Here is a 57,671-nt window from a genome sequence, read left to right as displayed (position 1 = left end):
ACGACGCTACCAGCACCTACAACAGTATTATCGCCGATCGAAACACCGGGTAAAACGATCACCCCAGCGCCGAGCCAGCAATTTTTACCGATATGGATCGCTTGATTGTATTGATAGTTTTGTTTTCTTAATTCAGGCAAGATCGGGTGCCCAGCAGTTGCTAGTGTCACATTAGGACCAAACATGGTGTGATCACCCACATAGATATGAGTATCATCAACAACGGTCAGATTGAAATTGGCATAGATGTGGTCACCAAAATAACAATGCTTACCGCCAAAATTAGCATGAAAAGGTGGTTCAAGGTAGCAATTAGATCCGATCTTACCAAACATTTTTTGCAGCAAAGCTTGTCGTTTAGCCTGTTCACTAGGGCGGGTCTGGTTGAATTCATATAGCAGTTCTAAACATGCTGTCTGTTTAGCTACGAGTTCTTCATCAGTCGGTAAGTAAAGTTCGCCGGTGTGTAATTTTTCTTGCATTTTTTCACATCCTCAAAAAAATATTTTTTCAAATTATACGCTTTCATGTTAGGAAAAACAAGGAATTACAACATTGTTTTTAAAATTTTAATTAATTTTCTGATTGTGTTTTAATTTAGAGTGTGCTAAACTCTGACTATCAAATTTAAGTGAGGCGAAAAAAGATGAGTACTGTTACCAAACAAATGCAAAACAATAGCATTATTATTATTCGGATCATTTTGTAGGTGGTGCGGATAGTTTGGCCTGTCTGCATCACCGAGATGCAGACAGGAGCAGGCTCGACTTTTGGGCGTAGCGACTGTTTGACAACAATAGTCGCTACGCCTTTTTTGTGACTTAAATCAAAAAAGGGGGACAGAGCAGATATTAGAAGTACAGATCACATACTAAAGGGGAGGAATTGATCATGATGGAATCAGAATCGAAATTGTCAGAAACAGAAGTTGTTAGAAGTTCAGTCAAGACAGTGATCTTGGCTTCGATGATCGGAACAGCCGTTGAATTTTTTGATTTTTATGCGTATGGAACAGCTGCGGCAGCGTATTTCCCTAAAGTCTTTTTTCCACAGATGACGCCATTGCTGGCGACGGTCTTGAGTTTATTGACATTTGGGGTCGCCTTTGTAGCCCGGCCGGTAGGATCATTTTTATTTGGACACTTTGGGGATAGTTTGGGACGCAAGAAGACCTTGGTGCTATCCATGCTAGTGATGGGCGTCTCAACGATCGCGATCGGCTTTTTGCCAGGTTATAGCAGTGTCGGTGTCTTTGGAGCTTTGTTATTATGTGCTTGTCGTTTTGTGCAAGGTATCGGGCTTGGCGGAGAATGGTCAGGGGCGGTATTAGTTGCAACTGAAAATGCACCAGCTGATAAACGAGCTTTATATGGAGCCTTTCCTGAAGTTGGCGCTCCGATCGGCTTTTTCCTTTGTAACGGGCTGTTCTTTGTGCTTGAAAAAACGTTGAGCGCCCAACAGATGTTAGTCTTTGGCTGGCGGATCCCGTTTTTGGTCTCAGCTGTTTTAGTGGTGATCGGACTTTATGTGCGTCATCATCTGCAAGAGACACCATTATTCCAGCTGGCACAAGAAAATGATACGACAACTAAGACCCCATTGAAGGAATTATTTTCTGATTACTGGAAAGATATCGTCAAAGGAACATTTATCATGGGGGGAACATATGCGATGTTTTATACTTTGACGACATGGTCTTTAGCGTATGCGACGACAGCACTGGGCTTTAGTCATTCGGAGATGTTGTTATTTTTGATGGGAGCGATCGTTGAATTTGCGGTCTTGATCATGACGACTTCGATGTTGGCTGATAAGATCGGACGTAAGAAGGTATTGTTGACTGCAACTGTTGGATTAGTTGTTTTTTCGTTAGTCTTTCCGTATTTTTTAAGCGGTCAGCATAACGTTTTGGGGATGTTTTTATTCTTAGGTGTTGGTTTTGTCATCATGGGAACGCTATATGGACCGGTGGGAGCCGTGTTACCTGAACTTTTCCCGACCAAAGTTCGTTATTCAGGTGCGGGGATCACTTACAATCTAGCTGCAGTTGTGGGCGCTGCAGTAGCACCTTCAGTAACGACGTGGTTGATCGCCAGTTTTGGAGCACATGCAGCGGGACTTTATATGTTTGTCTTAGCGGTCGCCTCTGTTGTAGCTTGGTTGACGACTAAAGAGACAAAAGACGTCGACTATACTAAATAAAGTGTGAAAAAACGATCAGCTCTGTAAAAATAACGGTATCCTACTCATGATGCCTAAATACATGTAAAAAAGTCGGAGGACTTCTCTCCGGCTTTTTTGCGTGAAAAGAAAGTGGATTTCATGATATTGTTACTAAAAAAGCGAAAGGAATGCGATGGAGATGATGACTTTAGAGCAACAATTGTCAAATTTAGCTAAAGAAGGTTGGGATAAGCGCAGTTTACGTTATTATCGGCAAAATTGTCGCCAACAAGCTAACGATACGCTAGCTTGTTGGCAAGAGATCCATCAAGTTGGGACGCCACTATATACCAAGATGTTAAAGCGCTCTTTGTTGCCAGTGCGCTTGAAGATTCAGTTAGTCTTGGATCATTTAGGAACATATGTAGATGAACATAACTTTTTACAACTTGCCCCGATGGCTAAATATCATATTTGGACTGATCTTGCACCATTAGCTGAATTTAATGTGTTTTTTAGAGCATTAGTCTTGCGCTTATATGGAAGAGCGCCTAAAAATAGTCAACCGTTAGCTCAAGAAAACTCTGATCTTGCTCGCCGGTTAAATCTTTTCCGGGGTTATCTCGATCGGCAAGCCATCAGTTATTTACGACAAACATATCCTTTTTTGCCTAATGATTTTTGGCGTTTAGCAGTTTATGCTAAGCGATGTGGCGTGGAGCTGGATTTTGAGACTGGGGCAAATTATCATAATCGGCACTTAGCTAAACAAATTGACTTTGTGCCAGAAAATATGAAGGTGCAACTGGCTAAAAACTCGAGCTACGGGTATTTTTCGCGGCTCAACGATGCCCGAATGGTGGAATTTATCATCAATATCGATACACTGGAGTTTGTCAGTCAGTGGAACGTGATCAAGCAGGAAAAAACAGGGAGATTTTGTTCAGATCCTGAAAAATACCAAGTCTCAGAATTGCGAGCTTTAGCGGATACTGAATCTTTTAATTATGGGATCCCGCATGGAAAAGGGCGCGTGCCATGGCGCTATCGTTATTCGCATGGCAATCTTGATGGGGTCAATCCACTTGAATCTGATCTACGAAAGAAAGCAAAGAAGTTTTGGCGTGCAGATGGTGATGCGAGAAAAAAAGTGAACGGTTACGGCGATCTTGTCAATAGTAATGGTATCGCTGACATTTTATGTTGGCAAAATGTTTCACGTGAAAATCGCTTAGCACTATATCGTGACTACACCAGTTGGTTATATCAGACAAAACGATCATCTACGGGGATATTCCACTATTATGCTTTACATAGTAGCGGAGAAAATATATAATTGGGGCGTAGGGGGATGAGCTGATGAATAATTCACAACTGTTGAAAGGAACGTTGGAGGGCTGTGTCTTATTAGTGATCAGCCAACAAGAGTTTTATGGCTATGAATTAGTCACTAAGTTACAGCAATTAGGATTTTTGGATCTCAGTGCAGGGACAGTCTATCCTCTTTTGCAAAAATTAGAAAGGCAAGGCTATTTAAAAAGTCAGTTACGTGCTTCAAGTGAGGGACCAAGGCGAAAATACTATGACTTAACCACTAGTGGTCAAAGGCAGATCCAAAAATTTATTACCGATTGGCAACAGCTTACGGCGACCGTAACAGCGGTCATCGAACAGACAGGGGGAAGTAAAGATGGAGCCATTGAGCGAAAAAAATAACCAGCTGCGTGAAAAATTAACGCGTGAGAATCGAAAGTATTATGAAAATCTTTTGTTATATTTACGGATAAAAGGTAAAGATGAGCTAGTAACAGAAGCGGTATTGTTAGAGATCTTACAGGATATGCTCGAAGCGCAAGCAAACGGACGATCAGCGCAACAATATTTTGGCGCTGACCCTAAAGCAGCAGCAGATGAACTAGTAACTGAAATAAATAGTGATAAGCAAGCAAACTTAAGAGAAAAATTGAGTCTGAACGTATTTATCTTTTGCTTAATAACATTATTAGCGTTTACGCATACTGAGATCAATGTTATCGCATATATGATCGAGATAGTCGGGATGGTCATCTTACTCAATGTCACGCTTACTTTGCTAGCTATTGATGCTTTCAAGCGTGTTTCGTGGCGGAGCTATTTAGGCGTTGGGGTAGCATTTATGGCCTACGTAGGGGTATTGTTATTGAGTGACTACTTTACGCCAAAAACTTTGATCTATCCTCTTGGGCCCGCAACATTGTGGGGGATCGGGGCGTTATTTGTGATCTATCTGGTGCTATATTTTAAGTGGAACGATCACTTTAGTAGTGGGCTTTTCTACATTGGAGCCTTAGCTTTTGCGGCGACCTTGGTCCATCTACCACTCACAGGTAATATCTTTCAGACACTTTGGGGCCAAGTAAGTTTACTGGTGATGCTTGCACTGATCTTAACAGTCAAAGCATTCAAATTCAAAAAATAAATTTAAACTCTGCCACCTACAAACTTTACTTAAAACTGGTGGCCTAGGGGCTTTGAACAATTGGTAAAGAAAAAAGCGATCTGATAAATAGTCACCAACAACCAAAAAGGAGCTGAGACTCATGAAGTTTCAGTTCCTTTTTTAGTCTAGTTATTTAATAAATAGTGGTAAAGGTTATGATCAATATCTTTGTAAGGGCAAAAAATGATCTTTATTTCGGGACGTTTGGCGTGAAAACTTTCAGTGATATCAAGTGCGATCTGAGCAGCTAAAGGGCTGGGGAAATTTTTATGTCCAGTCCCTAGACTACAAAAAGCGATCGAGTGGAGGTCATTTTCTAACGCTAAAGTCAAAGTAGCTTCATAACAAGTAGCTAGTTGTTGTTGCAGTTCTAAGGTCGGTTCGCCCGTAACTTTAGGTGCTAGTGCATGAATGACGTGTTTTGCTGGTAGATGATGTCCAGCGGTGATCCGAGCTTGGCCAGGCTTTAGCCGAGAGTGTTGCATCAGTAAAGCACATTCTTCACGTAAGCGACTTCCAGCTAGCACGTGGATCTCATTGTCCAAACAGATATGTTCTGGTTCAAAGCAACCAAGCATTTGGTCTGAAGCAGAATTGACGATTGCATCGACTTTTAAACGTGTTAGATCACCCTTTGCCAAATATATTCCAGGTCGATACTCAGTCAGTTCGCTTAATTCAACGTGGCCTCGCTTTTGCCAGATGAGGTCTAACAATTGATCTTCTTGTTGCAAGTAATGTTTGGGTAAGTCTCCTGGCTGGCGTTTAGTTACAAGTTGGCGCCAGTAAGCAAATTGAGCTGAGACATCCGTTGGAAAAGGCCCAGTCGGTGCAAGCTTAGTGATCAATTCGGGTAAGAGTTCGGTGATTTGCATAAAATATATTCACTTCCGTTACAGATTGGCGGTCCTTTTGGATTCAAGCCGTCACTCTATTATAGAAAAAATTTTAAGGCTTTTACAATTGATAGGTCTGAGGTGTTTGAGAATAAAGCTTCTGTGGCAGTTGAGATAATATTTTTTTCTTGATGTTCAAAGTTTTGCTCTCGTCTTCTAATTCTTTGAGCTAAGCTAGTGCTGGCTGTGAAATTTCTAGCGTATTAAATTAAAGCTCTCAAAGCAATTGAGATATTTTTATGAGTAAAAATGGACGTTGTCAGAACTTATGGTATAAAGATAAACAAATCGATCATAAAAAAGCAAGATTTAACCAAATAAGCCTCCTCTTATGCTGAGGTAGGCCTATTTGGTTTATTTAGTTTTTTCACTGATGATCGCACCATCATCAGCATTTAAAACGAGCTTGATCTTTTTGTTATTATCTTGCAATTTTACTTTATAGACTGTTTTGCCATTTTCGATATCAAGTTTGATCTCACGCAATTTAGCTGAGCTATATTTTTCTTTGGCTTTCTTTTCAGCATCGTTAAGTGAAAGTTTAGGTGTTGCTTGGCTCAATTTGACATCTTCTTTATCAGCACTGATATCTTCTGTGCTATGTTTGATAACTTTGCCACTGTTGCCGTTGATCTTGTATTCTTTTTCAGTCTTATCGTCTAAGATCGTAACTTCATAGACGGGCTTATTTTTCTTGTTTTCAAGTTCGATCTGAGTGATCTTACCGGTTTTGGCTTCTTTTAGGGCTGTTTTTGTTGCTTGCTCAAAGCTGATCTTAGTACTGATATTTTTGTCAGTGCTATCAGCTAAAGCAGTAGTGGCTGGTAAAACGCTGGCTCCCGTCAAGGTCAGGCCTGCTAAAGCGAGCAAGACTTTTGTTTTTAAATTGTTCATTTTTGATACCTACTTTCTTTATTTGATGTCTTTAGTATAGAAGCAAAAGATGAACACAAGATGAATAGCGGATATATTTACAAATTAATTTTGTTAAGTTAGGCTAAAGGTAAATTATGGAGGAAAAAAAGATGAGAATTTTACTAGTTGAAGATGACCGTGCGCTGAATCGCAGTTTAGTAAAGTTATTAAAAACACAAAATTATAGTGTCGATCCCGCCTTTGACGGTCAGGAAGCTTTAGATCATTTATTAGGTGTAGAATACGATCTGATAATTTTAGATGTGATGATGCCCCAGATGGATGGCTTTACTTTTATCAAAAAATTACGCACACAAGGTGATGAAGTTCCCGTTCTCATGTTGACAGCCAAGGATTCTTTAGCTGATCGGATAACAGGGCTTGACCTAGGAGCAGATGATTATTTGGTAAAGCCGTTTGAGTTTGAAGAGTTATTGGCACGGATCAGAGCGATGTTGCGCCGCAAAAAGCGTGACGTTTTGAGCGATACGGTCCAAATAGGTGATATAACGATAAATATTGCTAAAAAGCAGGTGAAAAAGGAAGCGACTTTGATCGAGCTGACAGCTAAAGAATACGAAGTGTTGGAATATTTATGTCGCAATCGAGGACAAGTCTTAACAAGAGACCAGATCCGCGAGCATGTGTGGGGCTTTGAATATGAAGGTGAGTCAAATATCATTGATGTGATCGTCAAAAATATCCGTAAAAAGACAAAAGATCCAGCTTTGATCAAGACAAAACGAGGTTTAGGTTATGTTATCAAAGAAGCATAAGGGGAGTATCGTTTATAGAGTCACCCTTTGGTACAGTGTGTTTATCGTGATATTTTTTGCTTTGATGTTAGGTGTGGCTTATGTGATCGGCGTTAATCTAGGCGATAGCAAAGGGCAACAAAAATTGCAACATTCCGCATTGGAACTTGGCCAAGAGATCGAGGATTATGAAAATTTTGATGACGGGATCTATTATGTGATCTATAACAAAAATGATCAGCGTATTCGTGGAAGTCTGCCACGTGGTTTTGACACTAAACGTGGTTTTACTGATGAACAATTAAAAGAGGCGACAAATGGCAACATAACTTATCAGTATTTTGATGTTAAGATCAAAGATAGCACTGAGTGGCTCCGAGCGATCAGAGTCAAAGCTGGTTTGAGTCATGAGCTAAAGATGTTTTTGCTCGCCCTTTTCTTAGTTGCCCCCTTTTTAGTTGTGGGGATCGTTTTTGGAGGATATCGCATTTTAAAAAAAGCGATCGCACCAGTAGATAACCTCACTCAAACAGCACGAGCGATCACTTTGAGCCAAGATTACTCTAAACGGATCATAGTTTCAGAGCAAAATAATGAATTGAGCCGTTTAGCACTGACTTTTAATACGATGTTGGCTTCGATCGAGCGTTCATTTGAACGAGAACGTCAATTTAATAATGATGTATCACATGAGTTGCGCACGCCATTAGCTGTTATTTTAGCTGAAAGTGAATATGCCGATAAATATGCTAAAGATGAGGCTGAACTCAAAGAATCCGCGCAGATCATTAGACAGCAAGCGACCATGATGAAAAACTTAGTCGATCAGATCTTGGAATTGACTAGATTAGAAAACGGACAAACATTCAAGAAAAATCAGCTCGATCTAGCCCAATTGATCCAAGAGCGGGTAACTGCTCAGCAAAAGATCTTTGAGCAACGTGGACTCAAGTTGATATGTGAGATCACAGAGCACCAGCCTTATCTAGGCGATGAACTTTTATTGCAGCGTGTGGTGGATAATTTATTGAGCAATGCCTTAAAGTTTGCTAAAACAAGGGTCAAGGTCAGCTTGACTAATAATGGTCACGAACATCTTTTGACGATCAAAGATGACGGACCAGGGATCGCTTTAGACCAGCAAGAAAAGATCTGGCACAAATTCTATCAAGTGCAGACCGCCCGGAACAAAACAAATACTCAAGGTGTCGGGCTAGGGCTGGCATTGGTCAAAAATATAGTTGAACTTCACGGCGGTCAGATCACCGTAAAGTCTCAGCTTAAAAAAGGAACAGAGTTTAGAATTTATCTACCAAATAACATAAGCGAGGGGGAAATGAGATGATATTTGTAACTTCAGATACGCATTTTTTTGACGAACATTTGCTGGGGATTACGGATTTTGCCGTTCGCCCCTTTTTGTTAGCGTCAATGATGAACGAAACGATCATCGAAAATTGGAATAAAGTGGTCGCTCCAAATGATACCGTCTATCATCTAGGGGATATAGCTGTGCATTTTATCCGACCTGAAAGAAAGTCACATCAAGACGTTTATGACGTTTTAAAACGCTTGAATGGCAATTTAGTGTTGATCAAGGGAAATCATGATAATCGCGCTTTATTTAAATATTTAGCCAAACATAATTATGAGGTCAACGGCAAGCCGAAGTTTATTTTTCATGATGTAGGTGCTTTGATCAAATACGATCATCGGCAATATTATCTGACCCACTATCCGCTGATGCTTGGGATCGCACCAAAGATCATCAATTTACACGGTCATATCCATCACTATGCCGTTAATGCTAAGGAAAATATCAATGTTGGTGTGGATTCACCAGAGTTTGATTATTTAACAACTAAGCCCAAATTTGGTCAGCCACTTTCGCTGGTACAAGTTGAAGCGCTCGTTGAAGCTAAAAAGGATGATTATTTAAAGAGACGATGAAAAAAATACTAAAAATATTATTGGGCCTCGTGGCGTGTTTGATGTTTAGCACGCAGACCGTCCAAGCTAAAGAAAATATCCCGACGCTTTTTGTTCACGGTTGGGGAAGTAGTTACCGGGCAGAGGAGCACATGGTCAAGGCAGCTCTCAAAGCTAAAGTGACTAAAACCGTTGTGCGCATTGATGTCGATGTTTATGGGCAAGCACATTTAGTGGGGAATTTGCCTAAAAATGCTAAGGATCCGCTCGTTGAGATCAATTTTGAAAATAACAAGAACGTCAATGCGATGATGGAAGCGCAATACTTAAAAACAGCGGTTGAACTTTTACAAACTAAGTATAAATTTAAAAAGCTAAACTTTGTCGGGCATTCGCTGGGTAATTCAGCGATCTTATTTTATTTGCGCGATAACGCTTCTGATCTTGAGCTACCTAAATTAAATGAACAAGTAGCCTTGGCCGCCTTTCCTAATGGGTTAGTCGATCAAATGCCAGCTGAGGTGACACTTGATCAGGCGGGCAAGCCTAGTGTCACAGCGGGTGATTTTGAGAATTTTTTAGTTTTACGTGAGACCTATCCAGCCGGGGCCAAGGTATTGAACATTTATGGTGATGTTTTGGATGGAAGTAAGTCTGATGGCCCCGTTCCAGTCAGATCAGCCCAAACATTGCGCTATTTGGTCAGTCCCCGCGCTAAAAGTTATCAAGAAAAAGAGATCCGTGGTAAAATGGGGCAACACAGTAAGCTACACAATAATTCACAAGTTGATCGTGCTTTGATCAAGTTTTTATGGGGGAAATAATAAATGGAAAATTATATGTTTGATTTTGATGGCACTCTGGCTGATTCAGGAGAGACCGCTGTTTTAGCGACCCAAGCAACATTTAAGGACTTTGGGCTTTCTTTACCAAGTAGTGATCAGATCCGAGGTTACATGGGAATCCCAATCGAAAAATCATTTCCATTGATGGGGGCTAAGGCTGATCTGCCCGCAATGTTTACCAGCTTTCGGGAGCATTATCAGGCGCTGGAAGCTAGCCAAGTCAAATTATATCCTGGGATCAAGGAAGTTTTAGCCAAGTTAAAAGAGAAAGATAAAAAGATCTATGCGGTCTCTAGTAAGCATAGTGAGGCGCTACGACGTAATTTAGAACTTTTGAAGATCGCCTCTTACTTTGATGATCTAGTCGGATCAGATCAAGTAAAAAATTATAAACCAGCGCCAGACGGGATCAATGTCTTACTAGAGCGTTATGGACTTGATCCAAAGCAAACGGTCATGATCGGGGATGCGATCTATGACATCCAGATGGGACATGCTGCTGGAGTCAAAACAGCTGGTGTTTATTGGGGCGCTTTTGATTGGGAAGCTGTCTTGAAACAAAAACCAACTTTTGCGCTCACAAAAGTGCAACAACTGGATGAAATTTAATAATATAAAAAGCCTTCCGCTTCATTCAAAGAAGTCGGAATGCTTTTAAGCGATCACTTGAGTTATTAGGTGGCTTATTAAATACCAAATTTCAGCCGATAGCGTTTGTTTTAGAAAAGATCAATTAAAAAATGGCGTAGGAGCAGTGCATTATAGCACGTGATTTTACGCCATTTTTGACTATATATTTTTAACTTTCAATTCCACGACTAAAGGTATCAAAAATCAGCTGATCCTTGATTATCATTCTATCTGGAGTCATGTTCCATGGGGAGCCAGGATGGTGTGTTAGTTTACTTAAGGATAATTTTTTGAATCATTGATCATGTACTATCTCAAGACCTGATCATTATTGATCAATGATTTTAACAATTTGTTATTCGCAGTTGTTGGGAAAGTACCTGATTCATATAGTGCAATAGTATTGGGACTCAAACCAGTTGATTCAGCTAATTTTTTTGTGAGATACCTAATTTTGCACGATACTCTTTTAAGTCTTTAGGTGTAACCAGTCCCATATCATTACGATACTGCTGTTTTGCAATTTCGGTAGCTTTATCATCCAACTTTTTATCTGGAATCAGTTCATTAGTATTGCTGTCAAAAAGAGCTGGTGCTGTTACTGTATACTCATGACCATTGATGGTATAAATTGTCGTAAAATCTTTTTTATAAATCATATATAAACCTGCTATATCAAGGATAGTTAAACTAAAAATTCGCTTATACTCAAATTACTTAAAATCGATGTTTCTTAGATGATGGTATCTCTAAGCTGACAATAAAACAATATAAATATAATTTAAATATTATTCTTGATCATTTAATAATGCGATTGTTTGACAACGCTTACAAAAAGAGTTATATTTTATTTGGATATAAGTCTATTGTGAATAGACAAAAGTTTAAAATGGAGGTGTAGATGATGGAAGAGTACGCAGTTGTTGTCGGTGGAATGAACATGGATATCTGTGGAATGCCTGCAGAGCGGCCTTTGATGCGTGACTCTAATATTGGTCAGATCAAGCAAAGTATCGGTGGCGTGGGGCAAAACATTGCTCAAAATGTCGCCCGTTTAGGCTTTCCAGTCTCATTGATCACAGTCTATGGTGATGATCTATATGGTTATCAGATGCAAAAAGAGTGTCAACGGAATGGTGTGTCATTAGAAAAAGCGCAACAGATCAAGGAGCGTAATTCGGCAGTTTATTTATTTGTAACAGATGAGACAGGTGACATGTTAGTCGGCGTAAATGAGATGAATATTTGTGAATTGATCACACCTGAATTTTTGGAGCAACGCTTGGACCATATCAACCATGCTAAGTTATGTATCGTTGATGCTAATCTATCTGAGCAAGCAATTGCTTATTTAGCTAAAAATGTGACAGTCCCACTTTTGGCAGATCCGGTCTCGATCACTAAAGCTAAGCGAATAAAACCGTATCTATCAGCATTTGATACCTTAAAACCTAATCGTTTAGAAGCCGAGCTATTCACTGGAGTTAAGATCGATACGATCGCAGATGCCAAAAAAGCAGCTCAGATCATGCTTGATCAAGGTGTTAAAAATGTTTTTATCTCATTAGGTAAAGATGGGATCTTGGGTGCTAATCAAAGCCAGATGTTACATGTCAGTCCCTTTAAGACTAAGATAGTCAACGCTAATGGGGCGGGAGATTGTACGATGGCAGCGATCTGTTGGTGTCGGTGCCATGATATCGATAGTTTACAGCGGATAGGCTGGATCACCCAAGCAGCAGCTAGTCTAGCGTTAGAGAGCCCGCGATCTGTTCCAGAGATCACACCCGAAAAACTTGATCAAAAATTAACTCAAGTACTTTTAGCAAATTAATAATAGAAAGAAGGAGCAAAAAATGATCGTTAAACAATTATATTCAATTATTCATGTTGATGAAGCTATTCAAACTATGGAGGCTGGCGCTAATAATATTGGGTTAGTACCTACTCAAAATGGAGGTGTTCCAGCTCATCGTGTCCCACTGTATCGTGTTGATCAGATCCATAAAGAGTGTCAAAAGCGTGGAGTTAATTTGGTCTTGATCATGTTGACTAATGATCCAGAAGAAATGCTTGATCTAGCTAAAAGGTTGCAACCAGAGATCTTACATGTTGCCGGCGATGGTTACGCTGCTGATGAAGAATTTGCTCGGCGCTTGAAAGAATATGCTCCCAAAACGGCCTTGATGCAAGCGGTTTTAGTTGATGATCATAGTGCAGTAAAACGGGCGAAAAAATATGCTGAGTATGTCGATTATTTGTTGTTGGATTCAGGCTTAGCTCCCGATACTGGGATCGGAGCAAGTGGTTTGACGCACGATTGGAAGATCGACCGTGAAATCGTTGAAAGTGTTGATATTCCTGTGATCGAGGCCGGTGGTTTAGGACCAGATAATGTGGCTGAAGCGATCAAATTTATCAAACCATATGGCGTAGATTCGTTAACTAAGACCAGCATCAAATATGAAGGTGGACATATGGAAAAAGATATTCCTAAGGTCAAAGCATTTTGTGAAGCAGCTGACAAGGCTGCCCAAGAGAGCGGTCTGTAAGGGGGCGAGCTAATGGATATTAAAATGTTACAACCTGTCAAAGTATTATCAAGTCATGATCTGGTCCAAAGTGTACGGGATATCTTAAGAACTGAACATAAGAAGCGTCCTTTTATCGTGATGGATGAATTTTTGACTAAAAATCCTCAAGTCAAAGAGCTATTGGCAGTATTACCGGAATATGAGCTCTTCACTAAGATCGTACCTGATCCACCCGCAAGTTTGATCATTGAAGGTGCTGAAGCTTTAACGACATATGCAGCTGATGTGATCATTGCGATCGGTGGTGGAAGTTGTTTAGATGCGGCTAAAGGGATGGGGCTCTATGCTAAAAATCAAGGTCAGTTAGCAGATTATTTTGATCCAGAAGCTGAACTTAAAAAAGGTGTTTTGCTGGTAAGTATCCCCACTACTGCAGGCACGGGAAGTGAGTTATCCAATGCTTTAGTGGTGACAGATGAGTCGACTGCACAAAAAAAGGCGATCTTGACCCCAGCAGCCATGAGTGATTATGCTGTTTTAGTTCCAGAATTAACAGTTTCTTTGCCAAAACGGCAAACGATCGCTAGTGGACTTGATGCTTTTAGTCATGCTGCAGAGGGCTATCTGTCACGTTTGGCTACTCCGATGACTGATGCGATCTGTGAAAAGATCATGTTTTTATTAGTGAATTATTTGCCATGTGCAGTAGCTGATGGAACTGATATCAAAGCACGTGAACGTGTCTTGAGTGCAGCTAGTTTAGCGGGGTGGATGTTAAATAATGCTGGCACGAATCTAGGCCATTCAACTGCTCATATTTTAGGGGCAAAATATCATTTGGTCCATGGTGAAGCTGTAGCCTATGCCTTACCGGGTGTTTTGGAATTGGTAAATGAAACGATGCCAACTAAAGTCAAAGAGATCGGGAAAATTTTGGGTGTCGAGTTTGCACTAGATGATACACCAGCAATAGTGCTTCAAAAAACACGGGCTGCATATTGCCATTTTAGAGATGAATTAGTGGATCTACATCCCTTTAGTGACTACCAGTTAGCTAAAGCGGAATTGTTGACCAATGTAGATGCGATCTTGCATGAGCGCTTTGCCCAAAATACACCAGTGGAGTTGACACCCGAAAAAGTTACGCACTTTTTACGTGAATTTGGTTGAAATGTTAGGGGGTAGTGAGCAATGAATTTTGTCTTTTTATTGACCGGTCTAGCGTTTGTTTTTAGTGTTAGTTGGATATTTAGTAACGGCCGTGACCAAGTGAGATATAAGAAGATGGCAGTGTTGTTTGGGTTACAATTAGTGATCTCATATCTTTGCTTGCATACTTCCGGTGGGATCAGTGCCTTGACTAAAGTCTCGCATTTCTTTAGTTGGTTGATGGATCAAGCAGCCGGTGGTGTTGATTTTGTTTTTGGTGGTCTCATGATCAAACCTAACAGTGGTGTCTTTTTCTTCACAGTCTTGATGCCGATCGTTTTTATTTCGGCCTTAGTGGGGATCTTGAACTATTTAAAGATCTTACCGTTTATCATTAAATGGACTGGTTATGCGCTAAATAAAGTAGCTCGGATGGGTGAGTTAGAGAGTTATTTTGCTATTTCAACAGCGATCTTAGGTCAACCCGAAGTCTTTTTGACCGTTAAAGAACAAATACCAAAGCTAAATGAAAAACGGCTCTATACGATCTGTGCATCAGCCATGAGTGCAGTCTCGGCGGCAATGTTGGCTTCGTATATGAAGATGGTCCCCGGGAAATTTGTTGTTGTCGCAGTATTTTTAAACATTTTATCGGCTTTGATCATTTCATGTATCATTAATCCTTATGATGTTTCTAAAGAAGATGAACAACTCGTCTTACACAGTGAGCCAAAAAAAGAACCATTCTTCCAAGTACTAGGAACTTATATTTTGGATGGTTTCAAATTAGCGGTCACCGTTGGCGCGATGTTGATCGGTTTTGTAGCTTTGGTAACATTTTTAAATAATTCATTCATTGCGCTCTTCAATGTCTCATTTACAACTTTGATCGGCTATGTCTTTGCCCCGATCGCTTGGTTGATGGGTGTTCCAGCCCAAGATATCGTTCAAGCAGGGAGTTTGATGGCAACCAAATTGATCACAAACGAATTTGTGGCAATGGGCGAATTACAAGGTATGGCTACGGGACTGACCGCTAAAACGAATGCGATCGTGTCAGCCTACTTGGTCTCATTTGCTAACTTTGGCACGGTCGGGATCATCACTGGTTCATTAAAAGCGATCAGTGAAAAGCAAGGTGCTTATGTAGCCAAGTTTTCAATGAAACTTTTACTTGGGGCGACCTTAGCTTCTGTCTTGACGGGAACGATCGTTGGACTGTATTTTTAAAGTATGAAAGGACGTGGTGATTTTGACGAAAAAAATTATCTTGGATTGTGATTCAGGGCATGATGATGCTTTAGCACTATTGTTAGCAGTAGCTTCTCCAGAAATTGAATTGAAAGCGGTGACAACATCAGCTGGGAATCAGACACCCGAAAAGACTTTGAATAATGCAATGCGGACTCTACAATTGTTAGGGCAAACCCAGATCCCCGTGGCGGGTGGCAACCAGACGCCACTAGTCAAAGAATTGGAAACAGCAGGCAATGTTCATGGTGAATCGGGGCTGGATGGGGCTGAGCTACCGACACCGACATTTGAAGTTCAGCCAATGACTGCGATCGAATTGATGGCAAAAGTTTTGCGGGAAAGTGATGAAGATGAAAAGGTGACTTTAGTGGTAACGGGTCCGATGACCAATGCTGCTTTGTTCTTGCGCGTCTATCCTGATCTGGCTAAGGAAAAATTAGCACAGATCGTCTTTATGGGTGGTGCCATGGGGCTTGGCAATTGGACACCATCGGTCGAGTTTAATATTTTTGTTGATCCTGAAGCCGCCAAGATCGTATTAAATGCGGGGATCCCACTGGTGATGGCACCGTTAAATGTGACCCATCAAGCTCAGATCTTAGAAGATGAGATCAAACAAGTAGGACAGATCGATAATGAAGTAGCAAAGGCCTTCCATGGCTTGTTGGAGTTCTTTGGTATTTACCATAAAGATCCTAAATGGGGCTTTGATGGTGCTCCATTACATGATCCATGTACGATCGCTTGGCTGATCGATGAGACGCTATTTGAAACTAAGCGGATGAATGTTGATGTTGAAACAACAGGTGAATTGACTCGCGGTGAGACGATTTGTGATTACTATGAGTTGACGGGGAAAGAAAAGAATACAGAAGTCATGTTAGGGATCGATCGGCCAAGATTTATCCAACTTATCATGGATTCGTTGCGCTCGTTTGGTTGAGTAAATTAGGTGGTGAAGTCAAAGACACCACCTTTTTTGTGTACTGTAATGAAGTCGTGCTCCGAATTGCAACTCCTAGGAAATAACAATATCTCATCCATGAGGCAAAAAGCGCCTCCTGACTGAGATACCGTTATTTCTACAGAGTTTACCGCAATTCTTTGCACTGTAATGGTATAATCGAGCTAATGATATTAACGGAGGGAAATTATTTTGGCAACGAAGCGGGAACAAGAAATTTTAGCATTGATCAAGCAAGACCCTTTGATCACGCAGGCACAATTGGCTGAAAAAACAGGAACGACACGTTCAAATATCGGATCGCACATCTCTAACTTGATCAAAGAAGGCTTGATCGTTGGTCGGGGCTATGTCTTTCCTGCCGAAAATGAAGTAACTGTGATCGGGGCTGTCAATTTAGACGTATTGGGAGCCGCAAAAGCGCAAGTAAGTACTAAAGGTTCTACTCCAGGACGAGTATATTCATTTATTGGAGGGATGGGACGTAATATTGCTACGAACTTAGCTGATCTAGGGGTCAAGACAAAGCTGATCACGGTGTATGGAAATGATAATAACGGGGATCTGTTCCAAGCTGAAGCCCAAAATAATGAGTTAGACCTAAGTGATGCTTTGCGGGTCGAACGTCCGACGGCTACGTATGTTTATTTAAATGATGTCGATGGTCGCCGGATCGCGGGGGTCGATGACATGCAGATCAATGAACTGTTAACACCACAAGTGATGGAAAAGCGTTTGCCCAAGATAAATGCAGCTAAAGTAGTGGTGGTCGATTCTAATTTGCCAGCTGAAACTTTGAATTATATCTATGAAAACGTGACAGTTCCGATTTTTGCTAAAGCAGTAGGGATAAATAAAGCGCAGAATCTATTTAGTGATAAAACTAAGATCGATACCTTAGTCATCAATAGTGTAGAAGCTAAATTGCTTACCCAAATCGAGATCACGGGTGAAAAACAGGCACAAATGGTCGCAGACAAGTTACAGGCATGGGGCTGTGAACGTGTTTGTATATATGCCGATGGTCTAGGGATCTATTATCAAACACCGACTGTAGCTAAGTTTATCGCCTACCATAAAGCAAATTTAGTTAACACAAATGGCGTCGGTGCGGCGATCATAGCAGCTAGTGTCTACGCTAAATTACAGGCAAAAGATTTTGGCGAAACACTGAAATTGATGCAAAGAGCTGATGTACTTACGGCTCAAGTTAATGAGGCAGTGACTCCTAAATTAAGTGAGATCATTGAAGAGTAAGAAACATATTGCTATAGATGTAAGTTGGATCAAGGCTACTAGTGAGTGGCTTTGATCCAATTTTTTTGTTGAGCATAAGTTTGGGAGCAGTCAAAGTGTTTTTAGTATACTTAGGCTAGAAAGGACGGCGATAAATATGGATAAGGCTTTACGACAAAAAGCTTACAGCTTAGTTAAGTTACTGGCAGATAGCTGTCAGCATACATTTGTCCCGACTAAGGATGAACGTGAATTACTAGAACTTTTGACAGATACTTTAAAAACTTTGAATAATACTGCTGCTAGCTATAAGGCATCCGACTATGCATTGCTTCGGTTGTATAATTTGTTTACTAGATTGATCGGCTTTAAGACAGTGACCTTAGCCCCGGAAGCAAAAGCATGCTTTTTGAATTTGGAGACTTTTATCCAAGGTGAAGCCTTAGCTGATCTTCGTGGTGTCGGTGGACCAAAATTTTGATTGTTAACTATGTAAACGAGTGCTATACTACGCTTAAATCAAAGAAGGTGAGTGGATGGATAAGTATCAAAGCTTGCGGATCTGGAGCTATCAGCATCCTAACGAAACCCTTGAAAATGAGTATTTAGCACGCTTTAAAGGTGTAACGACTTTAAAAACTGGCTTGTATTTGAATCCGATCAGTCATGGACAGCGGATCTTACAAACATATGAGTTATTTTTAGTCCCAATTCCTAAAATATTGCGGATCCAAGACGAGATCTGGCGCAATTCACACAAGATAACAAATTTGATCAAGAAATTGCCCCCAGTGGCATTTACGCAATTGTTCAACCAAACTTTAGTGGCAGAGATCATAGGGACCAATAACATTGAAGGTGTCAAAACAACAAAGCAAGAAGTTCAAACGGCGATCGCTAGTGTAGGTAAGAGTGAAGAAAAGGTGAGATTGCAATCTTTTGTTCGAATGTATTTTAAGATCAAGCAACAAGAAGAGCTTAAGATCAATGAATTAGCTGATTTGCGTAAATTGTATGATCATTTATTAGTAGGAGAGATCGCCACAACAGATCTACCTGATGGAGTGTTATTTCGCAATTCATTTGTGCGGATCGGAAATGATCTCAAAACTGTGCACATCCCCAAAAGTAGTGAAAAACAATTTGAACCTGACTTACTAAATTGGATAAAATTTATCAATGCTAAAATTCTCCCTTCTCTGATGAAAGCCTTTGTAGCTCATTACTACTTTGAATATATTCATCCATTCAAAGACGGGAATGGACGGTTTGGACGCTATTTGACTTGTGTTTATTTGGGACACGAATTAGACCCATTAACGGCGATCATATTTTCAAATGAAGTTGATCATGAGCGCTCTAAGTATTATAAGGCTTTTATCGAGGTCGAAGAGCCCAAAAATCATGGCGAGATCACATTTTTTGTGCACGATATGATGCAGATCTTACTACAAGGTCAACAAAAAATACTGACCGAGCTTGAAGAAAAGTGGCAACTCTTAAAGCACGGACGATCTCAAGTCACAAAAGATATCGACGATCCACTTATGCGAAAGCTCGTATTCTTATATCTGCAGGCTGCGATATTTAAAGTGGCCAATGGAGCGCTTAAAGACGATGAAGTAAAACATTATCTAAAAGATGAAGTTTGGTCAAAAATATGGTTATTACTAGATATTTTGACTAAACGTGGAATTTTGATAAAAACAAAAAATGCTCCGTTGACGCGACGTCTAGCGGATAGTTATTTGGATAAACTGTTAAGTTAAAGCTGGTAAAAATACTGCCAGCTTTTTTGCTAAGAACTTTGAGCGAAGACGTCCTATCCTAAAAATGCGCAGGGATCAAATATCTACGGCAATATTTTAGAGTATTTACCCCGTTTTTGGACTTAAGTTATAATGAAACATATAGCACAAAACCAAAAAAGGGGGAAAAAGATGTTAACCTCTACCTTTGTCTTGTTGTTAGTTTCGATTTTTAGTTTAGTGATCTCACGTGTCTTTCCACGGATCCCTGAGATCCAAAATGACTTTTACCATAATTTCCGTTATCGGATCTTTACACGCTGTTTTGCAGTGGAACGTGAGTACTTGCAAAAAGCAGTCGAAGAAGGGCGGATCGAAACAGCTTATGCAGCTAAACTTTACCAAGAAGTTTTATTAGCCGAAGCGATGTTAGTCGATAATCGCGAAGAAGAATGACTGAAAAAAGAAGCATCCAAGGCGAATGCTTCTTTTTTGTGATGTGATCAATTAATGATAGTGCTCTTTGATCTAGCAGTCATAAAATTCGACTTTTTTAAAATGCTAGACCATTTTCAGCCAGCCAGTTGCAATAAAGTTTAGTCCAAGTTGCGACCTGAGCTGAACTTTTAGCGTACTTAGCTGAACCATCTGTTCTTTGGTCGGCTAAAGAAAGTCCGTGGGGGCCATTTTGATAGATATGCATCTCATAGGGAACACCATTTTCTTCTAAGTTGAGCCCTAATTTAAGTGCAGTCTTGACAGGGACGATCGCATCTTTTGTCGTGTGCCAAATAAAAGTCGGGGGTGTTTTTTCGTTGATCTTATCTAACACATTAGCTAGATCAGCTCGCTTTTGGCTCTTATCGACTCCAAGGGTCGCATGATCGAGTTGTTCAAAGCCCTTTAACAGTGGTTGCTTAGCCATCAAGGTTGCACCGTAAGCGATACAAAGTGAGTTGGGGGCATAGAGCGTTTTACTTTTACCGACTAGCTCTTCTAGCCAATCAGTGTCCCAGTAGACGCCTAGTTGACCGATCAGATTGCCCCCGGCAGAAAAGCCGACTAGATTGACTTTAGCTGCATCTAGCGCCCATGTAGCTGCATTTTGGCGTAAGAGAGCGATTGTTTTGGCAAGGTCGATCAAAGGGTTGGGAAAAGCCGAGACGACCTCTTTAGTAGGGTCAAAATTTTTAGTGTAAAAATCACGACCTTCAGTAGCATATTCCATTACTACGCAAGAAAAACCTTTACCTAAAAAGTCTAATGCTACAGGTTCCATTTCACGCCAAGATGTCCAGAAATAAGCCCCGCCAGGAACGATGACCACGACAGGATATTTGCGTGTGCTATCGATCTCAGCATTGGGCGTTTGGAGATAAAAAGTAGCTTTAGCACCTTTATCACCGATCATTTTGGTAAAATATTCCATTACTACACCTTCTTTTAAATATGTTCAAGTGTAGCGTACGTGTTAGGCAAAAAAGATGCAAGTAAAGTGACTTAAAGTCTCAGCCCAAAAAATCATTTAAGGTGACGGCAAATTCATCAGCATATTGGAAAAATGAACCATGACCTGCCTTAGGATAGATCCCAAGCTGGCTATCTTTGATCTTTTGGTGCATCACATAGGAGTTTTTAGTTGGGACCATTAGATCGTTATCACCGTTAACGATCAATGTTGGACATGTGATAAAGTTGAGGTCAGTTGGTTTGACGGTGCCGTAGTGTTTGATCGCTTTTAGCTGACGTAAAAAACCAAAAACTTGCATCTTTTTATCAGTATATTGTGCTGGGCGATTAGCTAGACGAGCTAAGACTTTATCAGCTTCAGCTTTACCCGCCGCGTCATGTTCATAGAAGATGTAACGTTTGGGATCAGATCTAGTCAAACCAGCTTTGAGCATGTATTTGAAAGTCGTTTGTGTGACTTGGTCGACCCCGATCCCACCTTTTGGCCCCGTTCCGACTAAGAGCAAATGTTTGACAAGTGTTTGGTCTAGCTTAACGAGCTCTTGGGCGATCATGCCTCCCATCGAAAGACCTAAAAGATCGATCTCTTTAAGTTCTAAAGCTTTGATGATCGCAAGTGCTTGCTTAGCCATCTTTGAGATAGTCACAGCAACTTTGCCTTTACTTGCACCAACTCCAGGAAGATCGAGCAATTTTGGATCCCAATTATCTAGAGTTGCCCCTAGATGAACTAACATGACAAGTGGGGGCGCTTTTGGTTTTCCGAGTTTACGGTAAGCGATCCGCTCAGATGAGACATTGAGGTAGTTATTTTTCTCCTTGTTGAAGATCAAGTACTGCTTTTCCACGTGAACGTCCATTAGCGACTTTATCTAGCGCAGCATTGACATCGCTAAAGGCATAAACTGTATCTAACGACGGTTTGAGTTCAAGTTTAGTAAAGAGTTTTGCAACTTCTGTTAGTTGAGCACCGTTTGCTTGAACAAAGATGAAGTTATAAGTCACACCGTATTTTTGAGCCATTTTGTCAAACTTACGGCCAGCAAAGCTAAAGAGCAATCGTTTTAGACCAGTAAAGCCCATTTGTTTAGCAAAGGCACCGTTTGGCATTCCTTTTAAAGAGACCAGTTGCCCACCTTTTTTCATGATCGTCATTTGTTTTTCAGTTTTCTGCCCCCCTAAAGTATCTAAGACATAATCGACATTAGCCACCGTTTGAGTGTAATCTTCAGTCTTATAATCAATGAAGCGGTCGACACCTAAGGCTAAAACGCGTTCTTTATTTTCGACACTTCCGTTGGTGATGACTTTTAAGCCTTTAGCCTTAGCCAGCGGGATCGCCATCGCACCAACACCACCAGTTCCACCAGAAATAAAGATCGTGTTGCCTTTTTTGACTTGCATCAACTCAAAGGCTTGCATGACAGTCAAAGCGGTCAAGGGGATAGCTGCTGCTTGAACATCACTTAAATACGGCGAACTTTAGCGATCGCATTGGCATCAACAGCAACATATTGTGCAAAGGCACCGATACTATCGAGTGGTAGGCGGGAAAAGACGCGCTCACCTACGCTAAATTGAGTGACATTTGCCCCGACAGCTTCAATTTTACCCACGACTTCATTTCCGCCGATCACAGGTAATTTGTAAGGGACGATCAATTTCACTTCACCCCGTGTGATCATATTATCTAATGGATTTACCCCCGCAGCACTGACTTTTAGCAAAACTTGATCTGCGGTGATCTGGGGTTTATCCACTGTTGTCATTTTAAGGGTAAGGTCATTTTTGTTGTATTGGGTCACGATAGCAGCTTTCATTATAGTTAAATTTCTTTCCTTTTATACTTGTATCTGATACAAGTATATGTTTGGGATAAAAAAACTGGCTTGAATTACAAGTCAGAATTAAGCATTACGACATTGGTGATGGAGATTAGCGATCACATCGGCTAAGGTCTTTTGTGAAAGTTCAGCCGCTAATTGTTTTTCAACGGCATCAAAGATCGGTGAAACAGCTTGTTCGATATTTTTTCCGACCAAACAGTGCTCGTTTGAATTTTGATGGACTTGAAACAGTTTGATCTGATCGACCTCTTGGGTAGCATAATAGATCGCTAGCAGACTTATCTTATCTGGTGTTTTATTTAGCTGATATCCCAAGCGTCCTTGATGAGAACCTATCAGGTCAGCTTTTTTGAGCAAGCTGATAACTTTGCGGATATAGCTGGCATTTGTCCCGACACTTAGCGCTAATTCTTGGGAAGAGAGCTCTTTATCACTCTCACTGATCATCGCTAAGATATGCAGGGCAACTGAAAATTTAGTATCCATTAACATCTTTCTCTCTTTTTTTAGTTGTATCTGATACAAGAACAAGTATGCTGGGATGAGTGAAAAATAAAAAAGTTTCAAAACCTGAAGTTAAATAAGGAAGTCGAGCTTTATATTTGACACTTTGATAAAATGTTTTGTACAATGAAATCGATTTTATAAGGAGGGAATTTTGATGGAAAAAAGTAAAGTAGTTATTGTTGGTGCCTCACATGGAGGACATCAATCGATCTTAGAATTATTGTCACGTTATGGGCAAAATGTAGATATCACACTATTTGAAGCTGGTGATTTTATCTCGTTTATGTCATGTGGAATGGAGCTATATTTGGAAGATCAAGTTACAGATGTCAACGATGTACGTAATTTTAGACCTGAAAATTTTCCCCAACCAAATGTCCACATTTTGAATAACCACGAAGTAAAAACGATCAATGCGGATACTAAAACAGTAACGGTAACTGATAAGCAAAAAAATGAAACTAAAGAGTATCCCTACGATAAATTGATCTTGAGTTCAGGCGTCAAGGCTAAAGCTTTACCAGTCCCAGGAAATGACTTGGAAAATGTCTTTTTGATGCGCGGTTATAACTGGGCTAAAAAGATCAAGGCTAAGTTAGCAGATACAAGCGTAAAAAAAGTCGCTGTTATCGGTGCTGGTTATATCGGGATCGAAGCGGTTGAAGCTTTCGCTAAAGCTGGCAAAGAAGTTGTTTTATTAGATGCGCTTGAGCGTCCCTTAGGCCCATATTTGGATAAAGAAATGACTGATATTTTAACTACACAGTTAGAAGAAAAAGGCGTCAAAGTCGTGACTGGTGCTAAGATCGAAGCTTTTGTCGGTGATACGAAGGTCGAAGCGGTAAAGACCGACCAAGCCGAATATCCCGTTGAGCTGGTGATCCAGGCTGCGGGTGTCGTGGCTAATACAGCTTGGCTCAAAGGGATAGTTGACCTAGATGAACACGGTTGGATCGTCACCGATGAGTATTTGCGCACTAACTTACCGGATGTTTATGCTGTGGGTGATGCGACATTAGCTTATTCGATCCCAGCTAAAACTAAATTACCGATCGCTTTAGCAACTGTTGCCAGACGCGAAGCCCGCTATGTGGTGGCACATTTATTTGAAGATATCCCAAGTGAACCATTTAGCGGTGTGGTCGGCTCTTCGGCTCTGAGTGTCTTTGACTATCATTTTGCAACAAGTGGTCTAAACAGTTTCACAGCGAAAAAAGCTGGTGTTACGCTTAGCTCGGCTTACTATGAAGACACTTTACGTCCAAAATATGTGCCAGCTAAAAATGGCAACCCTAAAGTTTTTGTGCAACTCTTCTTTGATAAGCTGACCCATCAGATCCTAGGCGGAGCGGTGTTATCAACTTATGATGTGACTGCGCAAGGTAATGTTTTAGCCTTAGCGATCCAACAAAAAATGACGCTAGAAGATCTAGCTAAAGCAGATTTCTTCTTCCAACCAGGTTTTGACCGTCAATGGAGCTTGCTCAATCTAGCAGCTCAACAAGCTTTAGGTGAAGAAGCGTTTGTCGAATAGATGAAAAAATGCCTCCAAGCTTGACTTGGGGGCATTTTACATAATACTTAGCTAAATAGACGGATTTTCTCAAGAAAGCTAAGCAATACTAAAAAAATACCATATATGATAAGGCAAAGGTAGGCTAGGTCAAAGCTAAAAAGCACAGGGAAGAGCAGACTAGTCAATGGAGGCATGATGACTAAAAACGAGTTGACGATGGTCACGATCCCACCTAATTGAGTGACTGGAAATGTATTGATGATCTGAGTCGAGAAACGTGGTGCTATGATCCCGAGTAAAAAGGCAGCTATCCCACTACTACACAAGATCAGATAGATATTTTGCGTATTAAAAGCGATCCCTGTAACTAAAGCTAATAGATCAGCTAGGAGTGTCAAAAAAGTTAAAGTAGCTTTAGGGAATAATTTTTGGCAACTAAAATTACCTAGGATCATTCCGCTAGTGATCAGGCCAGAAAGCAGTGCTAATTTTAGGGGGAGCGGTATCCAGAGTAGTTGGGGATCTTCCTTGATAAAAAGTGCAAATATAGGGGTCAGCCCTCCAAAAAAACCATTCAACAAAGTGAGTTGGAGCAGGATGATAAAAAGTGTATGCTGATGATAAAGGGCACCAAAATTTTGCTTGAGCGCTTGTGATAAACTGATCTTAGCAGGAACTAACAGTGTACTTTGAGCTTGGACAAGACTGGGGCTTAGTTTACGAAATGCCAATGCAACTATAAAAAAGAGCAATGCATTTATCAAAGCTAGGTGGCTTTGACTGATGAAGATCAGTAAAAAGGAACCTAAAAAAGTAGCTAGGACATTGAATAGTTGTGTACCCATACTTAGAAAACTTTGCGCTTGTTGCATTTGCTCTGCGGAAACGAGGATCTTGGTGAATGGGGTAGCTAAAGCACTTGCATAATTGCCCAAAAGATCAGAACAAAAATTTAACCAAGCGATCATGAGAATAAAGGTAAAAGTCGTGGAGTATCCCGCTAATAGACTGATCACAAGATAGAAGAAACAGCGCAAAAGACTCGTTTGGCTGAGAGCTTTTAACTTATTTAGACATTGATCTGCTAAACTGCCGAGAATAAAGCCAAGTAGCAGTGGTAAAGTTTCTGAGAGCGAAATGATGATGACTGCTAGATCGCTATGGGTGGTCAAAAGCGTGGCGCTGCTCAATAAGGCAGTATAAAATAAGCGATCACCGATCTTAGAAAAAAGAGTGATGCTGGCGAGTTTGAAAAATAAGGGTTCGGTTTGGTAGAGTTTTTGCATATTTGCCATTCCTTTCAGGAGGTGATAGTAATGGATGGAACTGTGATCAAACAGATCCGTGAAGACAAAAATTTGACACTTGAAGCAACTTATTTTGGAGTGTGCTCAAAAACGAATGCGATTGCTTTTGAACAGGGAAAAAGAATGCTAGCAGCAGATAAGTTCATTCAAGTGCTCGATAATTTGCTGATAAGTTTAGATGAGTTCATGTGGATCGCTAATGATCATCAACTAAGCACACAACTCGTTTTTGAGGGACTACTCAAACATTACTGGAATACAGGTCAGTTGCCAAAATTTGAGCAACAGCTTCAATTAAGCAAGAAGCAAGGATTAAATGAATTGAGTCTAGCAAGTTTTCGTTTATTGCACGCTTATGCAACTGGAGCTGATATTCCTTTAGCTGAACTCGAATTGGTCGAGCGTTATTTTGCAGAGCTTTCGTTATGGACACTAGCTGATCTTAAATTGTTTGCTAATATCAGTTGTGTTTTACCATTTGAGTTGATGGAAAATTTATTAGCTGAAGCCTTAAAAGCTAAGCGTCGTTATCAAAATTATCCCCAGAGCAATGCTTTATTCGCAACGCTTTTGATCAATTGCTTGGAACAAACCTTTGCTAAAGATCGTCCTGAACTTAGCCAAAGTTTATTGGAACAATTAAGTGAATTTACTGCTGAGGCTGAGGAGAGCGGCTATCGTTTATTTGAACGTTATTACCAAGCTTTATACGAGTATCGCTATGGTGAGCTGAAAAAGGGGAAAGAAGAACTTCTCGCAGTCCAAAAGGTAGCTCGTTTTTTAGATGCAAAAGTAGTCTTAGAAAAAAGCGAGGAAGCCTTAAAATAGAGCCTCCTCGCCTATAAACTACATAGTTTACTTAATAAATTATTACTAATATTCATAAATAGCGTAAGAGTTTCACTATCTGAAAGATATCCAATTGAATTTTCTAAGCAGTAGATAAAATCATATTTGTATGTTTGCTTAAATGTAGTAGCGTCGGCTGTATAAAGTTTTCCGTGTGCATTTTGAGGCATATTTGCTTTTGCTTTTGAAATGTTATAACTATTTATATCAATACCATCGACTAAATACTTATTATTGAGTAGACATAAGTGTCGACCGTTACCACAACATAAGTCTAATATTTTCGAATCACTATTCAAATTACACAGATAATTTAGCTTAAGAAAATTTAATTGATCATTAAGTTCGACATTTAATAACTCAGAGTAAATAGTCAAATAAGTATCATCAAAAAAATTAACAATATTCGACATTTGAGAACTAATAGCAACTGGATCTGATTGCAAATCACTCACCTCTTCCGTAATTTATAGCTATAGTATAGTTTACGCAGTAGAGCCAAAGTGTTTTGGTAAACAAAAGTTGACAAATATATGGAAAACTTTTTGTGTGGGTAAAATGAATGCTAAAGTGGTAGATAAGTGGTAGATTTATGGTAGATAAATGGTAGATAAAGGAGATGTTGTTGATGAGACCACCATTTTCGATAACGGATAAGATGCTAAAGTTGACAGTTGAGATCACACAAGCTGTTACTTTACTAGAATTACAACATCAGCGTGATCTCCATCTCAGAAAAGAAAATCGGATCCGTTCGATCCATTCCTCACTTGCGATCGAACAAAATACCTTATCGCTTGAGCAAGTTACGGCGATCATTGCTGGTAAGCGAGTGCTTGGGGAACCTAAAGAGATCCGTGAAGTTCAAAATGCCTATGAAGCTTATGAAGAAGTTTTTAAATTTGATCCGTATAGTATTGAAAACTTACTTGCCGCATATCGTTTGATGACAAAAGGTTTAGTGAAAGAAAGTGGCGCTTTTCGTGAGCGCGATGTGGGTGTTTATGATGGCAATGGAACTGTTGTCCATATAGGTGCAAGGCCACAATTTGTTTATGGTTTAGTCGATGACTTATTTAAATGGGCCAAAAAAACCGATATACCGGCTTTGATCAAGAGTTGTGTCGTTCATTTTGAATTAGAGATGATCCATCCTTTTCTTGATGGTAATGGACGGATGGGAAGACTATGGCAAAATTTACTTTTGGCAAAATGGCAACCAGTCTTTGAATGGATCCCAATAGAGACTTTGGTTTATAAACATCAAAAGCAATACTGTGAATTATTAGCAGTGGGAGACCATGAAAATGATTCGACTAAATTTATCGAATTTATGTTAGAGATAATATTAGAAGCAAGCTTGACCTATAGCAAGCATACAAAACAGGCTGGTTTGGACGATCGGATAGAGCGATTGCGAGAGGTAGAACAAAAATTCTTTGCGAAGATCTATCCGACACTAAGATATAGTCAAGGTATCACGACTAGTAAAGCTGCTGAGCTTACTGGAAAAACACAAAGTACGACACGGCGCTATCTCCTAAAGTTAGTTTCGTTGGAGGTATTGGAAGCAGTAGGTAAAAATAAGGACCGCCATTATGTGCTAAAGGATACTGGGAAGCACTAGTGGTATGTTTAGGAGGAGCAAAATGACAAAAAAAGTTAATGTAAATTACGTAAAAGAAGTGATCCATGAATTGTATAATAGTTTAGCAGAACGTCCAGAAAAAAGTTCAGCATTATTAGATATTTTAGATGTATTGGCACAAGTCTACAAAAAGATCGATCAAGAAGAATATCCCGAATATCTCGTCGATCGGCTTGTCAAATATATATATATGGTCGGTTTTAATAATCGGATCCGCTTTTTAGGCGAAGATGGAAAGCTTTTGGTAAAGCTAAGTGATGTTGCTAAAAAAGCAGGTCTAAATAGTAGGTATAGAGCAGACTATTCGGATAAATCACAATTTTACGGTTTTCTTGAAGATTTTCCAAGACGCTAAAAAATAGGCTGAAAATCATGTTCAAAGCATTGACTTTCAGCCTATTTTTCGTTGTGTGGTTATTACCCGATCTTCACTGAGCCACAGATCGTACCATGTAATGAGCTATCCACATCAGTTACAGTAACGTCTTCACCCGAAGTTACCAGGACTAAGACAACAGCTGATTTTTTTGCCACGGTGATCTGGCTTCGATCCATTTTACAAAGGAGCGTGTCAGGGGTGACTTTCTGGTTGGCTGATACAAACATTTCAAAGGGCTTTCCAGCTAGCTCAACGGTATCAAGTCCTAGGTGCAACAAAAGCTCTAGCCCTTCTTTTGTCTTGAGTGAGATCGCATGTTTTGTCGGAAAGATATTGGTGATCGTTCCAGCAACTGGAGCATAGATCTCATCTGAACTTGGCTCGATCGCAAAACCTTGTCCCATCATTCCAGTAGAAAATACCTCATCTGGAACTGCTGCTAAAGAAATGATCTTACCGTCAACGGGCAGGGCTAATTCTAATTTTTTCTTCTTAAAACCAAACATCTTTAATCACCTTTTCCTAAAATTTGATTGATCTCTTGGCTAAAGAGATCAGCTTTACCACCAAAGACAGCTTGGATCCCACCACCTACTTCTAAAACGGCAACCGCACCTAAGCTTTTGAGAGTTTTCTTGTCGACTTTGCTCTTATCGATGACCGCAACACGCAACCGAGTCGCACAAGCTTCAACGGTCTCGATATTTTCAGCTCCACCTAGTGCTTGGATCACGAGCTTGGATTCAGCGTTTAAAGAATTATCGGTCGGCACTGCTTGAACGGATGGGGTATCCTCGGCTTCTAGCCCAGGAATAGCCACTTTGAATTTCTTGATGCAGAAGGTAAAGACCACATAGTAGACGATAGCCCAGACGATCCCAAAGAAGATGACACGTAACCAATTCGTCTTATCTTCACCTTGTAAGATCCCAAATAACAAGAAATCAATAAAGCCACCTGAGAACGAATTGCCGATCCGAATATTCAAAAGGTCAGCAAAGAGGAAGGATAACCCGTCTAAAAAAGCGTGGATCACATATAGCCATGGTGCTACGAATAAGAAGGTATATTCGATCGGTTCTGTGATCCCGGTTAAAAATGAAGTCAGGCCACCACTGAGGTATAAACCACCATCTTTTTTACGATTTTTCTTTGGTAAACAACGATACATCGCATAAGCAGCTGCTGGCAAGCCAAACATCATGGTCGCAAACCGTCCAGCAAAGAAACGTGTTCCATAAGTGAAAAGACCAGTATGGTTAGGGTCGGCTAACTGGGCAAAGAAGATATTTTGCGCACCCGAGATCGTATGTCCAGCAACGACTTCAGTTCCACCAAGCGAAGTGTACCAAAAGAGAGGATAGATCGTATGGTGTAGCCCGACCGCACCAGTCAAACGAAGCAAGAAACCGTAAAGAAATGTTCCCAAGGCGCCCATGTGCGCGATGTTTTCTCCTGCGACCCGCAATCCACTTTGGATCGGAGGCCAGATCAGGTAAAAGAAAGCACCGATGACGATAGCTGCTAAAGCTGAGATGATCGGAATAAAGCGTGAACCCCCAAAGAAACCTAAAAATTGGGGAAGTTGGATCTTGCGGTAATGATTATGCAGATAGGCAACGGTACAACCGATAACGATCGCTCCAACGACCCCAGTATCGATAGTTGCACCTTTAGGCGAGAATAATTCAAGTAAACCACTGATCGTTGCTGTATAAACTAAAAATGACACCCCACCAGCGAGACCGGCTGTCCCTTTGTCACTGGTGGCTAACCCAACTGCGATCCCGATCGTAAAGATCAACGCTAAATTGGAAAAGACAGCGTTACCGGCAAAGCTCATGACCTTTAAGATCGTTTGTAACCAGGCTTGGTCTAAAAATGGATAAGTTTTAACAGCGCTTTCATTACTGAGCGCACCACCTAGACCAAGCAAAAGGCCTGCGACTGGTAAGATCGAGATCGGTAACATAAAGGCTTTGCCTAAACGAGAAAATTGTTTAAACATGGTATTTTACCCCCTTAATTCATCAATGAAACGTGTAGCGATCTCTTTAGGGCGTGTGATCGCACCTCCAACAACGATCCCGGCTACACCTAATTTTTGGACTTTTTTAGCTTGTTTTGGGTCATGGATCTTACCTTCGGCGATCACATCTAACCCAGCATCGACTAACGCTTTGATCAATTGATAATTGGGACCATCTAAGACAACACTTTCTTGGGTATAACCAGCTAAGGTAGTCCCGATAAAATCAACTCCAGCTTTAGCAGCGTTTAGACCTTCTTCTAAAGTCGAAATATCGGCCATCAACAATTGGTCGGGATATTTTTGTTTGATCTGTTTAATGAATTCATTGATAGTTGAGCCATCGTAACGTTTGCGTAAAGTACAGTCAAGGGCGATAACTTCAACGCCGGTTTGGGCCAATTCATCAACTTCTTTCATCGTTGGTGTGATATAAGGTTTGGTTGGTGGATAGTCACGTTTGATGATCCCGATGATAGGAAGATCAACTTTTTCTTTTATCTCTAAAATATCACGTACTGAATTGGCTCTGATCCCAACAGCACCAGCTTGTTTGGCAGCGAGTGCTAATAAGGGCATTACTCCACCTTCAGGTGTATAGAGCGGTTCACCTGGTAAAGCTTGACACGACACGATCAAACCGTGATCTATCTTACGTAAAAATTCTGATTTTAGCATACATCTCACTCCAATTTTATATTTTTTGGATAATATCTCCAAAAGTAATATAACACGCTTGGGGATTTTTGTAAACGTTTTTATCCATTTTTGATAGACTATGGAGAAAAACTCCAAAAAAGTGTATAGTTATGGTATAAGGAGAGGTCATAACGATGAAATTAAAAGAAAAGATCCATCAAAGTTATTTTGAATTAACGCCAGCCGAAAAGAAGGTCGCTGATCATTTTTTATGGGCAGGGGCAGATATCATCTATGAAACGATGAATGATATCAAGGAAAAGACCAAGGTCGGTGATGCAACGATCGTACGGCTATGCCACAAATTAGGGTATAGTGGTTTTTCTGATTTAAAAGTTGAGGTCGCAAAAGAGGATTATTCCAGCAATGTTGAGCAAACAGGAAAGTCGCCGTATGCCAGCATCGAAAATGCGTTGACTAAGACGATCAAGACGACTTTAAGTGAATTAAATCAAGGAGCGCTTGCCAAAGCTGTTGCAGCACTAGGAAAAGCCAAGCGTATATATATATTAGGTGTAGGGGGAAGTGCACTTTCGAGTAAGGCATTGGAAAGTATGCTCTTACGGATCGGAGTAAGGGCGCAGGCGGTGACTGATCCGCATTATCAAGCCCAATTAGCAGCGATCACCGATAGCTCAGATCTATTTATCGTTTTTTCGTTAACGGGAAGAACAAAGGACACGTTAGAACCGCTAAAGATTGCTAAGAAAAACCAAGCTCAGGTCATTGCGATCACAACTTATCCGGCTTCACCGATCGCACTTGAAGCTGATATCGTGTTACAAACGGCAGTCGATGATTTTCTAAATGGAGGTTCACTTATCGGACGGATGTCACAGTTATTGGTCGCAGATGTTTTGGTCTATGAATACGAAAAACTAAATTCAGCTGATACGATAAATGCCCGGGAAAAGGTCGTTAGGGCGATTTTGAATAAGAGGAAGATGGAGTGAAGGTAGAGAGAACTATAAAATTTATGATAGTTTAGAATAATATTAGTGATAAAGATTATTTAGAACTAGTGATTTACGCAGTATTGATAGGGAGGTATATCATATGTTAAATTGGATTTCAGATAATGGTGATTTAGTGTCTACAATAATTTTTGGTGTAGCTTCTATAGTTTTTGGTGTTGTTTCAATTCGTTTTTCTTCAAAAAGTGCTGAAATGCAGCGTGTGGCTAATGAACTTGCTATTCAATCTAAGAAATTATCGGCTATTTCAAATAGCATTAGTGAGATAAGTGCTCCATTGATTGCTCAATTTAGTGATTTTTCGATATATAATATTAGGTATTGTGGTGCTCCAATACAAAGGAAAAATATGGAAAAAGATAGGTATTATCAAATTAATTTAGAGTTATCTGGTTGTTTACAAGTTAATCATGGTGAAATTGATACGATTTATATAGCTAATGTTTTTAGTGATGATATAGAACTAACAAATATAATTAAAGATAAAAATATTTATAATAATGATGGCATGTCAGTCACACTAAACCATCTTGATATTAATCTTAAAGACTTATCAAGTGATAAGGAAATAACGCAAATTGATTTTTATATTGCTATAGTAGATAAAACCATGAAAATCAGTATTTTTGCTGTGATTTTAAAAGTGGAAAGCTATATTCAAAAAGGTAAGCCAGAAAAAATCAATGAGAATACATTGCGGTATACTACATCCTTTAAGATGCCAGAATCTTTGAATGACACCAATGTAAGTAAGAAAATAGATGAATTTATTTTAATAGAGGATAAATATTTAGTAGCTACAAACTATATTGAGTTTTGTTCAATTAAGGGAAGCAAATACAAGGAGCTGGATAGTATAGATAATATTGAGTATTTAAAAAAGATTTCTGCAATCAGAAAATTTATCAGCACTAATTTTAAATAAAAGAACAAATGCTAATTACAATGATCGGGCGTGACATGCCTAATGTGACCGAGGTGACGAGTCACGATCTAGACTTAGGCGAAATCAAATGTCTGCCAAATTGCCTAGCTTGTTCCCAAAAACTGGCAGACATGGTCTGTGAATACCTGCTATTATTAGGGGGTAAAGCTGCCAATAACATCTTCTTGCTGGATGGCCATGGGGAGCTGATCCCCACTGATAACTTGCATTTGTAACCTTCATCTTGGAAACAGTTGAATGGGATGCTGAGATTGCATATAAGGAAGCAGTATTTCAGGGGCTGGGATTGTTGTAGAGGTACCGTTCTAAAGGAGTGGTTGTAGAAGGATAAGGAGAACTGCGCTGACTTTGGATGAAGTGGCGCAGTTTTTTTTGATAGGTAATGGTGTTATAAAAAATATTTGGTGAGATATAGGGACAATAAATTATTTATGAGTCAAAATAAGATAATATGCAGAAAAATACAGAATGTATATTCCATATGATAGTGAGAAAAAACTTTTTTTGGAAGTTAAAAAATAAAAGGGGCAAACTACCATATATAGCTAATATATGTCCAACAATTCGTCGGCTATGCTACATACTTTCTTTTTTGGTTCAAAAATAAGAGGTTATATATAGTATTGTCTATGTGTAGATATATTTGAAGTTTGTGCTAGTTATTAGATAATATGGGGAGTTATAATAGTTATTGAAGAATACCGAATAAGTGTATTACGCGGGAGGATAATGTGGATTGAAAAGTGAATTTTGGAATGTAGCAGTAGCAATTTTTACTATTATTTCGCCTATAGTAGCGTGTTGGCAAGTTCATAATACGAAAAAGATTTCAAAATTAGATATGAGATTAAAAAATTATAAAATTATTCAAGATGAAAAGGAAAAAGAGGTAAAAAAAGATTTGATAAGGTAGATAGGTCAGGGAAATTTATCCCTTACTTTGTGTTAAAGTTAAATTCTAAAAAGATAAGGTTAGAAAATGGAAGATATATTTTACCAATACAGATTGTAAATGTTGGGAAGGGCACAGCAGTAAATGTGGGGTTGAGAAAATATGATACGGATGACTTCATTATAACTAAAGAAGGTAAGGCGTATTATGTATATGATTATTTGAATTATTCATATGCATGTGAAAAAGACGCCATTACTTTCGAGATTACAACTGAAGAGGAAAAAAATATAAATAATATTGTTCAGTTTAAAATAGTTTTTAGTGATTTGATAGGAAATTGGTATGAACAAGAATTTTCATTTATTTATGATACCATTTTTGTGCATGGATTTAGCCGAGATATGGAATCAAAAAGGCCTAAAAAAATTGATGAAGATTTTAATGATATTTTGGGGGGAATTTATAGTCAAGTATAAAATTTTATTTTCCATCAATCTGCACTACTCAAGAAGAACTAAAAATGAATACTATGAGGAATGATAGGGAAATGGTGTATAAAACGGAATGCGGTTGCTAATTGTAGTAGCTATAATTAGCAAGTAAAAGTTAGTATTTTTATTTTGTAAGTTAGCGTCGTTACTTTTTGAGGGAAAAAATTTTAAGGAAATATAGAAATAGTTATTATAAATAAGGAGACTATGGGCTGAATGAAAATTGCTAGGGTTATTATTAAAAATTATAGAAACTTAACAAATGTAGAGGTGCCACTATCAGATGTAAATGTAATTATTGGAAGAAATAATAGTGGAAAAAGTAATTTTTTGAGAGCAATTACATTACCATTGATCTCAGAAGATTTAGGATCTGTTGGAAAAAATTTATATTGGACAGATTTTGGAAATGAATGCAAAAAAACATACTATGCTTATTTAGCAAAAAATCTAGACAAGATAAAAAATATAAATGTGTCAGATGATGTAATGCGTAAAGAATTTTCTGAGATAGTACCTGAAGTGTCTGTAAGACTTGAATTTGAGGTAGATAAACAATTGGAAATGGGGATGGATGAATTCTTAGTTGATATAACTGATAAGATGGAAAGAATATATGCAATTGAGTATAGATATAGTTGTAAAGATTATAAAAAATTACTACATAGAGTAATTGAAGTGTTAAAAAATATTGATAATCCTAATAATATTAGTAATTATAGACAAACCTTATTACCAGTCGAATTATTTTCATATTCTATTATGATACCTGGAAAAGAAGTTAGTGTTAGCTATGATAGTTTAAAAGAATTTAAATATAACTCTATAGCAGCTGAAAGAGATGATTTTTCAAAAACAGATTCAAAGATTGGTTCTAAGGCTTTGATTCAAATTCTAGATAGTAAATTGGAAGTCGATAGTAAAATACAACTGGAAGATAACTATAATAATTTTTTTGAATCTATAAAGAGTCTGGTAAATATGGAGAAAATAATTAATTGGCAAGAATCTTCTGAAATTGTGAATGCCACAGAATTTTTTAAGCATATAGATATTTTGCCTAATATGCCAGCCATGTATACTCTGTTAAATAACGTTAGATTAGGATATGATAACGACTCGTTGTCAATGCAAGGTCTTGGGCATAGAAACTTAATTTTACAATTAGTATTAATTACGTCCTTGATAGAAGCTAGAAGTTCACTATTATCACTACTCACAATAGAAGAACCGGAGGCACATTTATGTTATCAAAATGAAGAAATAATGGTGAGCTATATTAATAGCTTAAGAAACAAGAATTTACAGCTAGTATATGCTACACATAGTAATAAATTTATTGATAAATTTAATCTTGATAAAGTTATAATATTTGAAAATGGTAAAGCATACGCTTTGGGTGAAGCTGTAGATGGTAATGAAAGAGCATATTTAGCAAAAAATCCTAATTTAGATTTATTTAAATTGTTTTACTCTAAAAATTGTATTTTAGTTGAAGGAATATCAGAAGAACTTTTAATAAAGGCATACATACAAAAGAAGGATAACAGTCTAAATAATATAGAAGTTTTAAGTTTCCATAAAGGTTTCAAAAGTATAATAGAAATATGGTTGAAAATAAATAAAGGTACAGGTAATAAATTAGGTATTATACGTGATTTTGATAACGAAGAGAAATCAAAGAGTGATCATGAAAGATATAATCAATATAAAAATATTCAAGTAGCTACGACAAAAAAATATACACTAGAAGATGATTTTGTAAATGAAGAAAATAACTTTGAAATATTGAAAGATTATTTTGAAAAAGAACATAATTGGGTGGATATAGATACACCTGATAAATTATCGGATAAATGGAAAAAAGCAAAAGCACAAACCATGTATGATTTTTGTATGGATTTATCTAGTGATGCGTTAAAAGAAATAAAATTACCTAAACATATCCAAGATGTAATGGATTTTATGCAGAATGGAAAGGTGTAGGAATGGAAATAATAATAGCAGGAGCAGGTGCGGGGAAAACAACTGGTTTAGTAAAAAAAATAATTAATAAGTATAACAGTGAAACTAAAAAAGAAATTCATTGTGTATCATTTACTAATGCTTCAGTTAATACTATTAGTGATAAGGTGAAAGAATATTTTGGGGATATACCACAAAATATAAAAATTAGCACTATACATTCTTTTTTAAATAAAAACATTATATATCCGTACAATTATATATTGTATGGCATACAATTTAAATCTATTTCAAGTGAAAAATTGGATACTAGAGTAAAATTTAAAAACAATCAATTATCTAGATTGAAAGAATCAGGAATACTACATGTTGAAGATTTTACAATGCGTGCAAAATGTATAATATGTGGTTATAGTGGGGATAGAATTAGTCAAAAAACAAAGAGACCAGTCATATTATCTAATTTAGTTGATAGAATAGACACAATTTTTGTTGATGAAATGCAAGATTCAGACGCAAAATTTTTAAAAATTATTGAACGTTTGGATCAAATTGGGATAGAAGTTGTTTTAATAGGTGATCCTAAACAGAATTTGAGAGGTACTAAGGAAGTTGATGAATTCATAAAAAAATATGAAGATACAGTGATTTATAAGGATGAGTGTTATCGTTGTCCTGTTAAACATGTTAGATTGGCAAATTCTTTTATTAATGAGAATGAAAAACAAGTAGCTATGAATGAATGCGACGGTACGATACGTTTATATTTTGAATCAGATATAGAAGATATTGGCAAATTTCTTAAAGAAGAGAAATATGGCTTGAAATATATTTACAAAAAAAATGAGATTTTCGATACTCAAAAGAAAAATGTTAGCCAAGAATCTCAAGTATTTGATAAAGTTAAATATCTTATGAAGAAATACAGAAAGTTAGATGGACTTCGACAAAAATTATGGGCAAGTTGTTTTTATTATGATTATCAGAAAAATATAAATAATATGTCTCATAAGGATCTTTTAAATAAATTGTTAGAAAGATATATAATAACAAGGATAGAAAAGGGTGAGTACGCTAGTTTGATAACGGCAATTCAAGATGAAAGTTCAAAAAATAATGAACTAAGTAATTTCAGTGTGGATTCTATTGCTAGAATAAAAGGATTAGAGGCTGACAAGTGCTTATTTATTATAACAACTGACATAGCTAAGTATTTAACAAAAGAAAGAGATGGTAGTCGTAAAATGATTTCACATTTGTATGTTGGATTAACTAGATCTAGAGGAGTATTAGATTTATTTATAACTAAAAAAGTAGAGGAAATGTATGGGAAAGAATATATATTTGAATGTCTAAAAGAGTATATGTAATGTATCAAATTAACTAGAGCTGTTTATTAATTGTTACTCGATGATTGCGACTTTTAGTAACATTATAGCCTGAATTGTTTTTTATGACAGATAATAGTTTTACTGAGGTACCTCCTGGAGAGATTGCTATTGGAGCTGAGGGATTATTGTTTACGCCGTACCTAGTTGGAGAGCGGATACCCTACTTTGATAGTCAGATTAGAGAGAATTTTTTTGGAATCGATGCACGGCATACGTTAGATCATTTTGCTAGAGTCGTGTTAGAAGGATTCACAATGTTTGCTGGATCCTAAGTATGAATTGAAATGTTTTGTATCAGTTAGTGGTGGAGTGAAAAATGCTGACTGGATGCAGATGTAAGCTAAATGTGTGGATAACTTTGTCGCATATGATGACACAATCATGCCGATTCCTGAAAATGTGGATAAGTATCAACATATATGTGAGGTTTATCGGAAAATTTACCCTTAAGCTACTAGGGAATCGTGCGGGAGAATATAAGGATCGAAGCGAGTCGTAGGGGCTCGCTTCTTAATTATAAATATTATGACCTTAAGTAAGTTAGTGCAAGATGTGAGTTTAGGATAAGCATTCATATGAATAATAGCAAATAAAACGCTTTTGTGATAGAGTGATAGATAAGGTAATAATCTATGGTGTGAATTTTAGTATTTGAGGTAACAATCATGAAATATATATTTATGGATGAAAAAGGGCCACAAAATAGTTTTAAAATCAGCAAACCCTTTGATAAGGTAAAGAAACTGTCATACGGAAGCGATAATATGCATGTGTATGTAGCTGATGCTATTATGTTCGACGATAGAAATAAGGAACAATTGTACAAGGAGTATAACCTTTTAGAAAAAAATATTCAGAAAATCGTCAAGACATTGGGGAACTTAAGGCAAGTAAGATACTTAAGGGAAAAAGGTTTAGATATGGTATAGGGCTATAATGCCCTCTAAGTATACAGATGAAATAGAAAATTCATCTTATACTTGGAGGGTATTTTATATGTCTAGAAAATCAAAATACAGTGCAGAACAAAAATTAGCTATACTAAATGAACTAACCCGTTCTAATATTAGTGAGGTGGCTAAAAAGTATGCAGTGGGCAAGAAAACTATTAGAACTTGGGGGTATCTATATGAATATCAGGGCATTGATGGCTTACGATCTACTCACAATAATCATAGATATTCAAAGGAATTTAAATTATCTTTGGTCCAACAGTATCAAAAATCAGACGCGTCGCTTGAAATATTCGCGATCAAGCATGGGCTAAAGTCCAAAACACAACTATCAGATTGGATTATGCAGTATAATGAATCTAACTTAAAGGCCTATACGCCAAGAAAGCGAGATTCAAAAATGAGTGGACGAAAGACTGACTTTGAAGAACGACTTACTATCATTGAAGAGTTGATTAAGCATGATGTGAACTACAATTGGGCAGTTGAAAAATACCATATTAGTTACCAACAAGTTTATGGCTGGTATCAAAAGTATCGCAAAAGCGGTAATGACCCAGAATCACTTCGTGATCGCCGAGGCAAAGCTAAGCCAGAAGAGAAGTGGACGGAAGTTGACCGACTCAAGGCAGAGAATCGCTTATTAAGGGCTCAGCTAGAAAAGCAAGAGATGGAGATTGCATTCGCAAAAAAATTAACAGAAATACGCAATCGGGAGGTGGAAAAGGACTCCGGTACCAAGCCATCAAAGAACTAAATCAAGAAAATGGATGGTCAATTAGCCAGTTGTGTAAAATAGCTGATTCTTCGCGAGATGGTTATTACAAATGGCTCAATCGAAAGCCAAGTCAATATCATAATGAGCAAGCAGAGTTACTTGAAGCGATTGTAGAGTTAGAAGAAGAACATAATTGGACGCTGGGATATTTAGCGATGACTACACAGTTAAGCTTTGAAAACCGTTTAAGCTTTACCGCTGGATTAAAACGAATAACTAACTGCATGCGTAAGCATGGAATTAGAGCAAATATTAGGAAGAAGAAGCGCAATCGAATTCAACGCCATGAAGAATACATCAATGACAACTTATTGCAGGGACAATTCGACCGTGAAACTAAAAATGAAGTGTGGGTTACCGACACAACGGAAGTAGCCTACGGCGAACACACACTTCATAAAGTACGAGTACACGTTATTTTAGATTTATATGGTCGTTACGCTTTAAGCTACAATATTTCAGACACAGAAACTTCATCAGCAGTAATTGAAACCTTTAATCGTGCTTTTACGGTTGAACCTGATGCGCAACCAATGATCCATACTGACCGCGGGTCAGCTTACTGCTCAAGTATGTTCAACGACTACTTAGCCTCTAAAAATTGTATTCATAGTATGTCGCACCCCGGTCATCCTTGGGAAAACTCACCCATAGAGCGTTGGTGGAATGACTTCAAGCTAATCTGGATTAACAAACACCCTCGTCCTAAGACGCTAGCAGAGCTAGAACAACTCGTCAAAGGAGCCATTGAATACTTTAATACCAAACGCGCTTACACAAGCAAAAACGGCTTGACCGCGGAACAATTCCGCAACCAAGCCGCCTAAAATTTTTATCTATTTGATCTGTATACTTGACGGGACATAGTGCCTAGCGAGCTTAAAAAAGAATGATTTTAGGTTTTATAATAAATTATTTGATTTATTGAAAAGGTACGAGGTAGAAAATTTGTCGTTTTCGATAAGTAAAGCAGCACTGGTAGTTGATTCAAGATTAAATGATTGGATTCTATCAATAGGTGAATCTAGGAGGGCAAGTGCATTAATGCTTAAATATACTTTAACAAAATATGTGGAAATTGAATGTTCGGAAGAAGTAGTAAGTAAGTTACTTGATAAGTCTATAGGGTTAGCTGACATATTAGAAGTAATAAAGGAAGATTTAAAAAATATTTTAGAAAAGAACCTACGTAATGAACGAATGAGTAAGCAAATATCAGTTTATAAGGAATTGATAACTTTAATAGAAATGACCGATTACGCATATTTAGATAATTTAGAACCTGATACAGAGGCTGTTTTTAACTGGCGGAAGGTTGTTTTTCCAATGGATTTATGGCTATTAGAGAAAGATTGTTTTGAAACTCATCCACAAGTTAGTTTATATCTAGATGAGGGGATACCGAAAGAACCATTTACTAGGCTAGCTTTAGGAAACATTATAGAAAACAATGATTCTAGCTCGACAATAGGCTTGAGAATTTCTGATATGCTGGTAGTGTTCATTGGAAAATATTTATCACAACTCTCAGCAGATATCAGATATGATATGGAAAATTCGGATAAACCTAAGCACTTACCAGATAATTGGTTTTACTTAAGTAAAGAACAATTTTACCTTGTAAAAAAAGTGCGTGACTATATATTAGGTGGTGGAAAGTATAGTTACGGCTTAGATACGTTTTTTGATGATGGAGCGCTATTTGAAGGTTACTTGAGATATATAGGGGAGTACGAAAATTATAGCGAGTATGAAATTGAAAAAAGTCATTCTAAAAATTTTACAAAGCAATTAATAGTTGAAATGGAAGAAAGGTTTAAAGAGGCTTGTAAGAATGAAGCAATAGTAATTCGGAAATATGGATCACTGAAGAATGCTATTGAGAAAGGGATATTTCACCCGCTATAGGATGACATGGAAAATTATTGACTTTACGTTCGGAGTTAGAGTTATACTACTAATTATCTAATAGTACGAGAATAAGCCTAGAATAAACATGTGTAATAATGTGGTCTAGGCTTATTTATATTTTGAATTTTTTTATGTTACTTAAGGTATTGTACTTAATTATTCTTGATTATTCTTAATAGCTTTATGAACCTCCTCGGCTACTGCACGTGCTAATAATGGTGGGACTGCATTGCCAACTTGGGTAAATTGAGGAGTTTCAAGTGCACGCTTGCTCCCCCCCGTAGTCCGCTTTCCTAAGAATTCAAAACTATCATCAAATGATTGCAATCGTGCCATTTCTCTCACGGTTAATACACGATTGAAGAATGGATGGATGAAGTCATCGGGTAATGTAACCATAGTAGGAGATACAGTGTTTTCATCAAGTCTCGTACGGATACTTTTTTTTGTGAAAATTGATTTTGCAATGGAATCATCTATTTCACCATTTTTTAGCATTTCTGAAAATTCATGGTCAGAAACTGCTAAATTTAGTTGATCATGTACTTTTGCGTAGAAAATATATGCTTTGTGATGATCGGTATCCAATCGTTGAGCAAGTGAATGGATAGTTTTTGTGAAATTTTTTTGATCATATTTATCATAATATATTAGTGATTCCAATTGTTTATTTGTAAACTGGAGCCATTTAGTTTTTGTAAACTTCTCAGTCATTAGGTTAAGGTGGGATAATTCTCTTTGGATTGCTAAGGAATTAGATTCAAGATTAAGCGTGTACAAGCTATCTAGGAAAAGATTGGGTGCAATTTTTTTTAAATCCACTCCGTTTTCTTTGATTCTTTTTATTGCTTTAGAACTGTTCTCGCCTTGTTTATATAATGAAAAGCGCTCAATTACTGATGGATCATGTTTAGATAATTCCATATTTGTAATTGCAGTGCGCTTTAGTGTCTTACCATTAGTAGCACGGGTCCGTCCTAAGACAGATTTTTTCGAGAAATCAGTTGAATATTTTTTATCAGTATATAAATCCCCTAAGGCATCATAGACAGTAACATACGAGTTTTTCTTAGGTGTGGGATATTTTATGGGAGACATATCTTTTCGGTAAGCAAGAAAAATAGCTCGATTTCGTTGTTGAGGAACCCCAAAATCAGCAGCATTCAATACTTTTTCATCCAATAGAACATATCCAAGATCAGATAACTCGTTTCTTAAAATATTTTTAACTAAATTTTGCCCAGAGTAAATTTTATCCCCAATCACGCTAGGAAAATCTAGCATATGCATGTCTAAGATACCTGTAACATTTTCCATAACTACATATTTGGGCATAATGTCACGTATTAATCTCAAATACTCATGAAAAAGCATATTACGTGGATCCTTAGAATCTCTCTTTCCTAGTCGACTAAATCCTTGGCAGGGAGGACCACCAAAAATAGCATCAATAGTTCCACGTTGAAATATATTTCCATATTTTAAGTTATTAATGGATTTAAAAATAATATCTGCAGTTAATTTTTTAATATCGATTAATTCAAAATGGGTGTCTACCCCATCAATGAGTCCTAATTGATGATGTCTGTTGGTATATGTTTCTTTAACCATAGGACTTTTATCACTTGAAAAAACAATATCAAAGCCGGCTTGTATGATTCCCTCACTAAAACCACCAGCTCCACAAAATAAGTCTATTGCATATGGCATTACAACATCACCTCGAAAATTATTGTTCAATACTAGTAAGTATAACAAAAAGATCGTCAAAAGGCCAGGATATCTGTACTTATTTAATATAAAAAGCCTTTCTATATGTAAATCGAAATGAATTTTAATGTGGTTAATTAGGGTAGTATCGAAATATAGAGAGCGGGTGGTAATCATGTATAAGGTAATACTCGAAAATATTGTTCGGCTTATGAATAGAAAAAATTTAACACAGCAAGAATTAGCAGATAAAGCTTCTATATCAAGAGTCAGAGTAAATCAATTATTATCCCAGAGAAGGAATTTTAATCCTAAATTATCTACCTTAGTTAATATTGCACAAGCGTTAGATATGGACTTTATAGAATTGTCAAAAAGATCACCAAATTTAGACTTAAAATTTGATAATACTAGAAATTTTAATGAGTATAGGAATATTTTTATACAAAATGTGAAATTAAAATTGATAGGAAAAAGAGCAAAATCGCTTAGCAGTTATCCTGGAACATCTGAATCGGGAATTAGTGAATTGTTAAGTGGAAAGGTATTAGATCCACAGTTGAAAACTCTTGTTACTATTGCTGAACAACTTGAAACGACACTTTCAGAACTCTTTAACAGAATGGAGAAATTATAATGGAATTTAAACCATACTCGGATGAACTTGAAATGATTAACAAGATTCATAAATTTAACAATAATGATTACACTATCGTTAGGTTAACAAAAACAATGATCGATAAAAATATTATTGATGCAAATGCATTGGTGAGAAATTTATTGAAAAAATATGGCTTAGTAGATTTTTCCAAATTAATGAATGGTGGAAGTAATGGAATTAAGCTAAATTCAGAATTGCTTCTGGATGAAGGTAAGCAAATAGTAAAGACAAATTTTTATCGTGCTGCAACTAGAGGCGATGAAAGATTCTCTATAGGTGGGTTACGTAATTTAGTTACTGATAGGAAATTTTATGTAGGTGATCTCATTTATATTACTGTAAATAAGCATGAGGAAAAAAATAGAATTGCATTAATTAACGTAACACATAATATTCCTAATGAAGAATTTTTAAGTCAATATTTTGGAATAGATATAATTGAGGATTCGTTATCGCGATTAATTCCGAAATTGAAGATGATTTTTGAAGCTGGGTATCATAAAAATATAAAAGGAATTGGGAAAATAGCTCCTAAAGATGCAGGTGATACATTTGAAGCTTTATTAGGTATTAAAACAAATAATAAACCTATAGCGGATTTTGAAGAATTAATAGAATTAAAAGTTAAACGACTAAAAACTTTAAGTACTTTATTTACACTTAGGCCACGATTTGACGGAACCCCTGTTGCTGAATATGAACCTAAGGATAGGAGTAGAGTTTCTGCATTTACGAGATTATATGGATATGAAACTGATAAACATGCAGGATATAAAAGTCTTTATGTCACTATTGGCTCAGAAGACGCACCACAAAATACTCAAGGACTATATTTGTTTGTTAATGAGGATATATCAAGAGTGGAAATAAGGCGTTCAGATGAAAATAATAAGATTGAAGTAGTAGCATATTGGAACTTTAAGGATTTGGAGAAAGAACTTATAAGAAAGCACCCAGCTACTTTGTGGATAAAAGCTGAAGATAGGATGGTTGGGAATCAGGCAGAATTCAGATACACAAATGCAATTCTAACTCGTTCGCCACAATTTATGACGTTTTTATCACTAATAAAAATTGGGATAATAACGTATGATTGGAGAGGGTATACTACACCTAGTGGGAAATATTCTGGAAAAAATCATGGAAATGCTTGGAGAATAAAAGATAGGCAGCGAAATTTATTGTTTGGTGAATTTGAAGAGGTAAATATATAGTAGAGAGGTGTAAAAACATTGTTAGAAAAATTTCGACTATTAAAAACGAAGAAAGTAATTGCAATTTTGAATGGCGATGAAGTGTTGGGGAAAATAGAAGATAAGCAAGAATTGGGAACATATGTGATAGAGTTAAGACTCCCATATTTATCAGGTAGAAATATTTGTGATGTTGCGACTAAATTTGGAAAATATATAGATTATGATGGTAGAAGTAGATGGGAGTATATGTATGAATTGATTGAGCATGGAATACGATTTAAAAACATAGCAACCATAGTAGCTTATTTTTTTAGCGAGACTAACTTTATTGAATACGGAAAAGAATACAGTAAATTAAATAATAGGGAGCGCACGGAATACTACAATATAGTAATCAATGAAGCTATACTAAAGATCAATAAATTATTGAGTTTTAGTGGTGAAGAGTTAGTATTGGGTGAAAATATTGCATATATAAAATCTGTAGGTAATGAAGTGGACCTTTCTATGGATAGTATTGATGAGATGGGCCAGAATTATATAACCTGAATTGTCAAATTAAGTTAGAAAAAAACTACATGCTCATTTGTAATGTACTTCATGAATACTTCTAGTGGGGTTTTGTAGTTTAAACTTTTACGTGGAATATTGTTTCTATAGCTAGCTACTTGTTGGACATAGTCAGTGGGGAGATCACTGAGATTCATATCTTTTCCTAGTCCGTCTTTCCTAAGTAATCCATTCGTATGTTCATTTAGTGCACGTTGGTTAGGAGCACCTACATCGGCAAAGTAGGTACTGATATCATGCTTATTAGCGATATCTTTCCACTTAGAAAATTCCTTACCATTATCAAAAGTGATCGATTTAAAGAGTCCTTTAGGAGTAACAGAAAGTAAAGCATCAAGTTTCTCAAAGATAGCTTTATCCGTCTTATGGCGTGTATTCAAAATGATGACAGCCTTAGACTTTCGTTCAACTAATGTCATTACTGCACCACGATGTTTTTTACCTTGGATCGTATCAGCTTCAAGATGTCCAAATTCATTATGGTAGTTGGGATAGTCCTGATGCCGCTCTGAAAGAGCCCGACCTAGTCGTCCAGCTTTTCCACGGCGTTCAACGTAACCATTTGGATGTCTTTTTCCTTTCATTGGGAGCGAGGTCACATCTAAAACGTTAGAACGCTTGAAGATGCGATAAAGCGTACGCATTGAGCAACTGATATGTTTTTCATTACGTCCGATGATCGTATCAGGAGTCCAACCTAGACTAACTTTTTCCTTGATGTACTCAAGCTCATCATTAGGTAATACGATGAGTTTACGGCCGGATTTAGATTTATTAGCCCGATAGTTTTCATAGTATTCAGAGATCGAATTCCCAGCATCTAAAAAACGATATACTCGATAAATAGTTTCAGCACTACGTTTTAAGGTTTTAGCTACAATATAGGCTTTAACACCTTGATTCCAAAAATTTTGTATGAAGGACAGTTCGCTTATGGTAAGATGATTATAGGTCATTTGTGATTTTCCTTTACTTTTGTTTGTTGGTACTCAAAAGTCTATCACAAATGGCTTTTTATTTTTCTAACTTAATTTTACAAACTGCGTCACTTAAAGACCGAGGCGACAACAGAAAGTTCAAGTGTACCAACTAAAGAAGTTGAGTTAACTTCAGGTACTGAAACTCAAGCTAAAGAAGCTAAGACCACACCAGTAGCTGACGCTAAGGCTCAAGTTACTGAAGATGTCAAAGAACAAGCTCCAACGCAAACGGTAACTGCTAAAGAAACTAGTGAAGCACCAACTAGCCTCGAAAATCAAACGGTTGCACCAGCTACTGAAGATGAAGCCAGTGAGACTCAGCCATTTAACGTTGAAAAACAAGCTGAGCCCCAAGCAAATGTTGATCTAACGGATAGTAAAGTTGCTTATGCAGCAACACCAACTAAAGCCCAAGATCAACAAGAAGAAGGTTTTAGTGTTACTGATCCTGATTATTCTAAATATTCTTATGCAGGGACAAACCTTCAAACGTTGATCGACGATTTTAAGATCGACTACCAAAATAGTGAATATGTTTTCCAATGGATCGCATCGACCAATGGAGAAAGTGGGATCGTCTTTACCGTTGATCGTGGTAAAGATGCTGATGGCAATGTTATTTTAACTAATAATGGTAGTTTTAATGCGTATGAATATCATACGGTCCACCGTAGCTGGTCGATTTTGGGAAATCACACGACAGAAGTTGAGCGAAAGAAGTATGTTATCCGTTATGGAGATAATAAACTTTATATAGGACATATTATTAACGATGGATCTAGAAATACGATCACGGTCGATCATTTTTATACTAAAAATGAAACTCCTTATACGCCAGTATTTGTTGGCGGCCATAGTGGGATCGAGGAAAATAGTGGCAATGGTTATGGAGTACTAAGTATTTATACCCCACAAGTTGTTGAACAAAAAGCCAAGATCAACAATGGTGAAGTCTATAAGACACAAACTGGTTTAACAGGGCAACACTATACGACGGGGATCCCAAAGAATGCCAAGGTAGAAAAAGGTAAATTCTTATACGCTAAAAACAGTCAAGGAACGATGTCTGAATTCCATAAGGGTGTTGTTTTAGTCAATAATTACCATGATGGTGTGACTGTTGTATATAAAGAATTAGAGAATCAGGGGACTATGGAAGTTAATGTTTATGACAATTCTAAATATCCTGTTGATAAATATACTATGAAAGTGGGGGAGACAAGAGAGTATGGGAACGTTACTATTGCCAACCCTTACGTCCAACAAACTACTGATATCACATATGAATATCGTAAGTTAGGTAGTGTTGAGCTTTATGATGAAAATGGCAATTATCTAGACCAAAAACAATATGTCAACGATGCAAATGATGCGGCTAAGGCAAGTTTGCCAAAGATTCCCAAAGAATTTACTCGAGGTAATATTGAATACACTTTGGTAAAAGCAAAAGATCTTCCTAGCGATCTAAGTAGATCGATCAAATATATCTATCGTGGTATTGAAACAAAGGTAACTCAAGATACTTACACTTTAACGACGGAATTTGTTAATGAAAATGGCAAAGAACTTAAAGCCGCTGAACCACAAACGATCACTTGGACAACGACGACTAAGCGCGATATCCATACAAACAAAATTACCAAGCAGACTTCTCCAAGTAAAGAGAGCTATGCTGCAGTAAATAGCCCGGTGATCTTAGGCTATTATGCAACAACGACGAAGTTAAGTGGCCAAAAAGCTGAACCAAAAAATACTACACAAAAGATCATTTACCATAAATTGGGCAAGATCATTGCTCAAGACAGCCAAGGCAACATTTTAACGACTGTTGACTATGAAAATGCTGCTGCTGATGCAACTAAGATCAAAGAGATCGTTGCTCCAACGATCAAAGGCCATCATGTAAAAGGTGAAGTCATTCAACCAAGTGATCTAGGTCAGGATACAGTGCTCAATTATGGTCAAGATACTCAAGTTGCACAAATCAAGTATTGGGATGAGACCGCTCAAAAGTATATTACTGATGCTCAAGGCGACGATTTAGAAACAATCGAAACTGGAGCTCACAATACTGAGATCTCTCATAAAAAGGTAACTGAACAGATCCACGCTTTGAAAGCTAAGGGCTATGAATATGATGTTACAGATCAGAGGTTTTCGAGAGTCTATTTTGATGATGATGATTCAAAAATACAGACATTTACAGTCAAATTAGTGCATGGTATGCAAGCGGAAATCGAATCTAAGCACATCACACGTGAGGTCCATATCCACCATCCTAAACAAGAAAAAGAAGTTGTACCGCAAACGGCTACTTTGACGCGAAATGTTACACGTGACAAGGTAACTGATGAGGTCAGTCCAACGAGTGCTTGGAATTTTGCTAACTTTGAGGAAGTAGACTTACCATCGCACAAGGGATATAAGATCGACGAAACACCAGCTGAGATCCAAAATGGTAAAGTCGTTGCTAAAACAGTCGCACCTGATGAAGAAGATGGCAAAAAGATCGCTGTTAAGTATATACCACTAGAACAACATGCTTTAGTCAAATATGTGGACGACAGCAATGGAACGCTTTTAGCTGAAGAAGCTATCCAAGGTGTGACCGATGCAGCGATCGAACATACAAATGATGAGAAGATCGCAACATATCGAGCTAAAGGCTATGAACTAGTCTTTGATGAGTTGGCAAATGAAAGTGACCCGCATTTCAATGCTGAAGATGAAGCTCAAGTCTACACGGTTCATTTGAAACACGGGTCTAAAGTGGTCAAAGTCGATCCAAGTAATGTAAATAGCCAAAAAGAAGTCAAACGGATGATCATTGTGAATTCACCAGATGGAACTAAGACAACTAAGGTCCAAACAGTTGTCTTTACCCGTGATGGCTTAAAAGATCTTGTAACTGGTAAAATTTCTTACCCAGATTGGGATGAAATTGCAACAAAAGCCTTTCCACAAGATGACGTACCACAATATTTAGGTTATACTTCAATAGTAGCTGGAAGAAAACAAACGACAATTGCTGCCAGAAACGTTCGGCCAACTGATGCTGACCAAGAGATCGAAGTCAGCTATGTTGCACGACCAAGTAAGCAAGTTATTACCTATCAAGACGAAAATGGCAACCAGATCAAGACCCAGGTCGTTACTGGTCGTACGGGTGAAACGGTAAAATTAGTGCCAGTTCTTCCTGATGGTTGGGAATTGACTGCTCCTGATAGCTTCCCTGAAAAGGTGACATTTGCACCAGAAGAAAATCAAGTATTGGTCATCACAGTTAAGCGGATCACAACGACCGCCAGCGCTAAAACTGAAACGAGCGGTGAAAACCCTGAGCTAGCTAAGCAAGAAGTTGTAAATGATACAACTGGTGTCACAACTAATGAAAAAAATGAAGCAACCCTTCCACAATTGGGTGAAAGCGATAGTGAAGCTTTAGCAGTTAGTTTATTAGGTTTAGTAACAGCAGCCTTTTCTTTGTTTTATTTTGGCAAAGAGAGAAGAAAGACTGATAACTAAAAAGAAATGCTCGATGGATAGTAGTACTTTTAGTTAGCCATCAAAGGGACCACCTTAGATGATCTAGTCACCTATGGCGGTCTCTTTTAGTTTTAGGGGTTGAATTAGAATTTTTAGAAATTTTTCTGACGGTATTGCCGTCAAGTATCAAAAAGTAGCGGCAACTGCACAAACAACATTTGAATTTGTCGATCCGCGTGATCTAAAAACACCAGTCACGATGTATTCGTACAAGACAAAAAAATTAGTAACAAGTGGGGTATTGGTCGCTGATGAAGTTCAGGAATTTGAACAGGTCAAGATGCTAGTTGGGCATATGTATCATCGAACAAAGCGTAAATTTAAGGTGATCGATCCGTATCGCAAGGGCCCTTTAGCAAAAGAAATGCTTGAATTGCGTGATGATCGGGGCAATATGTTGGGAGAAATACCTTGTCAAAGAATCACACACGGTCATGTGCTCGTGATCCCAACGATTTTTTCCAAAAACGATGAATACTATACCTTAAAGGAAGTCACGACTTTGTTAAGAAATGGTCAAAAGAAAACGATCGCCGAATACGAACTAGCTGAAGTCACTGAATCGTTGAATAAGACAACGTTGACGACGCACTTTGTGACTATAGCTGGTCAGCAGCTTTGCCGAGCAGATAAACAGACGATCACCTGGAAGACGCTCAAGTACCGAGACGTTAAAACCAATCGTTCTTGGAGTGGTTCAAGTATTCCAGAAGAATCAAATTATTTAGCGGTCAAAAGTCCTTTGATCATGGGATATGTAGCGCAAACGGCGGGGTTAGGACCAGCTAGCTTGAAAGCTAAAGAACAACAGATCGTCTATCAAAAATTAGGTAAGATCATTGCGATCGATAATGGTGGTAATATTTTAGGTACCAAAAAATATTGCAACGATCGCACCGATCCTACACGGGCTGCTGAGACCTTTTTACCATATATCAAGGGTTATCATCGTGCGATCAAAGATGAAGCGATCTTGCCTAGTGATCCAAGTTGTGATATTTTTATTAAATATCTAGCCAATTGATAAAGTAAACAAGCGCGTTTGACAATGCAGTCAGCGTTGGGTAAATAAAGAGAGCCTTGCCATGATCTTATCGTGGTAAGGCTCTCTTTTATCTGTAGATCATTTTGAAATCATCGAGCAATAGCAAAATATGCTGGCTGATGCTTTCGCAGTCAGGGCGATCTAGCGTCTGTAACTCATGAATGAGCTGCAATGAGCTGGGGGTCAAATGTGCTAATGAGATATTGCTTTCTTCTTGAAGCAATTCTGAGATCGAGATCTCAAGTGCCCGACAGATCGCATTTAGTTTTAAAATACTGATGTTTTTCTTCTGACCACGTTCTAATTTAGAGATAAAATTGATCGAAAGATCGCTGTATTCAGCTAATTTTTCCTGCGTTAAATTAGCTTTGATACGTTGCTTTCTGATTTTTTCACCAATCTGCAAGTCATTATCCATGGAATATTACCCCTTTACTGCAAGGAAATCATCTACATGGATAATAAAGATAGTATTAATATATTAACACGATATATAGTAACTTAATTTCTGAGTTCCCAAGCAAATAACTGTACTATAATAATATAGATTTATTTTTTAGACTAAAAAAGTTAATATTTTCACCAAATACCAACTTTTTGCTATGTTAAATATTTTTGACCATGATAAGGTCAGTTTGTTCGTCAGCTCCCATAAAAAATGAGTGCGAGCCGTGATGAGTAAAACCCATTTTTTCGTAGAAAGCAAGGGCGGGATAATTTTTCTCCCATACACCAAGCCAGATCGTGCTACAATTTTCTTCTTGAGCAAGCTTGAGCGCTTCTTGGAATAAAAAACGGCCTACCCCATGGCGCTTGAAGGCTGATCTGATGTAGATGCGTTCGATCTCAAGGGCGTTAGGGGCAACTTGTTCACTTTGGGCCTCATTTAAGTTGAGCTTTAAATAGCCAGCAAGTTGTCCATCCAAGTAAGCAAAGTAAAATTGTGAGTTAGGGTCATTTAACTCGGCGGTCAATTTACTGAGATCATAGGCTGTTTTTAAGTAATCTGCTAGGTCTTGAGCGCTGTTTTGGTCTTTAAAAGTATCGCTAAAAGTTTCAATGCTTAGCTTTTGCAGGGTTTCAACTTCAGCTACAGTGATGTGTTTTAATGTTTTAGTCATGATTTTTTACTCCTAGTAATTTCGTTTTTGGCCTTTTTTGACGATCTCCCAATCTTTTTCGATGTTACGGCGGACTTGTTGCAATAGTTGTTGCAATTGCACTTGTTGTTTTGTGGTCAAATGCCTTAGTGCCGTTTGTTCTGAGTAGTTATGCTCGGCACGAAGCATAGGGTAGAGCTGGGCTCCTTTTTTAGTTACAAAAAGGGGTTTATTTTTTTTGTTGTCAAGTTGAGTACGGCGTTCGATCAAACCGTTGGCGACTAGTTTTTTGATCGCTCGTGAAGCCGTGGTCTTATCGACTTTGAGGTAATTAGCCAACTCTTCTAAGATGATCCCAGGCTGTTCGTAGATCCTGACCAAGTAGAGATATTGTCCCTTGGAGAGTTTTAGGTCTTTAAATTCAACACTACTGATCGAATCTAAAGCGCGGGCGATCGTGCCGAGCTCACGTAAGATCTCTGTCATTTTGAGCACTTCCTTTTGCTCTAGTATATTTTGGTTTTGTTGTAAATGCAACTATTTTTTGAAAAGGGAAATGAAATCGTTAAAATGGTATAATAGCTCTTGAACAATTAGAAATGAAGGGCATGTGACGTACTGATGTCACATAGTAGGTGAGCATTTTGGATATAAAGATGGTAGCGATCGATATCGATGGTACGTTGGTCAATGATCACAAGCAGATCGGTGAAAAAACTAAAGCAGCGATCAAACAAGTACGCAAACAAGGTGTTTATGTGGTCTTATGTACGGGACGGCCATTGTCTGGGGTCAAAGATTATTTAGAAGAATTAGCCTTGGTGGGAGAAGATAACTATGCGATCACCTTTAATGGGGCTAAAGCACAGGTCACAGGTACAGGTAAAGCGATCTTTGAAAATCTCTTATCTCCTGAACAAGTAGCTCATTTGGATCAAGTAAGTCATGAACTCCAGATCAGAGGTCAGATCGTCATGCCAAATTCTGAAGTTATTACGACTTTTAAAAATATCAGTCCGTATACCGTACTCGATGCGTTCTATACAAAAATGCCACTTTATTATTGTGAGCCAGAAAAATTAGCCACACACTCGGCAGCAGCTAAATATATGTGGGTCGATGAACCAGAAGTGATCACAGCTAAGCTCAAGGACTTAGATCCAGAAGTGATCGCGGATAAGTATACGGTTCTTAGTGCGCCGTGGTTCTTTGAGATCATGCATTCGAAAGCGCATAAAGGTGCAGCCGTGCTCGAATTAGGCAAGTATTTAGGCCTAACTAAAGATCAGATCATGGTTTTAGGCGATGAAAATAACGATCTGACAATGTTTGAAGCGGCTGGATTTGGAGTCGCGATGGGTAATGCTAATGATCAGATCAAAGAACTTGCCAGTGCGGTCACAGCTGATAATGATCATGATGGTGTTGGTGTGGCCCTTGAAAAATATGTATTAAAGAATTAGAAGGGAAGTAGTGAGATGGGAATTGTTGGTGAATTTTTACTCCATAGATGGTATGTTTTTGTGATCGCCATCTTATATTGGATCGTGATGAAATATCTAGGCAAAGGGACACGTTTTGCCCGCGAAGCAAGCCAAGTGTCAGCTACTTTGCAGATCTTGTTTTTACTCGTTTATACAGGATCAGCGTTATGGTTGTTAGCTTCAGGGACGGCTGCTAGTCAAGCCTTTACTTTATTTACGCTGGTGGTCAATATTGGCGGTGTCGTGTTAGTTTTACCGCTGTTTTTGTTGATCTTGTATCGTTTATGTACTGCTAAATTTTTAGCAAGATTTCCTGAATGGGGCAAGAATTTATTTCGTTTAGTTTGCTTTGCCTTGTTAGGCTTTTTCTCTTACCCTGTTTTGGCAGTAGTCGTGACGTTATATTATGGCTGGTAAAATGAGCGTTTTAGTATCACCTTAAGTTTATTTTGTGATAAACTACATCTGTAAACGATTAGAGGTGAGACAGATGGAAAAAGACAATTTTGCGATCGAAGGGATGGTTTGTGCCAGTTGTGCGCAAACGGTCGAAAAAGCAGTAGCACAACTGCCGGATGTGACTGATGTTTTTGTCAATTTGGCAACAGAGAGCATGCAAGTTGAACATGGATCTCAGGTCAGTGTGCAAAAGATCATGCAGGCGGTCAAAAATGCCGGTTATGTAGCGACTTTGTCTAATACACTTGATCAAGCTGAATTTGAAGCAAAGCAGGCCCAGACTAAAGCTCGTTTATTACATAAAAAACGACAAATGATCGGTGCTTTGATCTTTGCAGGCGCATTGCTTTTAGTGGCGATGGGACCAATGATGGGTCTAGCATTTCCACACTTTTTAGATGGGATGCATGCTCCTAAAAGTGCTAGTCTGATCCAGCTAGCCTTAGTTTTACCAGTATTGTGGTTTGGCAAAGACTACTTGACCACAGGCGCTAAAGCATTATTTGCCCGACATCCTAATATGGATTCGTTAGTCTTAGTAGGAAGTGGGGCAGCGCTTTTGTACAGTTTGGTAAATACTTATCTGGCTGTGGTAACAGAGCAACACCATGATCTTTACTATGAGGCAGCAGGAATGATCATTGCCCTTGTCATGTTAGGCAAGTACTTTGAAGATCTCTCAAAGCAAAAGACTAATTTTGCCGTGACCTCGCTTTTGACATTGGTGCCCAAAAAAGCCTTGTTAGTCGTAGCCAAGGGACAGACCAAAGAAGTACCGGTCGCAGAACTTAAAGTCGGTGATACCTTTTTGGTTCAGGCAGGGCAAAGTATTCCCGTTGATGGTATCGTTTTGGCTGGCGAGACGACGGTCGATGAATCGATGTTGACGGGTGAGAGCTTGCCGGTCGCCAAAAGATCTGGTGATCTAGTGAATGCTGGCACGGTCAGCCAAGTTGGTCAATTGACCTGTCGTGCAACGCGGATCGGAAGTCAAACGGCACTTTCACAGATCATAGCCTTGGTCGCCAAAGCCCAGGGTTCAAAAGCACCGATCGCGCGGCTAGCTGATCGAATAGCTGGCTATTTTGTGCCAGTGATCATGGGGATCGCAACTTTAGGTGCACTGGCGTGGTTTTTGACGGGACATTCGTTAGGCTTTAGTTTGACGATCTTTGTTTCGGTCTTAGTGATCGCTTGTCCGTGTGCATTAGGGTTAGCGACCCCGACTGCGATCATGGTCGGGACCGGCAAAGCGGCCAAAGCGGGGATCTTGTTCAAAAATGGGACAGCTTTAGAACAGCTATCTCAAGTGACAACAGTAGTCTTAGATAAGACAGGAACGATCACCCAAGGTAAGCCAGCGGTGACTGATGTTTTGGCTAAACCCGGGCTAAAGCGAGCAACGATCTTACAACTAGCAGCTAGCCTAGAATTTTATGCAAAGCACCCATTAGCCCATGCGATCTTGCAGGCGTCAACTGCTGAAACGTTACCTGTTAGTGACTTTGAGACTTTACTTGGACTGGGCTTAACGGCTAAGGTCAATGGTTTGACCTATTTTTTGGGTAACGATAAACTTTTAGCCAAACAAAAGCTTTCAACCGAAATACCATTGTTAAAACAGGCCCGAGCTTTGACGCAAGGTGGCAAAACAGTGATGTTTTTGAGCACTGAAAAAGACCTTTTAGGTGTGATCGCTGTTCAAGATCCACTAAAGCAAGATAGTCGCCATGCGATCGCACAACTACACAAGTTAGGGGCAAAGACTGTGATGTTGACGGGGGATAATGAAAAGACCGCTCGTGCGATCGCTAAACAAGTCCAGATCAGTGAAGTGATCAGTGATGTCTTGCCAGCTGATAAAGCAAAGGTCGTCTTAGAATTACAAGCTAAAGGACAAAAGGTCGCGATGGTCGGTGATGGGATCAATGATGCGCCAGCTTTAGCCAATGCGAATGTCGGAGTTGCGATCGGCAATGGGACTGATGTGGCGCTCGATTCGGCTGATGTTGTTTTGATGAATTCAGATCTCAGTTCACTAGCCCAAGCGTTATTGTTGAGTCACAAGACTTTGGTCAACATCAAAGAAAATCTCTTCTGGGCTTTTTTTTACAACTGTCTCGGTATTCCAGTCGCTTTAGGTGTCTTGACGCTTTTTGGTGGTCCGCTGCTTGACCCAATGCTCGCTGCTTTGTGCATGAGTTTTAGTTCGGTATCAGTTGTTTTGAATGCTTTGCGGTTGAACCGCGTAAAATTAAACTAAGTGAGGATGATAGTAATGGAAAAACATACAGTAAAAGTTGAAGGTATGAAATGTGAAGGTTGCGCTAAGAAAGTGCGGGAAAGTTTAAGCCGTGTTGTGAAAAATGTTAAGGTCGACTTGGAAAAGAAAACGGCTGAATACATCGGGGATGAAACGATCGATGGTTTGAATCAAACTTTGGATGGAACGCCATATTCAGTCAGCAAATAGCTATTTGTTAAGATGTTGGTATTTTTGCCAACATCTTATTTTTTCTTGTATATCTTTTACGAGCAGTGGTTTAGAATAGAGATGTGGGCGAAAAATTTAGTAAATTAAGAAAGGGGGGTCTGCCGATGCATGATTATCGCAAAGAAGTACAGCAATTGCTCGATGTGATGGGGAATAGTGAGCAGGAGCTAATTCTTGGTGCTAAAGCGATCCAGTTGATCTTACAAATGGCAGCTAAGGGAAATTCAGCTCAAGGGATCGAAGAAAAGCAAGCATCAGTAACACCTGAAGTAAAAGAAGACGAAGAGGAGGGTCCGCAGGCTCGGCCTGAAGTAGAATCTGATTTAAAATCAAAACTAGTAGCAAAAGATGAAAAGGAGCCTAGACCATTGGTT

60 protein-coding genes and 2 pseudogenes (2 of these 62 only partly in view) are annotated in these 57,671 nt (G+C 38.4%); 44 read left to right on the top strand and 18 right to left on the bottom strand.

Features of this window, described 5'->3' with window-relative positions; all coding sequences use genetic code 11:
• On the bottom strand, positions 1 to 482 hold the 5' portion of the coding sequence (locus tag CPS94_RS07640; RefSeq protein ID WP_112286457.1) for a sugar O-acetyltransferase. The gene continues 127 nt to the left of window position 1, outside the view; only the first 482 of its 609 coding nucleotides appear in the window; it begins with the start codon at positions 480 to 482; its stop codon lies off the left edge, out of view.
• Positions 483 to 891: 409 nt separating this feature from the next.
• Here CPS94_RS07640 and CPS94_RS07635 point away from each other — a divergent pair, with 409 nt between their 5' ends.
• From CPS94_RS07635 to CPS94_RS07620, 4 genes are all read left to right on the top strand, one after another.
• The gene (locus CPS94_RS07635; protein WP_369947016.1) at positions 892 to 2,202 is read left to right on the top strand and encodes an MFS transporter; all 1,311 of its coding nucleotides are present in this window, start codon (positions 892 to 894) and stop codon (positions 2,200 to 2,202) included.
• Positions 2,203 to 2,356: 154 nt separating this feature from the next.
• Entirely contained in the window at positions 2,357 to 3,499 is a 1,143-nt protein-coding gene (locus CPS94_RS07630; protein ID WP_112286456.1) for a DUF3114 domain-containing protein, read from the top strand.
• Positions 3,500 to 3,522: 23 nt separating this feature from the next.
• Positions 3,523 to 3,879 (top strand): PadR family transcriptional regulator, encoded by a 357-nt coding sequence (locus tag CPS94_RS07625; RefSeq protein WP_112193419.1) that lies wholly within the window; start codon positions 3,523 to 3,525, stop codon positions 3,877 to 3,879.
• On the top strand, positions 3,854 to 4,621 hold the full coding sequence (locus CPS94_RS07620; RefSeq protein WP_112193417.1) for a DUF1129 domain-containing protein: 768 nt from the start codon (positions 3,854 to 3,856) through the stop codon (positions 4,619 to 4,621). Before CPS94_RS07625 ends, CPS94_RS07620 begins: the two co-directional genes overlap by 26 nt.
• Before the next feature lie 146 nt (positions 4,622 to 4,767).
• Here the strand turns inward: CPS94_RS07620 and CPS94_RS07615 are convergent, their stop codons facing one another.
• A complete protein-coding gene (locus CPS94_RS07615) occupies positions 4,768 to 5,517 on the bottom strand; it encodes a macro domain-containing protein (RefSeq protein ID WP_112193415.1) in 750 nt (249 codons plus the stop codon).
• 375 nt (positions 5,518 to 5,892) lie between these two features.
• Entirely contained in the window at positions 5,893 to 6,432 is a 540-nt protein-coding gene (locus tag CPS94_RS07610) for a PepSY domain-containing protein (protein ID WP_112193412.1), read from the bottom strand.
• 131 nt (positions 6,433 to 6,563) lie between these two features.
• Here CPS94_RS07610 and CPS94_RS07605 point away from each other — a divergent pair, with 131 nt between their 5' ends.
• Genes CPS94_RS07605 through CPS94_RS07585 form a run of 5 tightly spaced genes read left to right on the top strand, consistent with a single transcriptional unit; the run spans position 6,564 to position 10,591 of the window.
• Positions 6,564 to 7,229 (top strand): response regulator transcription factor, encoded by a 666-nt coding sequence (locus CPS94_RS07605; protein ID WP_004050512.1) that lies wholly within the window; start codon positions 6,564 to 6,566, stop codon positions 7,227 to 7,229.
• Entirely contained in the window at positions 7,210 to 8,553 is a 1,344-nt protein-coding gene (locus tag CPS94_RS07600) for a sensor histidine kinase (protein ID WP_112193409.1), read from the top strand. Before CPS94_RS07605 ends, CPS94_RS07600 begins: the two co-directional genes overlap by 20 nt.
• Entirely contained in the window at positions 8,550 to 9,158 is a 609-nt protein-coding gene (locus CPS94_RS07595; RefSeq protein ID WP_112193407.1) for a metallophosphoesterase, read from the top strand. The genes CPS94_RS07600 and CPS94_RS07595 overlap by 4 nt, the downstream gene beginning before the upstream one ends.
• 41 nt (positions 9,159 to 9,199) lie before the next feature.
• Positions 9,200 to 9,961 (top strand): alpha/beta hydrolase, encoded by a 762-nt coding sequence (locus CPS94_RS07590; protein ID WP_238145335.1) that lies wholly within the window; start codon positions 9,200 to 9,202, stop codon positions 9,959 to 9,961.
• Positions 9,962 to 9,964: 3 nt separating this feature from the next.
• Positions 9,965 to 10,591: an HAD family hydrolase gene (locus CPS94_RS07585; protein WP_112193404.1), complete on the top strand. Its 627-nt coding sequence runs from the start codon at positions 9,965 to 9,967 to the stop codon at positions 10,589 to 10,591.
• 333 nt (positions 10,592 to 10,924) lie between these two features.
• Here the strand turns inward: CPS94_RS07585 and CPS94_RS07580 are convergent.
• Positions 10,925 to 11,271 (bottom strand): annotated as a pseudogene (locus tag CPS94_RS07580) (helix-turn-helix domain-containing protein); the annotation flags it as partial.
• Between the two features lie 242 nt (positions 11,272 to 11,513).
• Here CPS94_RS07580 and CPS94_RS07575 point away from each other — a divergent pair.
• The 9 genes from CPS94_RS07575 to CPS94_RS07535 all read left to right on the top strand — a co-directional run bounded on the left by CPS94_RS07575 (position 11,514) and on the right by CPS94_RS07535 (position 19,953).
• Positions 11,514 to 12,446, top strand: coding sequence for a carbohydrate kinase family protein (locus CPS94_RS07575; RefSeq protein ID WP_112193402.1), 933 nt, complete (start codon positions 11,514 to 11,516; stop codon positions 12,444 to 12,446).
• A 22-nt stretch (positions 12,447 to 12,468) separates the two neighbouring features.
• On the top strand, positions 12,469 to 13,164 hold the full coding sequence (locus tag CPS94_RS07570; RefSeq protein ID WP_238145333.1) for a phosphoribosylanthranilate isomerase: 696 nt from the start codon (positions 12,469 to 12,471) through the stop codon (positions 13,162 to 13,164).
• Between the two features lie 12 nt (positions 13,165 to 13,176).
• Positions 13,177 to 14,316 (top strand): iron-containing alcohol dehydrogenase, encoded by a 1,140-nt coding sequence (locus tag CPS94_RS07565; RefSeq protein WP_112193400.1) that lies wholly within the window; start codon positions 13,177 to 13,179, stop codon positions 14,314 to 14,316.
• 21 nt (positions 14,317 to 14,337) lie between these two features.
• Complete coding sequence (locus tag CPS94_RS07560; RefSeq protein ID WP_112193398.1) at positions 14,338 to 15,525, top strand: NupC/NupG family nucleoside CNT transporter; 1,188 nt, start codon at positions 14,338 to 14,340, stop codon at positions 15,523 to 15,525.
• Positions 15,526 to 15,547: 22 nt separating this feature from the next.
• The gene (rihA, locus tag CPS94_RS07555) at positions 15,548 to 16,492 is read left to right on the top strand and encodes a pyrimidine-specific ribonucleoside hydrolase RihA (RefSeq protein ID WP_112193396.1); all 945 of its coding nucleotides are present in this window, start codon (positions 15,548 to 15,550) and stop codon (positions 16,490 to 16,492) included.
• Positions 16,493 to 16,705: 213 nt separating this feature from the next.
• A complete protein-coding gene (locus CPS94_RS07550) occupies positions 16,706 to 17,770 on the top strand; it encodes a PfkB family carbohydrate kinase (protein WP_112193394.1) in 1,065 nt (354 codons plus the stop codon).
• A gap of 136 nt (positions 17,771 to 17,906) precedes the next feature.
• A complete protein-coding gene (locus tag CPS94_RS07545) occupies positions 17,907 to 18,230 on the top strand; it encodes a hypothetical protein (protein ID WP_112193392.1) in 324 nt (107 codons plus the stop codon).
• A 55-nt stretch (positions 18,231 to 18,285) separates the two neighbouring features.
• Positions 18,286 to 19,518, top strand: a complete 1,233-nt coding sequence (locus tag CPS94_RS07540; RefSeq protein WP_112193390.1) for a Fic family protein — start codon at positions 18,286 to 18,288, stop codon at positions 19,516 to 19,518.
• A 171-nt stretch (positions 19,519 to 19,689) separates the two neighbouring features.
• Positions 19,690 to 19,953 (top strand): hypothetical protein, encoded by a 264-nt coding sequence (locus tag CPS94_RS07535; RefSeq protein WP_112193388.1) that lies wholly within the window; start codon positions 19,690 to 19,692, stop codon positions 19,951 to 19,953.
• 97 nt (positions 19,954 to 20,050) lie between these two features.
• Here the strand turns inward: CPS94_RS07535 and CPS94_RS07530 are convergent, their stop codons facing one another.
• The 4 genes and pseudogenes from CPS94_RS07530 to CPS94_RS07515 form a co-directional block, all read right to left on the bottom strand.
• Complete coding sequence (locus CPS94_RS07530) at positions 20,051 to 20,926, bottom strand: alpha/beta hydrolase (protein ID WP_112193386.1); 876 nt, start codon at positions 20,924 to 20,926, stop codon at positions 20,051 to 20,053.
• Positions 20,927 to 21,005: 79 nt separating this feature from the next.
• Positions 21,006 to 21,800: an alpha/beta fold hydrolase gene (locus CPS94_RS07525; protein ID WP_407936381.1), complete on the bottom strand. Its 795-nt coding sequence runs from the start codon at positions 21,798 to 21,800 to the stop codon at positions 21,006 to 21,008.
• Positions 21,775 to 22,787, bottom strand: a pseudogene (locus CPS94_RS07520) (NADP-dependent oxidoreductase). The gene CPS94_RS07525 and the pseudogene CPS94_RS07520 overlap by 26 nt, the downstream one beginning before the upstream one ends.
• An 87-nt stretch (positions 22,788 to 22,874) precedes the next feature.
• Positions 22,875 to 23,300, bottom strand: a complete 426-nt coding sequence (locus CPS94_RS07515) for an Rrf2 family transcriptional regulator (RefSeq protein WP_112193382.1) — start codon at positions 23,298 to 23,300, stop codon at positions 22,875 to 22,877.
• Positions 23,301 to 23,475: 175 nt separating this feature from the next.
• Between CPS94_RS07515 and CPS94_RS07510 the strand changes: the two genes are divergently transcribed.
• Positions 23,476 to 24,855 (top strand): FAD-dependent oxidoreductase, encoded by a 1,380-nt coding sequence (locus CPS94_RS07510; RefSeq protein WP_112193380.1) that lies wholly within the window; start codon positions 23,476 to 23,478, stop codon positions 24,853 to 24,855.
• A 47-nt stretch (positions 24,856 to 24,902) separates the two neighbouring features.
• Here CPS94_RS07510 and CPS94_RS07505 read toward each other — a convergent pair whose 3' ends face one another.
• Complete coding sequence (locus CPS94_RS07505; protein WP_112193378.1) at positions 24,903 to 26,123, bottom strand: MFS transporter; 1,221 nt, start codon at positions 26,121 to 26,123, stop codon at positions 24,903 to 24,905.
• Between the two features lie 30 nt (positions 26,124 to 26,153).
• Between CPS94_RS07505 and CPS94_RS07500 the strand changes: the two genes are divergently transcribed.
• The gene (locus CPS94_RS07500) at positions 26,154 to 26,972 is read left to right on the top strand and encodes an Rgg/GadR/MutR family transcriptional regulator (RefSeq protein ID WP_112193376.1); all 819 of its coding nucleotides are present in this window, start codon (positions 26,154 to 26,156) and stop codon (positions 26,970 to 26,972) included.
• An 11-nt stretch (positions 26,973 to 26,983) separates the two neighbouring features.
• On the opposite strand, the gene CPS94_RS07495 is transcribed toward CPS94_RS07500, so the two are convergent.
• Positions 26,984 to 27,439 carry a class I SAM-dependent methyltransferase gene (locus CPS94_RS07495; protein WP_112193374.1) on the bottom strand — a complete coding sequence of 152 codons (456 nt, stop codon included), beginning with the start codon at positions 27,437 to 27,439 and terminating at the stop codon, positions 26,984 to 26,986.
• A gap of 182 nt (positions 27,440 to 27,621) precedes the next feature.
• Between CPS94_RS07495 and CPS94_RS07490 the strand changes: the two genes are divergently transcribed.
• Both CPS94_RS07490 and CPS94_RS07485 read left to right on the top strand, forming a co-directional pair.
• A complete protein-coding gene (locus tag CPS94_RS07490; protein ID WP_112193372.1) occupies positions 27,622 to 28,620 on the top strand; it encodes a Fic family protein in 999 nt (332 codons plus the stop codon).
• Between the two features lie 22 nt (positions 28,621 to 28,642).
• The gene (locus CPS94_RS07485; RefSeq protein WP_076149245.1) at positions 28,643 to 28,996 is read left to right on the top strand and encodes a bacteriocin immunity protein; all 354 of its coding nucleotides are present in this window, start codon (positions 28,643 to 28,645) and stop codon (positions 28,994 to 28,996) included.
• Between the two features lie 62 nt (positions 28,997 to 29,058).
• On the opposite strand, the gene CPS94_RS07480 is transcribed toward CPS94_RS07485, so the two are convergent.
• From CPS94_RS07480 to CPS94_RS07470, 3 genes are read right to left on the bottom strand one after another with little or no spacing between them, the layout of a single operon-like run.
• Complete coding sequence (locus CPS94_RS07480) at positions 29,059 to 29,526, bottom strand: PTS sugar transporter subunit IIA (protein ID WP_112193371.1); 468 nt, start codon at positions 29,524 to 29,526, stop codon at positions 29,059 to 29,061.
• 2 nt (positions 29,527 to 29,528) lie between these two features.
• Positions 29,529 to 31,028 (bottom strand): PTS transporter subunit EIIC, encoded by a 1,500-nt coding sequence (locus CPS94_RS07475; protein ID WP_112193369.1) that lies wholly within the window; start codon positions 31,026 to 31,028, stop codon positions 29,529 to 29,531.
• A 6-nt stretch (positions 31,029 to 31,034) separates the two neighbouring features.
• Positions 31,035 to 31,727, bottom strand: coding sequence for an N-acetylmannosamine-6-phosphate 2-epimerase (locus CPS94_RS07470; RefSeq protein WP_089135881.1), 693 nt, complete (start codon positions 31,725 to 31,727; stop codon positions 31,035 to 31,037).
• A 155-nt stretch (positions 31,728 to 31,882) separates the two neighbouring features.
• Here CPS94_RS07470 and CPS94_RS07465 point away from each other — a divergent pair, with 155 nt between their 5' ends.
• The 12 genes from CPS94_RS07465 (at position 31,883) to CPS94_RS07420 (ending at position 42,049) form a co-directional block, all read left to right on the top strand.
• Positions 31,883 to 32,701 (top strand): MurR/RpiR family transcriptional regulator, encoded by an 819-nt coding sequence (locus tag CPS94_RS07465; RefSeq protein WP_112193367.1) that lies wholly within the window; start codon positions 31,883 to 31,885, stop codon positions 32,699 to 32,701.
• A gap of 103 nt (positions 32,702 to 32,804) precedes the next feature.
• On the top strand, positions 32,805 to 33,647 hold the full coding sequence (locus CPS94_RS07460; RefSeq protein WP_112193365.1) for a hypothetical protein: 843 nt from the start codon (positions 32,805 to 32,807) through the stop codon (positions 33,645 to 33,647).
• Between the two features lie 8 nt (positions 33,648 to 33,655).
• Complete coding sequence (locus tag CPS94_RS11355; protein WP_162626422.1) at positions 33,656 to 33,883, top strand: class II aldolase/adducin head domain-containing protein; 228 nt, start codon at positions 33,656 to 33,658, stop codon at positions 33,881 to 33,883.
• Positions 33,884 to 34,404: 521 nt separating this feature from the next.
• On the top strand, positions 34,405 to 34,581 hold the full coding sequence (locus CPS94_RS11350; protein WP_162626421.1) for a hypothetical protein: 177 nt from the start codon (positions 34,405 to 34,407) through the stop codon (positions 34,579 to 34,581).
• A 29-nt stretch (positions 34,582 to 34,610) separates the two neighbouring features.
• The gene (locus CPS94_RS07455) at positions 34,611 to 35,039 is read left to right on the top strand and encodes a hypothetical protein (protein ID WP_112286455.1); all 429 of its coding nucleotides are present in this window, start codon (positions 34,611 to 34,613) and stop codon (positions 35,037 to 35,039) included.
• 231 nt (positions 35,040 to 35,270) lie between these two features.
• Positions 35,271 to 37,040, top strand: coding sequence for an ATP-dependent nuclease (locus CPS94_RS07450; RefSeq protein ID WP_112193361.1), 1,770 nt, complete (start codon positions 35,271 to 35,273; stop codon positions 37,038 to 37,040).
• Positions 37,041 to 37,042: 2 nt separating this feature from the next.
• The gene (locus CPS94_RS07445) at positions 37,043 to 38,389 is read left to right on the top strand and encodes a UvrD-helicase domain-containing protein (RefSeq protein ID WP_112286454.1); all 1,347 of its coding nucleotides are present in this window, start codon (positions 37,043 to 37,045) and stop codon (positions 38,387 to 38,389) included.
• An 83-nt stretch (positions 38,390 to 38,472) separates the two neighbouring features.
• Entirely contained in the window at positions 38,473 to 38,682 is a 210-nt protein-coding gene (locus CPS94_RS11795) for an FGGY-family carbohydrate kinase (RefSeq protein WP_112193357.1), read from the top strand.
• A 393-nt stretch (positions 38,683 to 39,075) separates the two neighbouring features.
• Complete coding sequence (locus tag CPS94_RS07435; RefSeq protein ID WP_112193355.1) at positions 39,076 to 39,339, top strand: hypothetical protein; 264 nt, start codon at positions 39,076 to 39,078, stop codon at positions 39,337 to 39,339.
• 67 nt (positions 39,340 to 39,406) lie between these two features.
• A complete protein-coding gene (locus CPS94_RS07430) occupies positions 39,407 to 40,120 on the top strand; it encodes a helix-turn-helix domain-containing protein (protein ID WP_004048385.1) in 714 nt (237 codons plus the stop codon).
• Positions 40,006 to 40,968: an IS3 family transposase gene (locus CPS94_RS07425; protein ID WP_309299713.1), complete on the top strand. Its 963-nt coding sequence runs from the start codon at positions 40,006 to 40,008 to the stop codon at positions 40,966 to 40,968. The genes CPS94_RS07430 and CPS94_RS07425 overlap by 115 nt, the downstream gene beginning before the upstream one ends.
• 121 nt (positions 40,969 to 41,089) lie before the next feature.
• Positions 41,090 to 42,049, top strand: a complete 960-nt coding sequence (locus CPS94_RS07420; protein WP_162626420.1) for a hypothetical protein — start codon at positions 41,090 to 41,092, stop codon at positions 42,047 to 42,049.
• A gap of 159 nt (positions 42,050 to 42,208) precedes the next feature.
• Here the strand turns inward: CPS94_RS07420 and CPS94_RS07415 are convergent, their stop codons facing one another.
• On the bottom strand, positions 42,209 to 43,762 hold the full coding sequence (locus CPS94_RS07415) for a DNA cytosine methyltransferase (protein ID WP_112193351.1): 1,554 nt from the start codon (positions 43,760 to 43,762) through the stop codon (positions 42,209 to 42,211).
• Positions 43,763 to 43,937: 175 nt separating this feature from the next.
• On the opposite strand from CPS94_RS07415, the gene CPS94_RS07410 reads away from it, so the two are divergent.
• From CPS94_RS07410 to CPS94_RS07400, 3 genes are read left to right on the top strand one after another with little or no spacing between them, the layout of a single operon-like run.
• Complete coding sequence (locus tag CPS94_RS07410) at positions 43,938 to 44,399, top strand: helix-turn-helix domain-containing protein (protein ID WP_162626419.1); 462 nt, start codon at positions 43,938 to 43,940, stop codon at positions 44,397 to 44,399.
• Positions 44,399 to 45,637 (top strand): MvaI/BcnI family restriction endonuclease, encoded by a 1,239-nt coding sequence (locus tag CPS94_RS07405; RefSeq protein ID WP_112193347.1) that lies wholly within the window; start codon positions 44,399 to 44,401, stop codon positions 45,635 to 45,637. The genes CPS94_RS07410 and CPS94_RS07405 overlap by 1 nt, the downstream gene beginning before the upstream one ends.
• Positions 45,638 to 45,655: 18 nt before the next feature.
• Positions 45,656 to 46,168, top strand: a complete 513-nt coding sequence (locus tag CPS94_RS07400; protein ID WP_112286453.1) for a hypothetical protein — start codon at positions 45,656 to 45,658, stop codon at positions 46,166 to 46,168.
• Between the two features lie 14 nt (positions 46,169 to 46,182).
• Here the strand turns inward: CPS94_RS07400 and CPS94_RS07395 are convergent, their stop codons facing one another.
• Positions 46,183 to 47,145, bottom strand: coding sequence for an IS30 family transposase (locus CPS94_RS07395; RefSeq protein WP_004048827.1), 963 nt, complete (start codon positions 47,143 to 47,145; stop codon positions 46,183 to 46,185).
• A gap of 516 nt (positions 47,146 to 47,661) precedes the next feature.
• Here CPS94_RS07395 and CPS94_RS07390 point away from each other — a divergent pair.
• Together CPS94_RS07390 and CPS94_RS07385 are read left to right on the top strand one after the other, a co-directional pair.
• Entirely contained in the window at positions 47,662 to 50,694 is a 3,033-nt protein-coding gene (locus tag CPS94_RS07390; protein WP_112286452.1) for a mucin-binding protein, read from the top strand.
• A gap of 220 nt (positions 50,695 to 50,914) precedes the next feature.
• Positions 50,915 to 51,739, top strand: a complete 825-nt coding sequence (locus CPS94_RS07385) for a mucin-binding protein (protein WP_112194266.1) — start codon at positions 50,915 to 50,917, stop codon at positions 51,737 to 51,739.
• 88 nt (positions 51,740 to 51,827) lie between these two features.
• Here CPS94_RS07385 and CPS94_RS07380 read toward each other — a convergent pair whose 3' ends face one another.
• From CPS94_RS07380 to CPS94_RS07370, 3 genes are all read right to left on the bottom strand, one after another.
• Positions 51,828 to 52,178, bottom strand: coding sequence for a helix-turn-helix domain-containing protein (locus CPS94_RS07380; protein WP_004050023.1), 351 nt, complete (start codon positions 52,176 to 52,178; stop codon positions 51,828 to 51,830).
• 187 nt (positions 52,179 to 52,365) lie between these two features.
• A complete protein-coding gene (locus CPS94_RS07375) occupies positions 52,366 to 52,881 on the bottom strand; it encodes a GNAT family N-acetyltransferase (RefSeq protein WP_112194268.1) in 516 nt (171 codons plus the stop codon).
• A gap of 12 nt (positions 52,882 to 52,893) precedes the next feature.
• Complete coding sequence (locus CPS94_RS07370; RefSeq protein ID WP_112194270.1) at positions 52,894 to 53,346, bottom strand: MarR family transcriptional regulator; 453 nt, start codon at positions 53,344 to 53,346, stop codon at positions 52,894 to 52,896.
• Between the two features lie 158 nt (positions 53,347 to 53,504).
• On the opposite strand from CPS94_RS07370, the gene CPS94_RS07365 reads away from it, so the two are divergent.
• The 5 genes from CPS94_RS07365 to CPS94_RS07345 form a co-directional block, all read left to right on the top strand.
• Positions 53,505 to 54,323: a Cof-type HAD-IIB family hydrolase gene (locus CPS94_RS07365; protein ID WP_238145332.1), complete on the top strand. Its 819-nt coding sequence runs from the start codon at positions 53,505 to 53,507 to the stop codon at positions 54,321 to 54,323.
• A gap of 15 nt (positions 54,324 to 54,338) precedes the next feature.
• Positions 54,339 to 54,761: a hypothetical protein gene (locus CPS94_RS07360; protein ID WP_112194272.1), complete on the top strand. Its 423-nt coding sequence runs from the start codon at positions 54,339 to 54,341 to the stop codon at positions 54,759 to 54,761.
• A gap of 73 nt (positions 54,762 to 54,834) precedes the next feature.
• The gene (locus CPS94_RS07355; protein WP_112286451.1) at positions 54,835 to 57,066 is read left to right on the top strand and encodes a heavy metal translocating P-type ATPase; all 2,232 of its coding nucleotides are present in this window, start codon (positions 54,835 to 54,837) and stop codon (positions 57,064 to 57,066) included.
• 15 nt (positions 57,067 to 57,081) lie between these two features.
• Positions 57,082 to 57,276: a heavy-metal-associated domain-containing protein gene (locus CPS94_RS07350; RefSeq protein ID WP_004050031.1), complete on the top strand. Its 195-nt coding sequence runs from the start codon at positions 57,082 to 57,084 to the stop codon at positions 57,274 to 57,276.
• A 125-nt stretch (positions 57,277 to 57,401) separates the two neighbouring features.
• On the top strand, positions 57,402 to 57,671 hold the 5' portion of the coding sequence (locus CPS94_RS07345) for a hypothetical protein (protein WP_112194276.1). The gene runs 1,014 nt beyond the window's last position; 270 of the gene's 1,284 nt are visible here — the first part of the coding sequence; it begins with the start codon at positions 57,402 to 57,404; its stop codon lies beyond the right edge, outside the window.

This window comes from Ligilactobacillus murinus (assembly GCF_003288115.1).
In the GTDB taxonomy this organism is placed as follows: domain Bacteria; phylum Bacillota; class Bacilli; order Lactobacillales; family Lactobacillaceae; genus Ligilactobacillus; species Ligilactobacillus murinus.
This window is presented reverse-complemented; position numbering and strand designations above follow the sequence as displayed.

Coding starts and splice junctions, on each gene's coding strand:
- CPS94_RS07575 (WP_112193402.1), top strand. CDS start 11,514: ATGATGGAAGAGTACGCAGTTGTTGTCGGTGGAATGAACATGGATATC.
- CPS94_RS07360 (WP_112194272.1), top strand. CDS start 54,339: ATGGGAATTGTTGGTGAATTTTTACTCCATAGATGGTATGTTTTTGTG.
- CPS94_RS07490 (WP_112193372.1), top strand. CDS start 27,622: ATGAGACCACCATTTTCGATAACGGATAAGATGCTAAAGTTGACAGTT.
- CPS94_RS07355 (WP_112286451.1), top strand. CDS start 54,835: ATGGAAAAAGACAATTTTGCGATCGAAGGGATGGTTTGTGCCAGTTGT.
- CPS94_RS07480 (WP_112193371.1), bottom strand. CDS start 29,526: ATGTTTGGTTTTAAGAAGAAAAAATTAGAATTAGCCCTGCCCGTTGAC.
- CPS94_RS07475 (WP_112193369.1), bottom strand. CDS start 31,028: ATGTTTAAACAATTTTCTCGTTTAGGCAAAGCCTTTATGTTACCGATC.
- CPS94_RS07405 (WP_112193347.1), top strand. CDS start 44,399: ATGGAATTTAAACCATACTCGGATGAACTTGAAATGATTAACAAGATT.
- CPS94_RS07540 (WP_112193390.1), top strand. CDS start 18,286: ATGGATAAGTATCAAAGCTTGCGGATCTGGAGCTATCAGCATCCTAAC.
- CPS94_RS07510 (WP_112193380.1), top strand. CDS start 23,476: ATGGAAAAAAGTAAAGTAGTTATTGTTGGTGCCTCACATGGAGGACAT.
- CPS94_RS07350 (WP_004050031.1), top strand. CDS start 57,082: ATGGAAAAACATACAGTAAAAGTTGAAGGTATGAAATGTGAAGGTTGC.
- CPS94_RS07600 (WP_112193409.1), top strand. CDS start 7,210: ATGTTATCAAAGAAGCATAAGGGGAGTATCGTTTATAGAGTCACCCTT.
- CPS94_RS07605 (WP_004050512.1), top strand. CDS start 6,564: ATGAGAATTTTACTAGTTGAAGATGACCGTGCGCTGAATCGCAGTTTA.
- CPS94_RS07465 (WP_112193367.1), top strand. CDS start 31,883: ATGAAATTAAAAGAAAAGATCCATCAAAGTTATTTTGAATTAACGCCA.
- CPS94_RS07620 (WP_112193417.1), top strand. CDS start 3,854: ATGGAGCCATTGAGCGAAAAAAATAACCAGCTGCGTGAAAAATTAACG.
- CPS94_RS07570 (WP_238145333.1), top strand. CDS start 12,469: ATGATCGTTAAACAATTATATTCAATTATTCATGTTGATGAAGCTATT.
- CPS94_RS07610 (WP_112193412.1), bottom strand. CDS start 6,432: ATGAACAATTTAAAAACAAAAGTCTTGCTCGCTTTAGCAGGCCTGACC.
- CPS94_RS07485 (WP_076149245.1), top strand. CDS start 28,643: ATGACAAAAAAAGTTAATGTAAATTACGTAAAAGAAGTGATCCATGAA.
- CPS94_RS07560 (WP_112193398.1), top strand. CDS start 14,338: ATGAATTTTGTCTTTTTATTGACCGGTCTAGCGTTTGTTTTTAGTGTT.
- CPS94_RS07625 (WP_112193419.1), top strand. CDS start 3,523: ATGAATAATTCACAACTGTTGAAAGGAACGTTGGAGGGCTGTGTCTTA.
- CPS94_RS07460 (WP_112193365.1), top strand. CDS start 32,805: ATGTTAAATTGGATTTCAGATAATGGTGATTTAGTGTCTACAATAATT.
- CPS94_RS07515 (WP_112193382.1), bottom strand. CDS start 23,300: ATGGATACTAAATTTTCAGTTGCCCTGCATATCTTAGCGATGATCAGT.
- CPS94_RS11355 (WP_162626422.1), top strand. CDS start 33,656: ATGCTAATTACAATGATCGGGCGTGACATGCCTAATGTGACCGAGGTG.
- CPS94_RS07530 (WP_112193386.1), bottom strand. CDS start 20,926: ATGGAATATTTTACCAAAATGATCGGTGATAAAGGTGCTAAAGCTACT.
- CPS94_RS07380 (WP_004050023.1), bottom strand. CDS start 52,178: ATGGATAATGACTTGCAGATTGGTGAAAAAATCAGAAAGCAACGTATC.
- CPS94_RS07395 (WP_004048827.1), bottom strand. CDS start 47,145: ATGACCTATAATCATCTTACCATAAGCGAACTGTCCTTCATACAAAAT.
- CPS94_RS07595 (WP_112193407.1), top strand. CDS start 8,550: ATGATATTTGTAACTTCAGATACGCATTTTTTTGACGAACATTTGCTG.
- CPS94_RS07500 (WP_112193376.1), top strand. CDS start 26,154: ATGGATGGAACTGTGATCAAACAGATCCGTGAAGACAAAAATTTGACA.
- CPS94_RS07430 (WP_004048385.1), top strand. CDS start 39,407: ATGTCTAGAAAATCAAAATACAGTGCAGAACAAAAATTAGCTATACTA.
- CPS94_RS07535 (WP_112193388.1), top strand. CDS start 19,690: ATGTTAACCTCTACCTTTGTCTTGTTGTTAGTTTCGATTTTTAGTTTA.
- CPS94_RS07450 (WP_112193361.1), top strand. CDS start 35,271: ATGAAAATTGCTAGGGTTATTATTAAAAATTATAGAAACTTAACAAAT.
- CPS94_RS07635 (WP_369947016.1), top strand. CDS start 892: ATGATGGAATCAGAATCGAAATTGTCAGAAACAGAAGTTGTTAGAAGT.
- CPS94_RS07375 (WP_112194268.1), bottom strand. CDS start 52,881: ATGACTAAAACATTAAAACACATCACTGTAGCTGAAGTTGAAACCCTG.
- CPS94_RS07565 (WP_112193400.1), top strand. CDS start 13,177: ATGGATATTAAAATGTTACAACCTGTCAAAGTATTATCAAGTCATGAT.
- CPS94_RS07445 (WP_112286454.1), top strand. CDS start 37,043: ATGGAAATAATAATAGCAGGAGCAGGTGCGGGGAAAACAACTGGTTTA.
- CPS94_RS07415 (WP_112193351.1), bottom strand. CDS start 43,762: ATGCCATATGCAATAGACTTATTTTGTGGAGCTGGTGGTTTTAGTGAG.
- CPS94_RS07410 (WP_162626419.1), top strand. CDS start 43,938: ATGTATAAGGTAATACTCGAAAATATTGTTCGGCTTATGAATAGAAAA.
- CPS94_RS07615 (WP_112193415.1), bottom strand. CDS start 5,517: ATGCAAATCACCGAACTCTTACCCGAATTGATCACTAAGCTTGCACCG.
- CPS94_RS07590 (WP_238145335.1), top strand. CDS start 9,200: ATGTTTAGCACGCAGACCGTCCAAGCTAAAGAAAATATCCCGACGCTT.
- CPS94_RS07385 (WP_112194266.1), top strand. CDS start 50,915: ATGTATTCGTACAAGACAAAAAAATTAGTAACAAGTGGGGTATTGGTC.
- CPS94_RS07545 (WP_112193392.1), top strand. CDS start 17,907: ATGGATAAGGCTTTACGACAAAAAGCTTACAGCTTAGTTAAGTTACTG.
- CPS94_RS07470 (WP_089135881.1), bottom strand. CDS start 31,727: ATGCTAAAATCAGAATTTTTACGTAAGATAGATCACGGTTTGATCGTG.
- CPS94_RS07630 (WP_112286456.1), top strand. CDS start 2,357: ATGGAGATGATGACTTTAGAGCAACAATTGTCAAATTTAGCTAAAGAA.
- CPS94_RS07585 (WP_112193404.1), top strand. CDS start 9,965: ATGGAAAATTATATGTTTGATTTTGATGGCACTCTGGCTGATTCAGGA.
- CPS94_RS07370 (WP_112194270.1), bottom strand. CDS start 53,346: ATGACAGAGATCTTACGTGAGCTCGGCACGATCGCCCGCGCTTTAGAT.
- CPS94_RS07435 (WP_112193355.1), top strand. CDS start 39,076: ATGAAATATATATTTATGGATGAAAAAGGGCCACAAAATAGTTTTAAA.
- CPS94_RS11795 (WP_112193357.1), top strand. CDS start 38,473: ATGACAGATAATAGTTTTACTGAGGTACCTCCTGGAGAGATTGCTATT.
- CPS94_RS07505 (WP_112193378.1), bottom strand. CDS start 26,123: ATGCAAAAACTCTACCAAACCGAACCCTTATTTTTCAAACTCGCCAGC.